Source organism: Ruania albidiflava DSM 18029 (assembly GCF_000421225.1).
Classification (GTDB): domain Bacteria; phylum Actinomycetota; class Actinomycetes; order Actinomycetales; family Beutenbergiaceae; genus Ruania; species Ruania albidiflava.
In genome coordinates this window covers 1-55,819 of sequence record NZ_ATWL01000020.1, presented here as the reverse complement: position 1 = coordinate 55,819, position 55,819 = coordinate 1, and the positions used below count along the sequence as shown (strand labels likewise).

At 71.1% G+C, this 55,819-nt stretch carries 58 protein-coding genes and 1 tRNA gene (1 of these 59 cut by a window edge); 21 read left to right on the top strand and 38 right to left on the bottom strand.

Going from position 1 to position 55,819, the window contains the following annotated elements; translation table 11 throughout:
• Positions 1-354, top strand: partial view of an aa3-type cytochrome oxidase subunit IV gene (locus K338_RS0116930; protein WP_022919349.1) — the 3' portion only. 117 nt of this gene lie to the left of the window's left edge; only the last 354 of its 471 coding nucleotides appear in the window; the start codon falls outside the window, past its left edge; the stop codon is at positions 352-354.
• Between the two features lie 54 nt (positions 355-408).
• Here K338_RS0116930 and bla read toward each other — a convergent pair whose 3' ends face one another.
• The 7 genes from bla to K338_RS0116895 form a co-directional block, all read right to left on the bottom strand.
• Positions 409-1,356: a class A beta-lactamase gene (gene bla / locus K338_RS23545; protein WP_051154953.1), complete on the bottom strand. Its 948-nt coding sequence runs from the start codon at positions 1,354-1,356 to the stop codon at positions 409-411.
• A 44-nt stretch (positions 1,357-1,400) separates the two neighbouring features.
• A complete protein-coding gene (locus K338_RS0116920) occupies positions 1,401-1,883 on the bottom strand; it encodes a hypothetical protein (RefSeq protein ID WP_157612587.1) in 483 nt (160 codons plus the stop codon).
• Positions 1,884-2,141: 258 nt separating this feature from the next.
• A tRNA-Leu gene (locus K338_RS0116915) sits at positions 2,142-2,215 on the bottom strand.
• Between the two features lie 28 nt (positions 2,216-2,243).
• Positions 2,244-3,641 (bottom strand): NAD(P)/FAD-dependent oxidoreductase, encoded by a 1,398-nt coding sequence (locus K338_RS0116910; protein WP_022919347.1) that lies wholly within the window; start codon positions 3,639-3,641, stop codon positions 2,244-2,246.
• A gap of 60 nt (positions 3,642-3,701) precedes the next feature.
• Positions 3,702-4,556, bottom strand: a complete 855-nt coding sequence (locus K338_RS0116905; RefSeq protein WP_022919346.1) for a uracil-DNA glycosylase — start codon at positions 4,554-4,556, stop codon at positions 3,702-3,704.
• 7 nt (positions 4,557-4,563) lie between these two features.
• Complete coding sequence (locus K338_RS0116900; protein WP_022919345.1) at positions 4,564-5,040, bottom strand: aminoacyl-tRNA deacylase; 477 nt, start codon at positions 5,038-5,040, stop codon at positions 4,564-4,566.
• A gap of 93 nt (positions 5,041-5,133) precedes the next feature.
• Positions 5,134-5,742 (bottom strand): dihydrofolate reductase family protein, encoded by a 609-nt coding sequence (locus K338_RS0116895; RefSeq protein ID WP_022919344.1) that lies wholly within the window; start codon positions 5,740-5,742, stop codon positions 5,134-5,136.
• 120 nt (positions 5,743-5,862) lie between these two features.
• Between K338_RS0116895 and K338_RS0116890 the strand changes: the two genes are divergently transcribed.
• From K338_RS0116890 to K338_RS0116880, 3 genes are all read left to right on the top strand, one after another.
• A complete protein-coding gene (locus tag K338_RS0116890) occupies positions 5,863-6,561 on the top strand; it encodes a winged helix-turn-helix transcriptional regulator (protein WP_022919343.1) in 699 nt (232 codons plus the stop codon).
• Between the two features lie 93 nt (positions 6,562-6,654).
• On the top strand, positions 6,655-8,109 hold the full coding sequence (locus tag K338_RS0116885) for a sugar porter family MFS transporter (RefSeq protein ID WP_022919342.1): 1,455 nt from the start codon (positions 6,655-6,657) through the stop codon (positions 8,107-8,109).
• Between the two features lie 79 nt (positions 8,110-8,188).
• The gene (locus K338_RS0116880; protein WP_022919341.1) at positions 8,189-8,554 is read left to right on the top strand and encodes a VOC family protein; all 366 of its coding nucleotides are present in this window, start codon (positions 8,189-8,191) and stop codon (positions 8,552-8,554) included.
• Between the two features lie 91 nt (positions 8,555-8,645).
• On the opposite strand, the gene K338_RS0116875 is transcribed toward K338_RS0116880, so the two are convergent.
• From K338_RS0116875 to K338_RS0116835, 8 genes are all read right to left on the bottom strand, one after another.
• Positions 8,646-9,593 carry a Ppx/GppA phosphatase family protein gene (locus K338_RS0116875; protein WP_022919340.1) on the bottom strand — a complete coding sequence of 316 codons (948 nt, stop codon included), beginning with the start codon at positions 9,591-9,593 and terminating at the stop codon, positions 8,646-8,648.
• Between the two features lie 67 nt (positions 9,594-9,660).
• Entirely contained in the window at positions 9,661-9,870 is a 210-nt protein-coding gene (locus K338_RS0116870; protein WP_022919339.1) for a DUF1206 domain-containing protein, read from the bottom strand.
• Complete coding sequence (locus tag K338_RS0116865; protein WP_027286967.1) at positions 9,825-10,370, bottom strand: DUF1206 domain-containing protein; 546 nt, start codon at positions 10,368-10,370, stop codon at positions 9,825-9,827. The genes K338_RS0116870 and K338_RS0116865 overlap by 46 nt, the downstream gene beginning before the upstream one ends.
• 147 nt (positions 10,371-10,517) lie before the next feature.
• Positions 10,518-11,012 carry a DUF501 domain-containing protein gene (locus K338_RS0116860; protein ID WP_022919337.1) on the bottom strand — a complete coding sequence of 165 codons (495 nt, stop codon included), beginning with the start codon at positions 11,010-11,012 and terminating at the stop codon, positions 10,518-10,520.
• Positions 11,009-11,677, bottom strand: a complete 669-nt coding sequence (locus tag K338_RS24760; RefSeq protein ID WP_022919336.1) for an FtsB family cell division protein — start codon at positions 11,675-11,677, stop codon at positions 11,009-11,011. Before K338_RS24760 ends, K338_RS0116860 begins: the two co-directional genes overlap by 4 nt.
• Before the next feature lie 290 nt (positions 11,678-11,967).
• Positions 11,968-13,248, bottom strand: a complete 1,281-nt coding sequence (gene eno / locus K338_RS0116845; protein WP_022919334.1) for a phosphopyruvate hydratase — start codon at positions 13,246-13,248, stop codon at positions 11,968-11,970.
• Between the two features lie 137 nt (positions 13,249-13,385).
• Positions 13,386-14,129: a nucleoside triphosphate pyrophosphohydrolase gene (locus K338_RS23535; protein WP_022919333.1), complete on the bottom strand. Its 744-nt coding sequence runs from the start codon at positions 14,127-14,129 to the stop codon at positions 13,386-13,388.
• Between the two features lie 3 nt (positions 14,130-14,132).
• Positions 14,133-14,696, bottom strand: a complete 564-nt coding sequence (locus K338_RS0116835; protein WP_022919332.1) for a hypothetical protein — start codon at positions 14,694-14,696, stop codon at positions 14,133-14,135.
• Positions 14,697-14,863: 167 nt separating this feature from the next.
• Between K338_RS0116835 and K338_RS0116825 the strand changes: the two genes are divergently transcribed.
• Positions 14,864-16,237: a hypothetical protein gene (locus tag K338_RS0116825; protein ID WP_022919331.1), complete on the top strand. Its 1,374-nt coding sequence runs from the start codon at positions 14,864-14,866 to the stop codon at positions 16,235-16,237.
• Positions 16,238-16,262: 25 nt separating this feature from the next.
• Here K338_RS0116825 and K338_RS0116820 read toward each other — a convergent pair whose 3' ends face one another.
• Positions 16,263-17,492: a DegT/DnrJ/EryC1/StrS family aminotransferase gene (locus tag K338_RS0116820; protein ID WP_022919330.1), complete on the bottom strand. Its 1,230-nt coding sequence runs from the start codon at positions 17,490-17,492 to the stop codon at positions 16,263-16,265.
• A 164-nt stretch (positions 17,493-17,656) separates the two neighbouring features.
• Here K338_RS0116820 and K338_RS23530 point away from each other — a divergent pair, with 164 nt between their 5' ends.
• Positions 17,657-18,790 carry a hypothetical protein gene (locus K338_RS23530; protein ID WP_022919329.1) on the top strand — a complete coding sequence of 378 codons (1,134 nt, stop codon included), beginning with the start codon at positions 17,657-17,659 and terminating at the stop codon, positions 18,788-18,790.
• On the opposite strand, the gene K338_RS0116810 is transcribed toward K338_RS23530, so the two are convergent.
• The 9 genes from K338_RS0116810 to K338_RS0116770 all read right to left on the bottom strand — a co-directional run bounded on the left by K338_RS0116810 (position 18,765) and on the right by K338_RS0116770 (position 25,077).
• A complete protein-coding gene (locus tag K338_RS0116810; RefSeq protein WP_022919328.1) occupies positions 18,765-19,247 on the bottom strand; it encodes a hypothetical protein in 483 nt (160 codons plus the stop codon). The two genes, K338_RS23530 and K338_RS0116810, sit on opposite strands and share 26 nt — an antisense overlap.
• Positions 19,248-19,267: 20 nt before the next feature.
• Positions 19,268-19,741 (bottom strand): TadE/TadG family type IV pilus assembly protein, encoded by a 474-nt coding sequence (locus K338_RS23525; RefSeq protein ID WP_022919327.1) that lies wholly within the window; start codon positions 19,739-19,741, stop codon positions 19,268-19,270.
• Positions 19,738-20,133, bottom strand: coding sequence for a TadE/TadG family type IV pilus assembly protein (locus K338_RS0116800; protein WP_022919326.1), 396 nt, complete (start codon positions 20,131-20,133; stop codon positions 19,738-19,740). The genes K338_RS23525 and K338_RS0116800 overlap by 4 nt, the downstream gene beginning before the upstream one ends.
• The gene (locus K338_RS0116795) at positions 20,117-20,320 is read right to left on the bottom strand and encodes a hypothetical protein (RefSeq protein ID WP_022919325.1); all 204 of its coding nucleotides are present in this window, start codon (positions 20,318-20,320) and stop codon (positions 20,117-20,119) included. Before K338_RS0116795 ends, K338_RS0116800 begins: the two co-directional genes overlap by 17 nt.
• A gap of 86 nt (positions 20,321-20,406) precedes the next feature.
• Positions 20,407-21,342, bottom strand: coding sequence for a type II secretion system F family protein (locus tag K338_RS0116790; protein WP_022919324.1), 936 nt, complete (start codon positions 21,340-21,342; stop codon positions 20,407-20,409).
• Positions 21,342-22,199 carry a type II secretion system F family protein gene (locus K338_RS0116785; RefSeq protein WP_022919323.1) on the bottom strand — a complete coding sequence of 286 codons (858 nt, stop codon included), beginning with the start codon at positions 22,197-22,199 and terminating at the stop codon, positions 21,342-21,344. Before K338_RS0116785 ends, K338_RS0116790 begins: the two co-directional genes overlap by 1 nt.
• 3 nt (positions 22,200-22,202) lie before the next feature.
• A complete protein-coding gene (locus K338_RS0116780) occupies positions 22,203-23,429 on the bottom strand; it encodes a TadA family conjugal transfer-associated ATPase (protein ID WP_022919322.1) in 1,227 nt (408 codons plus the stop codon).
• 224 nt (positions 23,430-23,653) lie between these two features.
• Positions 23,654-24,622, bottom strand: a complete 969-nt coding sequence (locus K338_RS0116775; protein WP_027286965.1) for a formylglycine-generating enzyme family protein — start codon at positions 24,620-24,622, stop codon at positions 23,654-23,656.
• A gap of 32 nt (positions 24,623-24,654) precedes the next feature.
• Positions 24,655-25,077: a GNAT family N-acetyltransferase gene (locus K338_RS0116770; RefSeq protein ID WP_051154949.1), complete on the bottom strand. Its 423-nt coding sequence runs from the start codon at positions 25,075-25,077 to the stop codon at positions 24,655-24,657.
• Positions 25,078-25,142: 65 nt separating this feature from the next.
• On the opposite strand from K338_RS0116770, the gene K338_RS23520 reads away from it, so the two are divergent.
• Together K338_RS23520 and K338_RS0116760 are read left to right on the top strand one after the other, a co-directional pair.
• Positions 25,143-25,481: a hypothetical protein gene (locus tag K338_RS23520; RefSeq protein ID WP_022919319.1), complete on the top strand. Its 339-nt coding sequence runs from the start codon at positions 25,143-25,145 to the stop codon at positions 25,479-25,481.
• Between the two features lie 29 nt (positions 25,482-25,510).
• Entirely contained in the window at positions 25,511-26,344 is an 834-nt protein-coding gene (locus K338_RS0116760) for an SOS response-associated peptidase (protein ID WP_022919318.1), read from the top strand.
• Positions 26,345-26,354: 10 nt separating this feature from the next.
• On the opposite strand, the gene K338_RS0116755 is transcribed toward K338_RS0116760, so the two are convergent.
• Positions 26,355-26,777 carry a hypothetical protein gene (locus K338_RS0116755; RefSeq protein ID WP_022919317.1) on the bottom strand — a complete coding sequence of 141 codons (423 nt, stop codon included), beginning with the start codon at positions 26,775-26,777 and terminating at the stop codon, positions 26,355-26,357.
• A gap of 179 nt (positions 26,778-26,956) precedes the next feature.
• On the opposite strand from K338_RS0116755, the gene K338_RS23515 reads away from it, so the two are divergent.
• The 5 genes from K338_RS23515 (at position 26,957) to K338_RS0116730 (ending at position 36,181) form a co-directional block, all read left to right on the top strand.
• The gene (locus K338_RS23515; protein ID WP_245542993.1) at positions 26,957-28,327 is read left to right on the top strand and encodes a sensor histidine kinase; all 1,371 of its coding nucleotides are present in this window, start codon (positions 26,957-26,959) and stop codon (positions 28,325-28,327) included.
• The gene (locus K338_RS0116745) at positions 28,324-29,028 is read left to right on the top strand and encodes a response regulator (RefSeq protein WP_022919315.1); all 705 of its coding nucleotides are present in this window, start codon (positions 28,324-28,326) and stop codon (positions 29,026-29,028) included. Before K338_RS23515 ends, K338_RS0116745 begins: the two co-directional genes overlap by 4 nt.
• 183 nt (positions 29,029-29,211) lie before the next feature.
• The gene (locus K338_RS0116740; protein ID WP_027286963.1) at positions 29,212-29,982 is read left to right on the top strand and encodes an ABC transporter ATP-binding protein; all 771 of its coding nucleotides are present in this window, start codon (positions 29,212-29,214) and stop codon (positions 29,980-29,982) included.
• Positions 29,982-32,537, top strand: coding sequence for an ABC transporter permease (locus tag K338_RS0116735; RefSeq protein ID WP_022919313.1), 2,556 nt, complete (start codon positions 29,982-29,984; stop codon positions 32,535-32,537). The genes K338_RS0116740 and K338_RS0116735 overlap by 1 nt, the downstream gene beginning before the upstream one ends.
• A gap of 143 nt (positions 32,538-32,680) precedes the next feature.
• The gene (locus K338_RS0116730; protein ID WP_022919312.1) at positions 32,681-36,181 is read left to right on the top strand and encodes a type VII secretion EssC family protein; all 3,501 of its coding nucleotides are present in this window, start codon (positions 32,681-32,683) and stop codon (positions 36,179-36,181) included.
• Here the strand turns inward: K338_RS0116730 and K338_RS0116725 are convergent.
• Complete coding sequence (locus tag K338_RS0116725) at positions 36,178-36,591, bottom strand: hypothetical protein (protein ID WP_027286962.1); 414 nt, start codon at positions 36,589-36,591, stop codon at positions 36,178-36,180. The genes K338_RS0116730 and K338_RS0116725 overlap by 4 nt on opposite strands.
• Before the next feature lie 257 nt (positions 36,592-36,848).
• Between K338_RS0116725 and K338_RS0116720 the strand changes: the two genes are divergently transcribed.
• Positions 36,849-37,097, top strand: a complete 249-nt coding sequence (locus K338_RS0116720) for a WhiB family transcriptional regulator (RefSeq protein ID WP_022919310.1) — start codon at positions 36,849-36,851, stop codon at positions 37,095-37,097.
• Positions 37,098-37,156: 59 nt separating this feature from the next.
• Here the strand turns inward: K338_RS0116720 and K338_RS0116715 are convergent, their stop codons facing one another.
• Positions 37,157-38,611, bottom strand: coding sequence for a sensor histidine kinase (locus K338_RS0116715; protein WP_040654262.1), 1,455 nt, complete (start codon positions 38,609-38,611; stop codon positions 37,157-37,159).
• A 301-nt stretch (positions 38,612-38,912) separates the two neighbouring features.
• Between K338_RS0116715 and K338_RS0116710 the strand changes: the two genes are divergently transcribed.
• The 3 genes from K338_RS0116710 to K338_RS0116700 all read left to right on the top strand — a co-directional run bounded on the left by K338_RS0116710 (position 38,913) and on the right by K338_RS0116700 (position 41,931).
• Positions 38,913-39,698 (top strand): helix-turn-helix domain-containing protein, encoded by a 786-nt coding sequence (locus tag K338_RS0116710; protein WP_084481406.1) that lies wholly within the window; start codon positions 38,913-38,915, stop codon positions 39,696-39,698.
• A 32-nt stretch (positions 39,699-39,730) separates the two neighbouring features.
• Positions 39,731-41,326, top strand: a complete 1,596-nt coding sequence (locus tag K338_RS0116705; RefSeq protein WP_027286961.1) for an alkaline phosphatase D family protein — start codon at positions 39,731-39,733, stop codon at positions 41,324-41,326.
• 116 nt (positions 41,327-41,442) lie between these two features.
• Positions 41,443-41,931, top strand: coding sequence for an RpiB/LacA/LacB family sugar-phosphate isomerase (locus K338_RS0116700; protein WP_022919306.1), 489 nt, complete (start codon positions 41,443-41,445; stop codon positions 41,929-41,931).
• Positions 41,932-42,031: 100 nt separating this feature from the next.
• On the opposite strand, the gene K338_RS0116695 is transcribed toward K338_RS0116700, so the two are convergent.
• From K338_RS0116695 to K338_RS0116685, 3 genes are read right to left on the bottom strand one after another with little or no spacing between them, the layout of a single operon-like run.
• Entirely contained in the window at positions 42,032-43,195 is a 1,164-nt protein-coding gene (locus K338_RS0116695; RefSeq protein ID WP_027286960.1) for an ABC transporter permease, read from the bottom strand.
• Entirely contained in the window at positions 43,192-44,352 is a 1,161-nt protein-coding gene (locus K338_RS0116690) for an ABC transporter permease (RefSeq protein ID WP_022919303.1), read from the bottom strand. Before K338_RS0116690 ends, K338_RS0116695 begins: the two co-directional genes overlap by 4 nt.
• Before the next feature lie 3 nt (positions 44,353-44,355).
• Positions 44,356-45,309 (bottom strand): ABC transporter ATP-binding protein, encoded by a 954-nt coding sequence (locus tag K338_RS0116685; protein ID WP_022919302.1) that lies wholly within the window; start codon positions 45,307-45,309, stop codon positions 44,356-44,358.
• Between the two features lie 77 nt (positions 45,310-45,386).
• Between K338_RS0116685 and K338_RS23510 the strand changes: the two genes are divergently transcribed.
• Positions 45,387-46,136, top strand: coding sequence for an NUDIX hydrolase (locus K338_RS23510; protein WP_022919301.1), 750 nt, complete (start codon positions 45,387-45,389; stop codon positions 46,134-46,136).
• A 133-nt stretch (positions 46,137-46,269) separates the two neighbouring features.
• On the opposite strand, the gene K338_RS23505 is transcribed toward K338_RS23510, so the two are convergent.
• The 5 genes from K338_RS23505 to K338_RS0116655 all read right to left on the bottom strand — a co-directional run bounded on the left by K338_RS23505 (position 46,270) and on the right by K338_RS0116655 (position 52,833).
• On the bottom strand, positions 46,270-46,836 hold the full coding sequence (locus tag K338_RS23505; protein WP_022919300.1) for a TetR/AcrR family transcriptional regulator: 567 nt from the start codon (positions 46,834-46,836) through the stop codon (positions 46,270-46,272).
• A complete protein-coding gene (locus K338_RS0116670; RefSeq protein ID WP_022919299.1) occupies positions 46,833-47,444 on the bottom strand; it encodes a hypothetical protein in 612 nt (203 codons plus the stop codon). The genes K338_RS23505 and K338_RS0116670 overlap by 4 nt, the downstream gene beginning before the upstream one ends.
• A gap of 340 nt (positions 47,445-47,784) precedes the next feature.
• Positions 47,785-48,762, bottom strand: coding sequence for an NAD-dependent epimerase/dehydratase family protein (locus K338_RS0116665; RefSeq protein WP_022919298.1), 978 nt, complete (start codon positions 48,760-48,762; stop codon positions 47,785-47,787).
• A gap of 85 nt (positions 48,763-48,847) precedes the next feature.
• Complete coding sequence (locus tag K338_RS23500) at positions 48,848-52,303, bottom strand: bifunctional proline dehydrogenase/L-glutamate gamma-semialdehyde dehydrogenase (RefSeq protein WP_022919297.1); 3,456 nt, start codon at positions 52,301-52,303, stop codon at positions 48,848-48,850.
• Entirely contained in the window at positions 52,300-52,833 is a 534-nt protein-coding gene (locus K338_RS0116655; RefSeq protein WP_022919296.1) for a Rossmann-fold NAD(P)-binding domain-containing protein, read from the bottom strand. Before K338_RS0116655 ends, K338_RS23500 begins: the two co-directional genes overlap by 4 nt.
• On the opposite strand from K338_RS0116655, the gene K338_RS23495 reads away from it, so the two are divergent.
• Positions 52,796-53,911, top strand: a complete 1,116-nt coding sequence (locus K338_RS23495; RefSeq protein ID WP_022919295.1) for a hypothetical protein — start codon at positions 52,796-52,798, stop codon at positions 53,909-53,911. The genes K338_RS0116655 and K338_RS23495 overlap by 38 nt on opposite strands.
• Before the next feature lie 75 nt (positions 53,912-53,986).
• On the opposite strand, the gene K338_RS23490 is transcribed toward K338_RS23495, so the two are convergent.
• The gene (locus tag K338_RS23490; protein ID WP_022919294.1) at positions 53,987-54,541 is read right to left on the bottom strand and encodes a TetR/AcrR family transcriptional regulator; all 555 of its coding nucleotides are present in this window, start codon (positions 54,539-54,541) and stop codon (positions 53,987-53,989) included.
• 102 nt (positions 54,542-54,643) lie between these two features.
• Between K338_RS23490 and K338_RS0116640 the strand changes: the two genes are divergently transcribed.
• Together K338_RS0116640 and K338_RS23485 are read left to right on the top strand one after the other, a co-directional pair.
• A complete protein-coding gene (locus tag K338_RS0116640; protein ID WP_022919293.1) occupies positions 54,644-55,099 on the top strand; it encodes an anthrone oxygenase family protein in 456 nt (151 codons plus the stop codon).
• A 60-nt stretch (positions 55,100-55,159) separates the two neighbouring features.
• A complete protein-coding gene (locus tag K338_RS23485) occupies positions 55,160-55,609 on the top strand; it encodes an OsmC family protein (protein WP_022919292.1) in 450 nt (149 codons plus the stop codon).
• On the opposite strand, the gene K338_RS25310 is transcribed toward K338_RS23485, so the two are convergent.
• Positions 55,540-55,819: integrase core domain-containing protein (locus K338_RS25310; protein ID WP_022919291.1), on the bottom strand; the 280-nt coding region annotated here is incomplete at its 5' end. The genes K338_RS23485 and K338_RS25310 overlap by 70 nt on opposite strands.

The following is a 55,819-nucleotide window of genomic DNA, read 5'->3' as shown; positions in this document are numbered from 1 at the left end:
CTGCCGGTGTTCCTGCTCTACGGCTTCTGGTCCTACTGGGAGCCGATCGGCTCGACGGCGCTGGCGGTCTGCGTCGGGCTGTGGGGGCTGACCGGGGGCTACCTGGCCCTGGTCGGGCGCCGCATCGACGCCCGACCGGAGGACGACCCGGTGGCGGAGGTGGCCGACGGGGCCGGCGAGTACGGCACGTTCTCCCCGTGGAGCTGGTGGCCGCTGGTGATCGCCATCGGTGTGGGGTTCGCGTTCGTCGGTGCCGCGATCGGCTGGTGGCTCACCGGGATCGGGTTCATGGTCGGTCTCGGTGGCCTGGTCGGGCACGTCATGGAGTACAACACCGGGCCGCACGCGCACTGAGGCGTGGTCTGCGCCTTCCTGGAGAGCCTGCCGCCCTGGACCAGGCCAGCAGGTTCAGTGCCCCACGGCAGTCAGCGCTGCACGTGCTGCCGCGACGAGCACCGTGTTGTCGTTGTCGGCTGAGCGGCTGTCGCTACGGGTGAGGACCGAGATCACAGTGACTGAACCGTCGGGTCGCCAGACGATACCGGCGTCGTTGACCACGCCGAACTCACCGGCACCGGTCTTGTCGGCCAGCTCGTACTCGCCATCCAGGGCAGCGCGGAGCCGCTCGTCGGCAGTGGTGTTCCGCAGCATCCAGTCGCGGAGCCTGGTCTGCCCGAGCTGGCCGAGCCTGCCCTCGACCAGGAAGGCCTGGTAGAGCCTGGCGATGTCGGCCGGTGTGGTCGTGTCCCGTAGGTCGCCGGGTTCGGCCTCGTTCAGCTCCGGCTCCCACCGGTCCAGACGCGTGGCCGTGGCCTGGAACCGACGAGCGAACCGGGTAACGGCGGCAGGCCCGCCCAGCTCTTCCAGCAGCAAGTTGCCTGCGGTGTTGTCGCTGAACCGCAGCGCCGCGTCAGCCAGCTCCGACACGGTCATCTCCCGCTCCTGGTGGGCTGAGGTGATCGGCGAGTTCTCCACGATGTCCTCAGGTCCGAACGGAATCTTCTCCTCCCAGTAGTCACCGTAGGGGGAGTGCTCGGTCAGGAGCCCTGCGACGGCGAGCACCTTGAACAGCGAGCACATCGGGAAGGGTTCGGTGTGCCGGTAGGCGACCTCGCGACCTGTGCTGAGGTTCGTGGCGTACAGGCCGATCGTGCGCCCGGTCCTCTCCTCCAGGTTCTGCAGCTCTGTTTCTCCGGCCGGGTTCTGCAGCTCTGCGTCTCCGGCGGCGGGCGAGGGCTGTCGGCTGCAGGCAGTCGCGGCCAGAACAGCGGCCAGTCCCCCGGTGGCCAGCAGGCTCCGGCGAGTCGGGCCCCGGCGCCTCGACGAGGCCCGCTGCCGGACACATTCCTCATCCACTGGTGGGGTGTCTGGTGCACACGGTCCCGATGGCGCGGTCGTCGTCATGCGGCAGTGGAGCGGCCGGCCCGGCCGCGGATGAGCACCGCAGCTGCGCCGATACCGGCGGCGGCAGGCAGGGCCGCCAGCAGCCCCCACATCGGCGGGAACACCGGCTCGGCGTACTCGGTGACGAACAGCATCGTCAGCGCCAGCACGACGTTCACCACGACCGCGGCGACAACCGCCCCGGACCCCCAGCGTCGACCGGCCCTCGCCCCCAGGCCGACCAGCAGCCAGAGGACGACGAGCACTCCTCCAGCCGTGTAGACCAGGCCGTAGATCGCTCCCGGCTCGGCGGCCACGCCGTGGGCGCTGTACATCGAGACCGAGTACGCCTCCAGCGCACCGGTCGTCAGCTGGTCCACCGCCGCCCCGACCACCAGGGCGAAGGACAGCACCATCGGCAGCAGCAGGACTCCTCGCGACGAGGTCGCCCCGGGCCGAGCCGTACTTGCAGCATCGTCTTCTCGCTTATTTCGGAACATGTTCCATAACGTAGAGAGGTTGGTCGAGACTTGTCAACGCCACCGGCCCAGCAGGCCAGGCATCGGCGCGGAACGGCGCGGCGCACGGGCGCACCCATCAGTGAGCGGGCGGCACCTAGGGGCGTCGGGCGCGGCGCCCTCCTGGGCCTCTGTTCGGCTCGCAGCGCCGTCGTCCGCAGCTGCTACCGGATCGGACAACAGGCAGCCGCCCTGTGCGCACAGCCCAGCGGCTGGGCATGACTGTCTCGCCGTTGCCGGTGCCCCCACTGGGACTCGAACCCAGACTGCACCGATTTTAAGTCGGCTGCCTCTGCCGGTTGGGCTATGGGGGCCGCTGCGATCCTACGGCCCCGCCGACGGCTACTTCTGCACCGGCTCCTTGTTCGGCCTGCTCACCCGGCCGGCTGCGGCAGCGATGAACGCCTCCCGCGGGCTCTGCAGCGAGCCCAGTGCCACCAGCTCGCGGTCGAACACCAGCGCGGTGGTCCAGTCCAGCAGGATGCGGGCCTTCCGGTTCAGGCTGGGCATCGCCCACATGTGGTAGGTGCGGTGCATGAACCAGGCGAGCGGACCGCGGAACTTGATCCCCTGGATCTGCGCCACCCCTTTGTACAGACCCAGCGAGGCGACCGTACCCATGTTCTTGTGCGAGTAGTCGGTGACCGGCTCACCGGTGAGGAACCGGACGATGTTGTCGCCCAGGTGACGGGCCTGACGCACGGCGTGCTGCGCCGTCGGACCGCAGAGCTTGTCCACCTCGCCGGTGGAGATGTCCGGGACGGCCGCGCAGTCCCCCGCGGCCCAGGCCCCCTCGACGATCTCACCGTCGGCGTCGACCACCTGCAGCGTGGGCAGGGTGCGCACCCGACCCTGGGAGTCGATCGGCAGGTCGGAGTCGGCGATCACCGGGTTGGCCTTCACCCCGGCGGTCCACACCAGGGTGTCGGAGTCGAACTCGTCGCCGTCGGAGCAGACCATGTGCCCGTCCTCGGCGGAGTTCAGGAAGGTGTTCAGCTTGATCTCGATACCGCGGCGGCGCAGCTGCTCCAGGGCGTAGCCGCCGAGCTCGTCACCCACCTCCGGCAGGATGCGCCGGGTGCCCTCGATGAGCACGAACCGCATGTCCTCAGGCCGGATGGAGTCGAAGTCCTTGCACGCGGCGCGGGCCATGTCCTCGATCTCGCCGATCGCCTCGATACCGGCGAACCCGCCACCGACGAAGGTGAAGGTGAGCATCCGGCGGCGCGCGTCCGGGTCCCAGGTGGACGCGGCCACGTCCATCTTGTTCAGCACCTGGTTGCGCAGCGCGATGGCCTCTTCGATCTGCTTGAAGCCGATGCCGTTCTCCGCCAGGCCAGGGATGGGCAGCACCCGGGCGACGGCACCGAGGGCCACCACCACGTGGTCGTAGGAGACGTCGTAGGACTCCCCCTCCACCGGGGTGATGGTGGCCTTCCGCTCGCCGTGGTCCAGGTGGGTCACCCGGCCGGAGAGCACCGTGGTGCCGCGCAGCAGCCGGCGGTGCGGGGCGACCACGTGCCGCGGTTCGATCGACCCGGCGGCCGCCTCCGGCAGGAACGGCTGGTAGGTCATGTAGGAGCGCGGGTCCACCACGACGATCGCGGCTTCGCGCCGACCCATCCGCTTGCGGATCTGCAGCGCTGTGAACAGCCCGACGTAACCGCCACCGAGGACCAAGATCCGGGGGACCTTGCGAGTGCGTTCGGCGCGGGCACTGCTGGCAGGTGCGTGCGTCATACCTCCACTCTAGGGCGAGGGACCGGCCCTGGCAGCGTGGTCTTGCACACGCCAGCAGCGCTAGGCCGGTCGCACGTCACGGGCCCGGATGAGTACGTCGTCGAGCATCTGCTCGGTGAGCCGGCCAGTGAAGGTGTTCTGCTGGGACACGTGGTAGCAGCCGAGCAGGTGCACGGCTGGCGGCTGGGTGCCGCGCGGGGCCGGTGGCAGCACCAGCGCCTCAGCGCCGTGGCCGAACTTCGGCAGCGGCCGGGGCACGCTCCAACCGAGCCGGCGCAGTGCCGCCAGGGTAGCCTGCCAGCTGATGCCACCGAGAGCCACGATCGCGGTCACCGTGGGGGTGAGCAGCTCGATCTCCCGGTCCAGCCAGGGGGCGCAGGTGTGCCGCTCGGTGGTGCTGGGCTTGTTGTCCGGTGGGGCGCAGCGCACCGCTGCGACCATCCGGGCACCGGTCAGCGTCAGCCCGTCGGCGGCGTCCACGCTGAGCGGCTGGTTGGCGTAGCCCACCCGGTGCAGGGCGGCGAAGATCCAGTCCCCGGACCGGTCGCCGGTGAACACCCGCCCGGTGCGGTTCGCTCCGTGCGCGGCCGGCGCCAGCCCGACCAGCAGCAGACGGGCCCGTGGGTCACCGAACCCGGGTGCGGGCCGGCCCCAGTAGGGTTCGTCGGCGAACGCCCGCCGACGGCGGTGGGCCACCTCCTCGCGCCAGGCCACCAGCCGTGGGCACGCCCGGCACACGCTGGAGCGGGCGTCGAGCACCTCCAGGCTGCGGGCGGAGGCGGCCAGGCGGGTCACCTGGTCGGCGTCGGTGGCGCGGGTGGTCCGGGGCGCGGCGGGGTCACCGGGCCAGCCGGTGCCCGGTGGCACCGGGGAGGGGTACAGGTCTCCCGTGCGGGGGTGCGGGAGCAGGGTCACGACGGCGTCACGCGGGGTCGGTCACGTCCGCCACCTGGGCGTGCAGGTGCTCGGTGAGCGCGTCACCGTCCACAGTGGCGGCCACGCCGTGGGCGCCGCCGCCGATGGAGACCGCGTGGGCGCGGATGCGTTCGTCGGCGATGACCGGCCAGGGGTGGCTGGCGCCGAACGGGGTGATCGTGCCGCGCTCGTAGCCGGTGACCTCCTTGGCGGTGGTCGCATCCGGCATGGACAGCCGGTTCACGCCCAGCAGAGCGCGCAGCTTCGGCCAGGAGATGGTGCGGTCTCCGGGCACGAGCACGAACAGGAAGTCGCCCTCGCCGCGACGCACCACCATCGTCTTGATGATGTCGGCCGGCGCCACCCCGCGGGCTGCCGCTGCTTCCGCCAGGGAGCGGACCATGCCGTGCCGGGTGACCTGGTGCTCGAGCCCGGAGGCGGCGAGGGCCTCGGTGGCTGGCGTGGACGGTGCGGCATCGGTCACCTCTTCACTCTACCGAGCCGTACAGCTTCTCGACCCGCATCGCTGAGTCTTTCCGGACCGCAGGTGATCGCGCACCGCCGGTCAGCGGTGGGCTCAGCGACTCCTCGTCCGCTGGTACGTACTCACCACGACGCCGCTGGACAGCGGCTGGGTCATGGTTCGGGTGAAGGAGGCCGACGGAAACCCGGGACCGAACAACCTCGTCCCACCACCCAGCACCAACGGGTAGAGGGCTAGCCGGTACTCGTCGATGAGGTCGTGCTTGGCGAGAGTGCCGATCAGCTGTGTGCTGCCCCAGACGCGGATCTCGCCGTCGACCTGGCTCTTCAGTCTGCCGACCGCTGCCGCCGTGTCTGCACCGAGGAGGTAAGAATTCTTCCAGCTGAGCTCCTCCAGGGTGGACGAGGCCACATATTTGGGCACGCGGTTGTAGTGGCGGGTGAGCTCACCTTCCAACCCATCGGCATTCTCGTCCCACACGCCCCAAGCATTGGCCCAGATCTCGTAGGTAGTCCGGCCGAGCAACAGCGCAGCGGTGCGCCTCTCCCAGTGGCGGACCAGATCGTTGATCTCTCCCCCACCATGCTCTGCGTCGTAGTCGAGCGTCCAGTGTGGTTGTTCGATGGCGGGCTCGCCCGGCCGGACGCTCGACTGCACCACACCGTCGAGGGTGACGAATGCCTGCACCACGATTCTGCTCATCTGAGTCCCTTTTCTTGATGCGTTGAGTCCGGCGACCGCGTCGCCCGGCTTAGCACTGAGGCTGACTTCATTTAGACAAGCATACTTTTATAATAGAAGCAGCTCCGGTAACATCCAGGTATGCGAGACCGTTCCTATGGCCAGTTCTGCGGACTGGCTCGGGCCGCTGAGGTGCTGGGGCAGCGGTGGACGCTGCTCGTGCTGCGCGATCTGCTGCTCGGACCCCACCGGTACTCCGACCTTCAGGAGGGACTGCCCGGCATCCCCTCGAACGGGCTGGCACGGCGCTTGAAGGAGCTGGAGGCAGACGGGTTGGTCGTGCGCGAGTTGAGCACGGGCCCGGACCGATCTGTCCGCTACCGCGCGAGCGCACGTGCCGAGGAGCTCCGCCCCGCTCTGGACGCGCTATCCCTGTGGGGTGCCGAGCAGATGCGCGAGCCGCGGCCCGGCGAAATCCTCACCTCTGCCGCTCTGGCAAGTGCGCTGCGATCGGGATTCCGCTGGGCGGACCCGGCCAAGAACAGCGCTGGCACCGTTGTCTATGAGGTCCGCGTCGGCGACGCCGTGGCCCATGCGGTCGTCATCGATGGCTCGGTACAGGTGGCCGTCGGGACGCACGAGGACGCCGACCTCCGCCTGTCGGGCGGTGTCGCTGTGCGCGATGTGCTGGCTGGCGAGCTCGACCTGAACGAAGCAGTCGAGTCCGGAGAGATCACGGCTCGCGGCGATCGCGACCTGTTCAGCAGATTCATGGCGACCTTCCGGGTGCCCTATCGTCACGCCGCTGCATCAGCCGGGCCGGACTCGGTCTCCCGGTGACTGTCGCACCCCCTCGGCGCGCGAACCACTGACGGAGGCCGTACTCTCACTGCCACGGCGCCGAGCCTTGGTGCCGAGGGAGGAGCCACAGTCGTGGAGGACAAGCCGGCGGTCAGCCGCCTGAATGCTCGCGTGGTCGGCATCTGCATCGCCGCAGCGCTGGGCGGGTTCCTGTTCGGGTTCGACACCGCAGTGATCAACGGGGCGGTGGATGCGCTGGCCGGGCAGTTCGAGCTCGGGGCCGGGCTCAAGGGGTTCGCCGTCTCCTCGGCACTGATCGGTTGCGCAGTGGGAGCCTGGTTCGCCGGTCCGGTGGCGAACAAGCTCGGCCGGGTGCCCACGATGATCATCGCCGCGGTGATGTTCTTCGTCTCCGCGGTCGGCTCGGGGCTGGCGTTCGGCGTGGTGGACCTGATCATCTGGCGGGTGATCGGCGGCTTCGGTGTCGGCGCAGCCTCGGTGATCGCTCCGGCCTACATCGCCGAGGTCTCCCCTGCCCGGGTGCGCGGCCGGCTCGGGTCGCTGCAGCAGCTGGCGATCGTGACCGGCATCTTCGTCGCCCTGCTCTCCGACGCTCTGCTGGCAAACACCGCTGGCGGCGCGGCGGAGCAGCTGTGGGCCGGGCAGGAGGCCTGGCGGTGGATGTTCCTCGCCGAGGCGATCCCCGCTGCGGTGTACGGACTGATCGCCATCAAGCTGCCGGAGTCGCCCCGGTTCCTGGTAGCCCGCGGGAAGGTGGACAAAGCCTCGCAGGTGCTGCACGACTTCACCGGCGAGCTCGACGTCAACCTGAAGATCGAGCAGATCCGCAAGACCTTGCAGGCGGAGAAGCGAGAGTCGCTGGGCGACCTGCGTGGGCACCGGCTGGGCCTGAAGCCGATCGTCTGGCTAGGCATCCTGCTCTCGGTGTTCCAGCAGTTCGTCGGAATCAACGTGATCTTCTACTACTCCACCACGCTGTGGCGCTCGGTCGGCTTCGAGGAGTCGGACGCGTTGACGATCACGGTGATCACCTCGGTGACGAACATCGTGGTGACGATCGTGGCGATCCTGCTGGTGGACCGGGTCGGCCGGCGCCCGATCTTGCTCGCCGGGTCGGTGCTGATGACGCTGTCGCTGGGGCTGATGGCCGTGGCGTTCTCGTTCGCCACGATGGTCACCGGTCCGGACGGTGAGGCCACTGCCGAGCTCGGCGAACCGTGGTCGCTGATCGCGCTGATCAGCGCGAACGTGTTCGTGGTCGGGTTCGGCGCAAGCTGGGGCCCGCTGGTGTGGGTGCTGCTCGGCGAGATGTTCCCGAACCGCATCCGCGCCGCTGCCCTGTCGGTGGCCGCCGCCGCACAGTGGGTGGCGAACTTCTTCATCTCGACGACGTTCCCCACCTTCGCCCAGATCGGCCTCACCTTCGCCTACGGCTTCTACGCCACGTTCGCGCTGCTCTCGTTCTTCTTCGTGCTCTGGAAGATCCCGGAGACCAAGGGGCTCGAGCTGGAGGACATGGGCGAGAACCCGGTGGTCAAGCGCGGCAAGGTGGTCGCCACGGACTGAGCGCGCGGGCCGGGGTATTGACGGCGATCCGGTGAGGGCGCAGAGTGTCACCTCACCGACGAGCGCACGGAGGCGCACCATGGCACACGGCGACATCACGCACATCGACATCCCGGTCGGCGACCTGGACCGGGCCGGCCGGTTCTACAGCGACCTGTTCGGCTGGCAGATCAGCGAGGTTCCCGGGTACGAGGGATACCCGATGTGGCAGGCCCCGAACAAGATCTCCGGCGGCGGGCTCGCCCCGCGCGGAGAGGGCTTCACCCAGCCTCGTTCCTATGTGGAGGTGGACTCCATCGACGACGTGCTCGCGAAGGTCAACGCGCTCGGCGCCGAAGTGGTCGCGGAGAAGTCCCCGATCAGCGAGACGTCCTGGTGGGCGGCGTTCCGGGACCACGACGGCAACGTGATCGGCCTGTACGAGGGCACCACCGAGACCCCCTGACCTGGTTCCGCGAACGCTCTGCTTCGCGGCGACACGCCGGGCGGGAGCCGCGAAGCAGAGCGTTCGCGGGTGGCGGGGGTGAGGTGCTGGCTCAGGCCCGGATGGAGCGGGCGATACCGTCGAGGATGTCGTGCTCGCTGGTGATGACCTGGTCCAGGTGACCTCCGCCGTCGGCGACCTCCTGGGCGACCCTGGAGACCACCTCGGACCAGATCAGGGCGCCGGCCCCGATCACGTCCACCCGGCCCGGGTGCAGGAAACCGAGCGCAGCGCGGGCCTCCCGCGGCAGGGTGAGCATCTGCTCGCAGGCCGCGCGCACCTGCTCCGGGGTGAGCCGCGCACCGTCGATCCGCTCCCGCTGGTACTCCTGGAGCCCGAGAGCCGCAGCGGTGATGGTGGTGACCGACCCGGCTACGCCCACCAGGGTGCGCACGGACGCCAGCGGCAGGGCGGCTGCCGCCTCCTCGAGCGCTGCGCGGATGTCGGCACGAGCCGCGTCCAGCTCGGCGACGGTCGGCGGATCGGTGTGGATGTGCCGTTCGGTCATCCGCACCGAGCCGATGTCCAGGGAGATCGACTGCTGCACGCTCTGCCCGCCCAGCACCAGCTCGGTGGACCCGCCGCCGATGTCCACCACCAGGCGTGCCGGTGGGTCGTCGGGGCCGAGGATGCGCACCGCACCGGCGAAGGAGAGCGCTGCCTCCTCGGTTCCGGTGATCACCTCGGCGTCCACACCGAGCGCCGCGCGCACGCCGGTGAAGAACTCCTCGGAGTTGGCGGCGTCCCGGGAGGCGGAGGTGGCCACGAACCGCACCGCCTGCACCTGGTGCGTGCGGCACTCTGCGGCGTACTCGCCGGTGGTGGCCAGCGTGCGCTGCAGCGCGACCGGGTCGAACCGGCCGGTGCGGTCCACCCCCTGCCCGAGGCGGACGATCTCCATCCGGCGGACCAGGTCGGTGAGCGTGCCGTCGGCGGACCGGTCGGCGATCAGCAGGCGGATGGAGTTGGTCCCACAGTCGATGGCTGCCACACGAGTCACGCAGCACAGCCTGCCACGTCCCGGGATGCTCTCTGCGCACACCGCTCAGCGGGACAGGTGCCGCCGGTCAGCGGGACAGGTGCCGCGGCAGGTGCCAGGCCCAGGCGAATGCGTACAGGCCGAAGCAGGCGAACCCGACCGCCATCGCCACCAGCGCTGCGGGGCCGAACGGTTCTCCGAGCAGACGGCCCAGGGCTTCGTCCAGCCCACCGGAGTGCTCCGGCTGCCGGGTCACCGCGGCCCACACGAACAGCAGCCCGACCAGCAGGAAGCCCACCGCCCGCGCGCTGTAGCCGCCACCAGCAGCCGGCCGTAGGGCACCTCCATCAGCCGGGCCGTGATCGTGTCCGGCCGCGTGCCGCCCCCGGCCGAGCCTGCGCCGACCGCGATCTTCGCTGCGCTCACCGCCAGCGCGCTGTAGACGACTGCTCGGCCCAGGGAGACCGCCCGGCGGAACCACCGCCGCATCCCGTGCTCCTGGCGGTGCCCGACCAGGGCGTCCAGCAGCTGCCAGAGCACCAGGGCGGCGAACCCGCCGGCGAGCACCACCAGCAGCACCCGGCCGAAGGCGTCGCCCGCCAGCTCGTGCAGCGCACCGGACGTGCTCACGTCCGCGCCGCGGGTGCCGAGCGCCAGCTGCAGCATCAGCCACGCGAGCAGCAGGTGCACCACTCCGTAGCTGACCAGCCCGACCCGTACCGCATGGTCGAGCGTGGCGCTCTCCTCCGCCTCGCGGCCTGCGGCTCGTGCCGTGCTGCCCAGCTCTTCTGCGCCCACCCGAGCCTCTCCACGCACCGCGACCGTTGCGCCCATGCTAGTTCGGCGGTCGGGGCTCGGCTCGTCCAGCAGCTGTGCTTCCAGCGCTTCGAGCACGTGTGCGTGCAGGAACCAGCCGATGACAGGACGGCACGTGCCCGATGGCTCTCAGCAGGTGCAGCGGTCTGGGCGCCACACCGGTGCGATGAGCGCCAGCGCCTCGTCCCCGAGCGGGTTCACGCCCGGGCCGACCGCCAGGGAGTGGGCCACCAGCACGTGCAGGCATTTCACCCGGGTAGGCATGCCGCCGGCGGAGATGCCCTCGATCTCGGGCACCTCGCCGAGCTCGGCGCGCCGGCGCAGATAGTCCTCATGGGCGCGCTGGTAGGCGGCGGCGAGCTCCTCGTCCTCGGCCAGGCGCTCGGTCATCTGCCGCATCAGCCCCTCGGCCTCCAGGGTGCCGACCACGCGCACCGCCCCAGGGCTGGTGAGGTAGTAGGTGGTCGGGAACGGGGTGCCGTCCTCCAACCGAGGCGCGGTACGCACCACGAGCGGACGGCCGCACACGCACCGGGCCGCCACTCCGACCACCCCTCGCGGCGGGCGGCCGAGCTGCTCGGCGATCACCTCCAGGTCACCGGGGCGCAGCGCCTCAACGCTCACTCGTCCACCTCACCGGCCACCTGCACGGAGTCCCACACGGTCAGGTACCAGGGGCCGTCCTGCGGCACCGAGACCGGCCCGTCCTCGTCGTCCTCGCCTGGCACCTCTTCACCGGTGACGGTCTGCGGGTCGACCACCCGGTAGGGGGTCTCCCCCGGCATCACGTAGCCGAGCCGCTCGCGGGCGCGGGCCTGCACGAACGCCGGATCGTCCCACTTCTCGATCTCGCCCTCCAGCACAGTGGTGCGTTCTTCGCTGGCGGCGATCTGGGCGGCGAGGGTGCGAGTCTGCTCCTGCTGGGAGACGTAGGCGCGCAACGTGGGCGCGAGCACGATGAACGCCATCAGCGCCACGACGAACAGCACCAGGCCGCGCACGGTGATCTGCCGGGGCTCCTTCGGGGTCTCCGCGGCCACTGGCGCCTTCCGGGTTGCGGCCTTGCGGGTGGTGGCACCGGCCGGTTTGCCGCGGGGGCGCGGGGGCACCGACGGTGGGGCTTTCCGAGTGCTGGCAGCCCGCTGGCTGGCGCTGCGGGTGCTGGTCCGCCGGGTGCTGGCCCGGCGGCCGGTGGCTGTGCCGCGCGTGGTGCTGCCGGCAGGCGTGGACGCTCCGCTGCCCGCAGCCCGGGTGCGGCTGCGCGGCGTGGGTGGGCGTCGCGTGGTCACGAGTTCATGTTCTCTCAGCGCGGCGCGATTGGCGGGGAACGTGGGGGCGCGAGTCGCGGGGCAGCACTGCCATCGCGGCGCTGCGAGCTCGGCCGGCGGCCATCGGAGGTCGCTCTGGCGGTCGGAGGCTGGCGGCGCTTCCCTCGGATCGCTGCGGGTACCTCCGATACAAGCGCCGGCAGCAGCGCGTGGAGGAGAAGAACGACGGCGGAGCCCACCCTGGCAGGGTGAGCTCCGCCGTCGTGGGTGGTGGCCAGGTGCGCCGCGCACGGCGCACCTGGCCGGACTGATCAGCCCTTGTACCGCGGGAACGCGGCGCGGCCGGCGTACCGGGCCGCCTGGTCCAGCTCGTCCTCGATGCGCAGCAGCTGGTTGTACTTGTTGATCCGCTCGCCACGGGCGGGAGCACCGGTCTTGATCTGCCCGGCGTTCACTGCCACGGACAGGTCGGCGATGGTGGTGTCCTCGGTCTCACCGGAGCGGTGGGAGACCATCGCGGTGAACCCGGCACGCTGGGCCATGGTGACCGCGTCCAGGGTCTCGGTGAGGGTGCCGATCTGGTTCAGCTTGACCAGCAGGGAGTTGGCTGCGCGCAGCTCGATACCCTTGGCCAGCCGCTCCGGGTTGGTGACGAACAGGTCGTCGCCGACGATCTGCACCTTGTCGCCGATCTTGCTGACGAGCTCGGCCCAGGAGTCCCACTCGTCCTCGCTCAGCGGGTCCTCGATGGACACCAGCGGGTAGTCGGCCACCAGGGACTCGTAGTAGGCGATCGTCTCCGACGGGGAGGTGGCCTTGCCCTCGAAGGAGTAGGCGCCGTCGGAGAAGAACTCGGTGGCGGCCACGTCCAGGGCCAGGGCGACCTGCTCACCAGGGGTGTAGCCGGCCTTCTCGATGGACTCCACGATCAGGTCCAGCGCGGCGCGGTTGGAGTCGAGGTTCGGTGCGAAACCGCCCTCGTCACCGAGCCCGGTGGCCAGGCCGCGCTCCTTGAGCACGCTCTTCAGCGCGTGGTACACCTCGGTGCCCCAGCGCAGCGCCTCCTTGAAGGACTGGGCACCGATGGGCGCGATCATGAACTCCTGGATGTCCACGTTGGAGTCGGCGTGCGACCCGCCGTTGAGGATGTTCATCATCGGCACCGGCAGCAGGTGGGCGTTCGGGCCGCCGACGTAGCGGAACAGGGACAGGTCGCTGCTCTCGGCGGCGGCACGGGCCGCGGCCAGGGAGACGCCCAGGATGGCGTTGGCGCCGAGCTTGCCCTTGTTCGGGCTGCCGTCCAGGTCGATCAGGGTCTGGTCCAGGTGCCGCTGGTCGGCGGCGTCCAGGCCGAGGATCTCCGGGGCGATGGTCTCGGTGATAGCGGCGACGGCGTTCTCCACGCCCTTGCCGAGGTAGCGCGACTTGTCCCCGTCGCGACGCTCGACTGCCTCGAACGCACCGGTGGATGCGCCGGAGGGAACAGCTGCCCGGGCGAACGACCCGTCCTCCAGGGCGAGCTCGACCTCCACGGTCGGGTTGCCGCGAGAGTCGAGGATCTCGCGTGCTCCGACGGCCTCGATACTGGCCACATTGACTCCTTATTGACGAGTTCAGCTTGAGGTTTTCGCGCTCCACTGTAGTCGCCGGCGCCCGTTGCGGATCACGGCGCGGGCCCTGGGCTGCCCCGGGCTCTCGGCGGCCGCCCGCACACGTGGACCTGCCACCCTCAGGAGCGGTCGGCCTCCGCTGCGTGGATCGCTGCCTCCAGCTCGCGCACGCGGGCTCGCAGCGCGGCCTCGGCGTCGATGCCCTCGGCGCGGGCGCGGCGCACGGCGGCGAGCAGGTCGTCGGCCACGGTGGGGCCCTCCGGCACAGCACGGGTGGCCTCGGCGTCCGAGTCGCGGGCGGCACCGCTCCCGGTGTCGCCGGCGGCGCCGGTGGGCTGGTCCAGGGCGATGCCGGCACGGTCGGCGCGGGAGAGCACCTTCTGCGCCCGGGCCAGGGCCGGCAGGGAGGCGGGGATGCCCTCGAGCACGGAGGCCCGCGGCTTCTCGGTGGCCTTGATCTCCTCCCAGCGCCGGTTCACCTGCTCAGCGGTGCTGGCGTCGCCGTCGGAGAACACGTGCGGATGCCGGCGGACCAGCTTGGCGACCAGGCCGGCGGCGACGTCGTCGATGTCGAACGGGGCACCGATGCTGCCCTCAGTGCCGACCCGGGCGTGGAACAGCACCTGCAGCAGCAGGTCGCCGAGCTCCTCGACCAGAGCGTCCCGGTCACCGGTCTCGGCGACCTCGGCCAGCTCGTGCGCCTCCTCCACCGCGTACGGGGCGAGGGAGGCGTGCGTCTGCTCCGCATCCCACGGGCAGCCGCCCGGGGAGCGGAGCCGGTCCATCACGGCGACGGCGCGCAGCAGGGCGTGCCCGGTCGGCGCACCCGTGCTGGGCTGCTCGGGCTCTGCCTCCTCGGTCACGGCTCAGCCGGCCGCCTGGGTGTCGTCCGAGGTGTCGATCAACCAGTCCGGGGTGGTCTGGGCGATGAACAGTCCCGTGGTGGAGGAGGGATCCCACTCGCCGTAGCGGGGGTTGACGGTCACGTCCAGGGCGGCGAGCTCCTCGGTGATCTCCGCCTGGATGCCTTCGGCGTCCGCCTGGCTGCCGGTGTACATCTCGGTGACCATCAGCATCCGGGTCACCTCCAGGGCGCCCTCCGGGAAGGTCTCCGGGGCGTCCACGTTGGCCTGCTCGGCGATCGAGTCCAGGTAGGCCTCGGCATCCTCTGCGGAGGCGGAGAACCCGTGGTTGGCAGCGACCTCGAGGGTCACCTGCGCCTGGATCATCGAGCTGAGCATGGTGGCTGGTGCCAGCTGGGTCTGCAGGAACGGCTGCAACGCCTGGCTGGACTCGGACAAGGTCTGCTCGGAGATCCGCTGACCGTCCACCACGGCGGCAGCACCGGGATGTGCGGAGCATGCGGTCAGGGCGAGCCCGGCTGCCACCAGGGACGCCGCGATACCCAGCGGTCGAGACTTACGTGCCACCGATGAACCCTTCGCCGATGCGATCGTTGCCGGGTACATCGTAGGTGAGGAAGCCGATGATCATGCGCACCATGAGTCGGACACAGCTGCCGCCAGCGGCTCGAGCACCCCGATTCGCCCCTGCGCCGAACGCTAGGCTCAGGTCTGCGACAGGGCCAGGAGGGAAGATGAGCAGGCACCGCAGGGCTCCCGCTCTGGACGACGTCATCGTCGGGGTGGTCGGCGCAGACACCTTCCTGCACCGGGTCGCCGAGGTTGCGCGCACGGAGGTGCGCGCGCCCTATCGGCTCGTCACCGCGTCGGACGCCGGTACCGGTGGCTCCTACGGACAGGCGCTGCGCATCGCCAAGGACGTTGATGTGCTGCTGTTCTCCGGACCGCTCCCCTACGACCTCGCGATGGCGGGTGAACCGCTGCCGGTACCGGCCACGTTCGTTCCTCTTGGCGGGGTCGCGCTGCCGACCGTGCTGCTGCGTGGTGCGCTGACCAGCACGATCGAGACCGCGCGGATCAGCATCGACTCGGTGAGCCCGCGTGAGGTGCAGGAGATCTACGCAGAGCTCGACCTGGCGATGGACTCGGTGCACGTCATCGAGTACCGGGAGTCGATCTCGCCGGAGGAGTTCGTCGACTTCCACGTGGAGCACTACCGGTCCGGGCGGACCAGCGGCGCGATCACCACAGTGCCGGAGGTGGCCGAACGGCTGACCGGTGCAGGAATCGCGAACCTGACCATGGCTCCAGCACCGCTGACGCTGCGCAACTCTCTGCACACGGCACGGTTGCTCGCCAGCGGGGCGAAGATGGAGGACTCCAGGATCGCCATCGTGATCGTCCGGCTCCCTGCCTCTGACCTGCCGAACCGCACCAGCTCGAGCAACTACTGGTTCCAAGAGCTCACGCTCTCGCTCCACCGGGCTCTGCTGCACGAAGCACGTCGCATGGACGCTGCCGTGCTCCAGCGTGACGAGCAGAGCTTTCTGGTGATCACGACGATGGGTTCGCTCCGCACCGGGACCGAGGACCTGCGCCGCGCCCCGTTCCTGGCCAGGATCTCCGCTGACCTGGGCATCGGGACCGAGGTCGGTATCGGGCTGGGGAGCACCGCGCTGCAGGCTGAGGCGAACGCACAGGACGCGGTGAATCTCTCCGCCGAGCGGCCCGGGGACCGGGCGTACCTCATCGGCGGGCACGGCGGTCCGCTCTCGCTTCCGGCGTCACCCGGGCACAGCCCACCCGCGCCCGGTGCACCGATCCCGGCCCGGCACCTCGAGACGCTGCGGCACATCGTCGAGGCCCTGGGCGCGGACGGGGACCACAACTATGTGGTCGACGCCGAGCAGGTCGCCAGCGTGCAAGGGGTCACCGTGCGCACCGCCCGCCGGACGCTGCGGACTCTTGTCGATGCGGGCCTCGCCTGGCCGATGCCACCGGTCCGGCAGCAGCGCGCAGGCCGCCCTGCGGTGCGGTACCAGCTCTTGGACGAACGGATCCGGGACGCAGACCCGGCCGATCATGACACTGCCTCCCGGCGTGCCTGAACAGCCCGGTGCCAGCACACCGGTGCTATCGAAGCAGCACCTCGTCCAGCTCCGCGGCTGAACGGGCGACCTTGGCGATCGCGGCGGCCACGGCCCGGGTCTGCTCCTCAGTCCCGGAGAGGTAGCGGTGCGGCAGCCAGATGGTGTCGGTGGCAACCAGGTCCGCCCGCGGGCACGGCGCCTCCGGGTAGGGCTGTCCGAGGCGGTCGGCAGCTGCTCGGGCTTCGGTGAGCACCGCCTCGTTCCGGTGCAGCGGCACGTATCCGGGCGAAGCGGCGACACCCTCGGCGGCCAGAGCCTTCACCGCGGCGTCCCGGAGCCCGCGTCGCCCCAGCTCGGGCAGCCGCAGGAGGAACAGGTGGTGCCCGTGGCTGGTCAGGTGCGGGTCGGGCGGTGCGAGCTGGACGCCCTCGACCTGGTCGAGGTCAGCGCGCAGCAGCTGGCTGCGATGCTCCCGGAGCACCTGGTCGGCAGGGTGGCGACGCAGCTGGGTGCGCAGCACCGCGGCCTGGAACTCAGTCAGTCGGAGGTTGTAGCCCACGTGCTGGTGCTCGTACCAGCCTCCGCCGCGGGTCCGGCCGACGTTCACCTGTGAGTACAGCGCCTCGGCGAGCGCGGGATCTGAGGTGGTGACCAGACCGCCCTCACCGGCGGTGATGTTCTTGCTGCTCTGGAAGCTGAACGTGCCCACATCGCCCATCGAGCCCACTGCTCGGCCCCGGAAGCGGGTGCCGATCGCCTGGGCACAGTCCTCGACCACCGTGATGCTGCGGGAGCGGCCCAGCTCGCTGAAGGCATCCATGTCGGCGGCGCGCCCGGCCAGGTGCACCGGGATGATCGCCCGGGTGCGTTCGGTGATGGCAGCCGCAGCGGCCGCCGGATCCAGCAGGTGCGTCTGCGGGTCCACATCGGCGAACACCGGCACCGCACCGAGGAAGAGGGCGGCGGAGGCGGTCGCGATGAACGTGTACGGCGGCACGATCACCTCATCGCCCGGGCCCACACCGCAGGCACGCAGTGCTGCGACGATCGCCAACGTGCCGTTCACCACAGCGGTGCCGTGCCTGGAGTCCTGGTACCGGGCGAACTCCCGCTCGAAGTCCGCCACCACCGACCCGGCGGTGCTCCCCCATCTCCCGGACCGGTAGACCTCCACGAGCGCAGCCTCCCCGGCTTCATCCGGTTGCGGCCAGGCAGGGAACTCGCCCAGATCCCGCAGTGCAGGCGTGCCGCCGTGCACGGCAAGGTCCGCCATGGACGATCTCCTTCCATTACGGACAGGCTCTATCCGGCCCACGCTAGCGACGTAATGAGGCGTCGTCGATAGGGTGTGCGGAACGAGGGCATCCGAGACGGCGAGGAGCAGACCGTGCGCGCAGGGGCAGCGGTTCGGGACATCACCCCTGACCAGGAGGTCCGATGTCCGGCTACGCCGCCCGGACGGCGCCCTCAGCAGGGGTGCACGACCCACTGACCGTCCGTGCGCTCGTGGTGGAGCGCACCGCGCTGGTGACCGTGGACGTCGTCGGGCTGCACGAGGACACCTGCGCTCAGGTGCGGGCCGTGTGCCGACCGTGGGCTGACCACGTGCTGGTGCACGCGACCCATACCCACAGCGGGCCGGTGAGCATGCCTGGGCGGCTTGGCGCCGGGCTGGTGGAGAGCTGGTTGCCGGCGGTGGTGGAGGCGTGTCGGGACGCCGTCGCCGAGGCCAGCAGCAGGCAGCAGGAGGTCACGGTGCTGACCGGCTACGGCCCGGATCCCGGTGTCGCGAGCAACCGGCGCCGCCCGGGCGGGCCGGAGGACCCGGCACTGCCGGTGCTCCAGCTGGTGCGCGCCGATGGCAGCGCGTTGGCGACGCTGGTCTCCTACGCCTGTCACCCGGTGGTCCTCGGCCCGGACAACCACCAGCTCAGCGCGGACTACCCGGGCGGTGTGCGCCGGCTGCTGGAGCAGCACGGCGGCGGGACCGTGCTGTTCGCCACCGGCTGTGCCGGTGACCAGAACACCGGCCACGCAGTCGACGGCGGGAGACCGTACGACCCGACCGACCGCACCTTCGCCCGCTGCGCACAGGTGGCCGGCCTGATCGCTGCCGCTGCGCAGAAGGCCGAGCTGCGCAGCGGTACCGGCGATGTCGCCGCCGCGAGCACCGCCGTCGAGCTGGATCTCGATCTGCCCACTGCCACCGAGCTGCGGCACGGCCGGGCCCGCTGGCAGGGTCGGGTGACTGCGGTGCGTTGGGGTCCTGCGGTGCTCCTCACACTGCCGGGGGAGCCGTTCTGCCAGGCCGGTCTCGAGCTGCGAGCGCACATCCAGGGGGCGGCCGCCGTGTTCGTGCTGGGCTACACCGACGGCTGTCCGGGCTATCTGCCCACCGCTGCGGAGTACCCGTTCGGTGGCTATGAGGTGTGCGATGCGCACCGGTACTACGGGATGCCCGGTCCGTTCGCCCCTGGGTCGCTGGAGCGCCTGGTGGAGGAGGTACGGAGGCTGTCAGCGGCAGTGGAGGCGGCCGACGATGCGCTCACCGGGCCACCCCGCGAGCAGTGACCTCGACCGGGAACCCGTCGGCCCAGGGCATCAGCACCCAGGGCAGCACCGGCGGGCGGACCCGGGCGGAGAGGGTCACCTCCGCCACGCTGCCGTCCGGCGTGCCGGTGGGTGGCACCACCGCGAAGGCCTCGAACTCGTCGGTGACGGCAGCCGGGGCCGCGGCCAGGTACTCCTGCACGGCAGCGTGCACCGAGGCGTCGGTCAGCGGCAGGTGGTCCACGCCCGGGTCGGTGTAGTAGCGCTCGGCGTCGACTGCATCGGCGGCGTCTGCTGCGAGCGCGTCGGCGAGGGCGAGCAGCTCTTTGCGTTCCAGGTAGATGGCCGAGACGGAGGCGACCACCAGCACCAGGGTGAGGGTGAGCACGCCGAAGACCAGGGAGAGCAGCAGGATCTGGCCCTCGTCCTCCGACCCGCTGGTTGCTCGCGCCCACCGCGCGCGCCACCATCTGCTCATGCGGGTTGGCCACCGGCGGTTCACGGTGCCTCCCGGAAGTCGTCGACGGCGGTCATCGCCTGGGCCTGTACGTGCACCGTGGTCCCGAGCGCCTCGTCCAGGAATGGCGGGACCAGCGGCAGCGGCACGTCCGTGGCGACCTCGAGGTGCAGGTAGGCGCCTGGTGACAGGCACGGGTCCTCCTCGCAGGTCACCTGCAGCACACGGCCACCGTCGACATCCAGCCCTTGGTCAGCGAACGCGAGCTCGACGGCGAGCGCCGCTTCCGCCAGCCCTTGGTCGAAGGTGTCCGCCTGCGCGATCAGCCGGCCCGCGTCACGTGCGGCACCGTCGGCGGCGAAGGTTGCCGCCTCCACTCGGCCGAGGGTGATGATCAGGTACACGACCGGTACCAGCAGGACGAGCCCGACGCCGAGGAACTCCACCACGGCACTACCGCTCTCTCCTGGACCGCACCGGGAGAGCCGGACACGGAGCCGACGCAGCAGCTTCATCGTTGCTCGTCCACGGCTCGTCCGGTCACGTCGATCATCCCGGAGGGACCGAGCAGCCCGAGCACCGGGACCGGGGCAGAGACCCGAACCTCCACGACGTCCACCCCGCGAAAGTCCGCGCGGCCGATCTCCACCTGGTCGGCGTACCGGGACGGCAGGGTGGAGTCGATCAGCCAACGGGTCCGGGCGGCGCCACCGGTCAGCGAGCTGCCCTCCAGCGCGGCGTACCGGGCCCCCTCCGCGGCGCTGTCGATGAGCACAGTGCGCACATGCAGGACCAGCGCCAGCTGGACCACACCGAGCACCAGCACGGTGACCAGCACTGCCACCAGCAAGAAGTCGACCAGTGCCGAACCGCTCTCGGCGCGGGGTGACTCAGGCCCCGAGGACACGGTCCATCGCGGTCTGGAACACCTGGCTGAGCGCTTCACCGGCCAGTGCCCAGATCAGCACGACCAATCCTGCTGTCATCAGCGTGACCATCACCCAGCCGGGCACATCACCACGCTCGGGTTCAGCGCGCACCTGTTCGATCCTGTGCTGCCACCAGCTACGAGCATGGTCTCGTATCGGCTTCATCTTTGTGCTCCTTTGCTCCCGGACCGGCTGCTGCCAGGTCTCTCCTCTCCTCCTGGACGGCGTCTCCCCCACGCCGTCGGTGCGGCTCACCCGATGCGCAACACCACCAACCCAGGGAAGATCGCGAACAGGATCGAGATCGGCAGGATCACGAAGACGACCGGGACCATCATCGCGATCTCTCGGCGCCCGCCCTCCTCCATCAGCGCGCGGTGGCCGACCTCGCGGGCGTCCTGAGCCTGGGCGCGAAGCACGTCACCCAACGGGGTGCCCCGATCGACAGCGGTAGCCACGCCGTCGGTGAAGCGTGCGATGGCCGGCACATCAGTGCGCGCTGCCATCCGGTCCAGCGCCTGGGTCAGCGGAAGCCCGGAGCGGACCTCGGTCAGCGTGAGCTCAAGCTCTGCGGACAACTCACCACGCGTGCTGCGAGCGACTCGCTCCAGGGCAGCCACCGGGGCCTCACCGGCCCCCACGGCCAGAGCGAGCAGCTCGGCGACCGTCGGGAACTCGGCCATGATCCGCTTCTCCCGTGCTGTCACCTGGCGACTGAGGAGCTGGTCGCGGGCGAGCGCCCCACCTAGGCCGGACAGCAGCACGAGCACAACCAGAGCTCCCAACGGCGTATCCCGAAGCGTCCCCAGCAGCAGCGCCGCGGCCAACCCTCCGGCGAGGCCGAGCGCTGCCCAGATCACCTGCTCCACCCGGAAGTGCTCGACGGGCAGCGGCGAGCCGGCACGGATGAGACGACGCTGCACCCCGGCGGCAGGGCTCCCGAGCCGCTCGAACGCTGCCACCAAGTCACCGAGCACCGGCTGCAGCATCCGTTCCAGGGTCGGGAAGGGAGTGTGCACCGGCCTGCTGCGCAGCAAGCGCGAGGTGCTCGGCCGCTCTCTCAGGTAGGGCGAGACGCGATCGATCAGGCGCACGCGGCGCGCACTGACCCGCGACAGGATGAGCACCAGCCCGAACCCGAAGGCCAAGCCGAGCGTGGCGCCGGTCAGTGCAGGTGCAGTCACCATCAGCGCAGCACCCGCTCGTCCTCGGGCAGCCGTCCGACCCGCACCATCGCCAGGTAGGCGCCGATCGACGCCACCCCACCGACCAGCAGCACCACGGCACCGGCCGGGCTGTTGAACGCGTCGACAGTCTGCGGCCGGGTACTCAGCATCGCCAGGATCAGCCACGGGGCGGCCGCGGCCAACCGGGCTCCGTTCACCGTCCAGGACTGCCGCGCCTCCAGCTCGCCGCGGGCGCGCAGATCCTGGCGGAGAAACTGCGAGAGCGTCCGCAGCAACGTACCCAGGTCTGTCCCGCCCACCTCGCGGGTGAGCCGGAGGGCCTCGAAGATCCGGTCCGCCACCGGGTCAGCGAGACGAGCCTTGAGCCGGTCCAAGGCATCGATGAACCGGCCGGTGGCCCGGTAGTCCTCGGCGAACTCGGCGAACGCGGGCCGGAGCGGTTCTGGTCCGCGTTCGGCCAGGCTGCTCACCGCTTCTGGCAGCGACATGCCAGCGCGGATCGCGGAGGCGAGGTCATCGACCGCGTCGGGCCACAGCTCCCGAAGCGCCACCCGGCGCCGGCGTGCGCGCACCTGGATGTAGGCCTGGGGCGCGAGCGTGGCGAGCACTCCGAAGGCCGCTGCAATCGTGGGCGAGGAAGACAGGCCGAGCACCACCAACCCCACGACCAGGCCGACAGCCACGGACGTGGTGAGCACCGCCGTCGGGGTGAGGCTGGGCATGCCCGCCTGGGTGAGCAGATCGTGCAGACCGCTCGTGCGCTGGTTGCGGCGCGCCCGTCGCGGGATGGGCGGCCAGCAGGACCACCAGAGGCAGACCAGTCCGGCCCCGAGCAGCAGTCCCGCAACGGCACCCACGGCTCAGCTCCCGGCCAGCAGGTCCGGCAGGTTGAACCCGGCACGCTCGAACCGTTCCGGGTGTGGGGGGAAACCGTCGGTGCGCACCAGCTCACCCCCGGTGCGAACGAACAGCGGTGAGATCTCGACGACCCCCTGCTCGACCCGACCGGACAATGCCACGATCTCAGCCACCTCGCGGTGCGCGTCCGCACGCAAGTCCAGGTGCACCACCAGGTCGAAGGCGGCGGCAACTGTCGGGACGACGAAGTGGGCGGAGACGTTCTCGCCGGCCAGCAGCGGCAGCGTGGTCATCTTCGTGACCGCGTCGCGGGCGGAGTTGGCGTGCACGGTGCAGGCACCCGGGATGCCCGCGTTGAGCGCGATGAGCATGTCCAACGCCTCGGCCTCGCGGACCTCACCGATGATCAGCCGGTCTGGCCGCATCCGCAACGCTTCCTTGACGAGGCGGCGTAGCGGGATCTCGCCGGTGCCCTCCAGGTTCGGCTGGCGGCACTGCATCGCCACCCAGTCGCGGCAGTCCAGCTGGAGCTCGAAGACCTCTTCACAGGTGACCACGTGCTCGTGGGCGGGGATGGAGCCGGCGAGCGAGTTGATCATCGTCGTCTTGCCCGCCTGGGTCGCACCAGAGACGAGGATGTTCAGCCCGCTGGCGACCGCTGCGTGCAGGAAGCCGGCGGCCTGCTCGGTGAGCGACCCGAGCGCGACCAGGCCGTCCAGGTTGCGCGAGCGGACCAGGAACTTGCGGATGTTCACCGCCCAGTGCCGGCGGGTGACGTCCGGGATCACCGCGTGCAGGCGTTCTCCGGTGGGCAAGGTGGCGTCCACGAACGGGGTACTCAAGTCGAGACGCCGCCCCGAGGTGCGCAGCATGCGTTCCACCAGCTCGTGCACCTCTTGCTCGGTGAGCATCGTGGTGGTCAACTCGGGGCGGCCGTGGCGCGCGACGAATATTTGGCCGGGCGCGTTGATCCAGATCTCTTCCACCTCAGGGTCATCGAGGTGCTGCTGCAAGGCGCCCAGGCCCACGATGGCATCGCGCACAGCCTTGATCGCCTGGTCCAGGTCCTCCAGGCGCGGCACCAGGCCCTGCAGGGAGCGGTCGTCGTAGTCGGCGACGGCGTCCCTGATCAAGGTGTGCACGTCACCGGTATCCCGGCCCGGGTCCAGGCCGCGGCGGCGGATGAGCTCACGCACCTCTCCCTCGAGGAGTGCCACGCCGTCAGCCATCCCGAACGCCCCACTGGTCGCTGTCTGCACCGTCCGCCCCGGTGCGGTGAGTGCGATCCAAGGTAGCGGAATCGCGCGGGGCGCGTGGTGCGATTGTGGATAAGTCTCCGTGGCGCGGTGGCTGCAGCGGCGCCCCTGGGGCGACCACGACGGTCCGGCAACTGACAGGTACGGCATCCGCTGGCGGACCGGCTACCAGGGCTGAACGCTCAGACCCGGCCGACCTAGCCGCGCACCGCCACGGTGCGGAACCCCGCATTGCCCATCGAGGAGTCCGGGGTGTTGGAGGAGCGGGCGGCGTTGCGGTACCGGTTGCAGTAGGAGTCATGGCACAGGTAGGAGCCGCCGCGCATCACCCGGGCCATGCCGATCTTCGCACCCGTCGGCTCATGTTCTGGCGAGCGGCCGTAGTAGCGCGGGTCGAACCAGTCCGCGCACCACTCCCACACGTTGCCCACGGTCTGCCACAGTCCGTAGCCGTTCGGGGCGAAGGTGCGCACCGGGGCGGTGGTCAGGTAGCCGTCCTCAGTCGTGTTGGAGCGGGGGAAGCTGCCCTGCCAGATGTTCGCCCGCCACTTCCCACCCTTGCCGGGGAAGTCACCTCCCCACGGGTAGCGGGCGCCTTCGAGGCCGCCGCGGCTGGCCGCCTCCCACTGCGCCTCGGTGGGCAGTGCCCGGCCGGCCCAGGTGCAGTAGGCGAGCGCGTCGTTGTGGGACACGTGCACCACCGGGTGGTCGCCCAAACCCTCGATCGAGGAGTCCGGGCCGCCGGGGTGGGCCCAGTCGGCGCCCTTGACCCCGAGCCACCACGGGGTGCCCGCGGCCGGACCCATCACCGCGTCCTTCGGGGCGGCCAGCGCCAGGTGGAACACCGCGGAGAAGCCGAACAGTTCCGCCTCGGTGCGGTATCCGGTGGCGGCCACGAAGCGGGCGAAGTCGGCGTTGGTCACCGACGTGGCGTCGATGCTGAACTCCTCGAGGGTGACCGGGTGCACCGGCGTCTCCCCGTCGGCGTGGTAGCCGACCCCGTCCGTATCGCCCATCAGGAACGTCTGCGCGGGCACCACCGCCTGCTCGATGGTGTGCCGTGGCCCAGGACCGCCACCGCCGGCGAGGTCCACCGGCACCGGACCTATCGCGGCCGGCTGCTTCTCGGCGCCGTCGTCGCGCATCGGCGCACAGCACGAGGACATCCCGGCTCCTTCCACCCGACCTGGGTCCATCTTCACACGCTCATCCGCACGAACGCCCGCAGCCCCGGGTCGTGGTCATGGGCCTCGGTGAAACCGAGCGCGGTGTAGAACGCCCGCTGGCCCGGTTCGGCGTCGGTGAGCAGCACCCGCTGGCGCACGTCCGGATCGGCATCGAGCACCGCGCGCACCAGCCGCGAACCGAGCCCATCCCGCCGGACCTCCGGCCGCACCAGCACGTCCTGCAGGTACACGATCGTCGCGCCGTCGGAGATGGTGCGCGCCAGCCCCACCAGGTCCGCACCGGACCGGGCCACGGCCACCCGGTGCGAGCCGCGCACGGAGGCGAGCAGCTTCTCCGGGTCGCGGGTGTAGGCACTCCAGCCCACAGACTCGTACAGTCCCACCAGGTCGGCCTCGGTGAGGGTCTGCGGGTCGATCAGCTCCACAGTCGGCACGCACGCGAGCCTACGCGCATGCACGTTCGCCCTGCAGATTCCTCGTCGGCCGTCTAGGGTCAGGTATGGCCAGCGTCGGCGCCCCGCTCCCCCGCCTCCCCCGGCAGCACGCTGCCGCTCGGCCCCGGGTGCGCACCGTGCTGGGTGTGCTGTGCGTGGCCACGGGGCTGGTGCTGATGGTGGCGCAGGTACCGTTCTTCGTCTCCATCGCGCTCACCGCACCCCTGGGTGCGCGGGTGCTGCTGGGGGGTGTGTGGCTGGCGGGTTTCACCCTCGGGGTGCACTGGCGCTCGACCCGGCCACTGGCCCCGCTGCTGCTGGCCGGGATGATGGCCGCGAGCTGGTACCTGCTCGGCGTGGTCGCCGCCCCGCACCTGGGCTGGACGCTGGTACCGGTGGGCTGAGTGTCACCGGCGGGTGGCACAGTAGGAGCATGTGCGGACGGTACGCCTCGTTCCGGGAGGCGCAGGACCTGGCCGATGCGTTCGACGTCGAGGAGATCAGCGAGGCCGCGCGGCAGGCGCCGGCCAGCTACAACGTGGCGCCCACCGACGGGGTGCGGATGATCATCGCGCGCACCCCGAAGGCCACCAGTGACGGCGCAGCCTCGCCTGCTCAGAGTTCCTCCCCCGCCCAGGGCGGTACCACCGGCGACGGCGCAGCCTCACCTGCCCAGGACGGCGCACCTGCCGAGCAGGTCGTCCCCGCGCGCCGGGAGATGCACCTGGCCCGGTGGGGCCTGGTGCCCGGCTGGGCGAAGGACCTGAGCATCGGGTCGCGGATGTTCAACGCCCGCTCGGACTCCCTGGCCACGAAGCGTTCGTTCGCTCCATCGCTGGCGAACCGGCGCTGCCTGGTGGTGGCCGACGGGTACTACGAGTGGCTCAAGGAGGAGGTGCCCGGGCAGTCCAAGCCGCGGCGGACCCCGTTCTACATCCACCGCACCGACGGTGCCCCGCTCGCGTTCGCCGGCCTGTACGCCTGGTGGCCGGACCCGAGCAAGGAGAAGGGAGATCCGGACCGGTGGGTGCTCTCGGCCACGATCGTCACCGCCGACGCCCGCGGCGGTCTGGAGCAGATCCACGACCGGGAACCGGTGGTGCTCGCCGAGGACGAAGCCGACGCCTGGCTCACCCCCGACCTGACCGGTGCGGACGAGGCGCTGGCGGTGCTGGAGCAGCCGTCTCCGGCTCTGTCCTGGTACGAGGTCTCCGCCCGGGTGGGTTCGGTGCGCAACAACGATCCCAGCCTGATCGAGCCGGTCTGAGCAGCGGGACTCAGGCGGCGTCGTCGAGCGCGAACGCCAGCACCTCGCCGGCCGCGGCCAGGAACACCGCCCGCACCCGCACGCCCGCCTCGGCCATCGACCAGCGCAGCATGGTGTGCCACGCATGGTCGGCCTGCGCGCGAAGCGGTGGGCCGGGCCGTTCCAGCATCATCACCACGCTCCCCGCCGGAGCCTCTTCCTCCAGCACTGACGCGAGTGCCTCCGCGATGCGGGCGGTGCCCTGGGCGTCCGGCAGGTCAGGGACGTCCTCGATCGGGATGATCACCGGCCGTGGCACATCGTCGGCGTCCAGCAGCAGCACCCACAGCGTGCGCCGCCGCGGGTGCACGCCATGGTTGACGAATCGCGCCCAACGCAACAGGTCGGCATCGGTGCGCAGCGGTTCTCCAGAGTTGACAGGTTCGATCTCCATCGCTCCAGGCTGGGCCCAGAACACCCGCCACCCGCGCTATCCACAGCACCGGATCGCAACGGCGGTGATCACGGTGAGTTGTCCACAACCTGGCGATACCCCCGCCGGCTGATGCTCCGTCGTCGTGCTCCCCCTGCGGTCGGACGCCGCGCAGAGCCAGCCGCTCGTAGGCTGGCGACGTGACCTACCCGCCCCCACCGCAACGGGTGAGGACGTCTGCGACCTCCCCGTTCGTCGTCGACGCCATCATCGCGGCGCTGCTGGTGTTCACCCTCGGTCCGCTCTCGCTGGCGATCGGGGTGTCCATGGGCAACACCGTGGGCGCTGTGGTGTCCGCCCTGACCAGCGTGGGCATGCCGGCGGCCCTGGCCTGGCGGCGCACCCGCCCGGTGGCCTCGTCGGTCGCGGTGTATGCGATGGCGCTCGCGCACGTGCTCGCCGGGGTGATCCTCACCGGCTCGGACCTGGTGATCTTCGTGGCCCTGTACTCGGTCACCGTGTACGGGCCGGTGTGGGCCAGGCGCACCGCTCTGGGATCGGCGCTGCTGGGCTGCCTGATCGTGGGGGGCTGGTACCTGGCGATGGACCCGGTGCCGATCGACCTGCGTGGGGTGGTCAGTGCGCTCACGGTCGCCGGGCTGCTCGGTGCGCTGGTGCTCGCCTCCTGGGCGATCGGGCTGATGCGCCGGGCCCGGGTGGTGCAGATCGAGACGCTCGCCGAGCGCGCCGCCCGGCTGGAGGTGGAGCGGGACCAGCAGGCACAGATCGCCACCGCCGCCGAACGCGCCCGGATCGCCCGGGAGATGCACGACATCGTGGCGCACTCGCTGTCGGTGATCATCGCCCAGGCCGACGGCGGGAGGTACGCCGCGGCGACCTCTCCGGAGGCGGCCACGCACGCACTGACCACCATCTCCGAGACCGGGCGGGACGCACTGGCGGACATGCGCCGCATCCTCGGCGTGCTGCGCGACGACGAGCGCGGGGATGCAGCGCTCGCACCGCAGCCGGCCCAGGCGGACCTGGACACCCTGGTGGCGCACGTGCGCGACGCCGGTCTGGAGGTCTCGCTGGTGCGGATGGGCACCCCGCGGGCACTGCCACCGGGTGCGGGGCTGACGATCTACCGGATCGCGCAGGAGTCGCTGACGAACATCCTCAAGCACGCCGGACCGGGTGCGAGCGCCACTGTGCTGGTGCAGTGGACTCCGGGCAGCCTGGTGCTGCAGGTCGACGACGACGGACGGGGTGCGGCCGCCAGCTCCGACGGCGCCGGGCACGGGCTGCTCGGGATGCGGGAGCGGGCGACGATGCTCGGTGGCACGCTCGCCGCAGGGCCGCGCACCGGCGGCGGCTACCGGGTGCGGGCAGAGATACCGGTGCCGGCGGGGGCCCCCGACGTGCAGCGACAGCCGCAGCACCCGCCGACGGCGCCGCCGCCTGCTGCCCACACGTCACCTCCCGCTGGGCCCGAGCAGAACCCTGGGTGGCAGACTGAGCCTGCCGCACCACCCACCGACGCCGAGCACGAGGACCAGCAGCGACCATGACCGCCGACCCGTCCGCCGCCACCGCTCCCATCCGTGTCGCCCTGGTGGACGACCAGCAGCTGGTCCGGGCCGGGTTCGCGCTGGTGATCAACTCTCAGCCGGACATGGAGGTGGTGCTGGAGGCCGGCGACGGCGCGCAGGCGCTGCGGCTGCTCACCTCCCACCCGGTGGACGTGGTGCTGATGGACGTGCGGATGCCCACGATGGACGGCCTGGCCGCAACCGCCCACCTCACCGACCCCGGCACCCGCCAGGTGGGCGAGCCGCCGAAGGTGGTCATCCTCACCACGTTCGACCTGGACGAGTACGTGCTGCAGGCGATCAAGGCCGGTGCCAGCGGTTTCCTGCTCAAGGACGCCCCACCCGAGGAGATGCTCAGTGCGATCCGCACCGTGCACAGCGGGGACGCCGTGATCGCTCCCTCCAGCACCCGCCGGCTCATCGAGCACCTGGCCACCGTGCTGCCCGCGGAGCAGAAGGCACCGGCCGCGGTGCTGGACACGCTCACCGACCGGGAGCGCGAGGTGCTGGTGCTGATGGCTCGCGGTCGCACCAACGCCGAGATCGCCACCGACCTGTTCGTCGCCGAGGCCACAGTGAAGACGCACGTGGGCCGGGTGCTGGCCAAGCTGGGCGCCCGGGACCGGGTGCAGGCCGTGGTGACCGCCTACGAGACCGGGCTGGTCAGCCCGGGTACCTAGGCACCACTGCGGAGGCCGCGGCACCTCCACCGCCGGTGCGATACCCGGGATCTCTTCGCACCGCGTCGCCGGTGGACCGGCTCAGGTGGAGGCGGAGGAGTCGCGGGTCCACCTACGGTATGACCGCAGAACCCACCTACGGCGCGACGCGCACGAGCCCACCTGCTCCGTAGCGTGAGCACCATGACGACAACAGCGCACACCTCCCCGGCCGCCGTCAGCGCCCGCGACCTCACCAAGGTCTACGGCAGTGGCGACGTGGCCGTGACCGCCCTCGACTCGGTGGACGTGGACTTCGCTCGCGGCGCTTTCACCGCGATCATGGGTCCCAGCGGCTCCGGCAAGTCCACGCTCATGCACCTGCTCGCCGGCCTGGACTCGGCCACCTCCGGCCGGGTGGTCCTCGGTGGTACCGAGCTGACCAGCCTCAGTGACAAGCAGCTGACCGTGCTGCGCCGGGAGCGGATCGGGTTCGTGTTCCAGTCCTTCAACCTGCTGCCGATGTTCACCGCGGCGCAGAACATCGCGCTGCCCTCCCAGCTGGCCGGCACCACAGTGGACTCCGACTGGCTAGACCTGCTCACCAGCACGTTCGGGCTGACCGACCGGCTGACCCACAAGCCGCACGAGCTCTCCGGCGGCCAGCAGCAGCGGGTGGCGATCGCCCGGGCGCTGAGCACCCGACCGGACGTGGTGTTCGCCGACGAGCCGACCGGGAACCTGGACTCCCGTTCCGGGGTGGAGGTACTCGCGTTCCTGCGACGCAGCGTGCGCGAGCTGGGTCAGACGATCGTGATGGTCACCCACGACCCCGCCGCAGCCTCCTACGCCGACGAGGTGGTGCTGCTGGCCGACGGCCGGATCGCCGGCACGATCAACGAACCCACCCCAGACTCGGTGCTGGCCGGTCTGGACGCGCTCCGCAGCGCCGAGACCACCGGGATGGCCCGCTGATGCTGCGCCTGACCCTGACCCAGATGCGCGCGTCCGCCGGGCGTCTGGTCGCCGCCGGCCTCGCGATCGTGCTCGGCACCGCGTTCGTGGCCGCCTCGCTGATGGCCGGTGCCGTGATGGAACGGACCACCCACGATGCGGTCACCGCCCGTTACGCCGATGCCGACCTGGTGCTCTCCGGGACGATCAGCGCCGACCAGCTCGAGCAGGTGCGCGCCGCGGACGGCGTCGCAGCCGCGGCCTCGACCCAGACCGCTTCGGTCGAGCTCGAGCACGGGACCCGCAGCCAGTACGTCGGTCTGGGTGCCTCCGCCAGCGACGAGCGGCTGCGCAGCGAGACCCTCACCGACGGTGACCTGCCCACCGGCACCGGTCAGATCGCCGTCGCCGAGGATGTGGCCGAGCGGCTCGGCCTGTCCGTCGGGGACGAGCTGACTGTGGTGCAGGAGCAATGGACCGACGACCCGGACGCAGGGCCCACCACCCAGGAGACCACTGCGCAGGTGGTCGGGCTGATCGCCTCACCCACGCTGTACCTGTTCGCCCCGACCGAAGCCGTGGTCACTCCGGGCGACCTGGCCGACATCCGGGCGTTCACCGCTCCGGAGGAGGCCGGCACCAGCTATGAGGCGATGGTCGCCGTGCAGCAGGGCGCCGACCCGCAGACCGTCGCCAGTGAGCTCAGCAGCATCACCGACGGCACCGCGCAGGTGCAGACCGTGAACGAGGTTGCCGAGGAGCAGACCGCTGCCATCACCGGAGACAGTGCAACGATGGTGGCCCTGCTGCTGGCGTTCGCGGCGGTCGCGCTGATCGTGGCGGCCCTGGTGATCGCGAACACCTTCCAGGTGCTGGTCGCCCAACGGACGCGGACCTTGGCGCTGCTGCGCTGCGTGGGCGCGGACCGCCGTCAGGTGCACACCTCGGTGCTCACCGAGGCAGCCATCCTCGGCCTGGTCAGCTCGTTGGTCGGCGTCGGGCTGGGCACGGGTCTGATGGCGCTCGGGCTGCGTGTGCTCGCCCAGTCCACCAGCGACCTGCCACTGTCCACCGACCTGGTGATCACCCCGACCGCCGTGGTCGTGCCGCTGCTCACCGGTCTGCTGGTGACCGTGGCGGCCGCACTGCTGCCGGCTCGACTGGCCACCCGGGTGGCTCCGTTGGCCGCGCTGCGGCCCGCGGACGCCCCAGCCGGTGCCCGTGCCTCGAAGGTGCGCATCGTCGTGGCTACCGTCGCAGTCCTCGGCGGTGCCGGGCTGCTCGCCCTCGGCGTGCTGCTCGCCCGCGGCGGCGACAGCGCGGCCAACCTGCTCCTCGGCCTCGGCGTGGGCATGCTCGGCGGGCTGGTGTCCCTGTTCGGGCTGCTGCTCGGCTGCGTGCTGGTGGTGCCGGCACTGATCCGCCTCGCCGGCCGCCTCCTCGGCCGCAGCGTGCCGGCCCGGGTGGCCGTCGCCAACGCAGTACGTAACCCGCGCCGCACCGCCGCCACGGCGAGCGCCCTGGTGATCGGGGTGACCCTGGTGACGATGATGAGCACCGGTGCGTTGGCGGCCAACCGGGCACTCACCTCCGAGCTGGCCTCCAGCTTCCCGGTGGACCTGGAGGTGAGCACCGCCACGGCGCTGCCGGACGAGCAGATCCAGGCCGTCACCGGGACAGACGGGGTGCAGGACACGGTGCTGCTCTCACGCACCACCGCATCCACCGAGCTAGCGGACCTCGGCGAGACCCAGCTCGACGTGGCCGCCGCCCAGGAGGGCGACCTGGCGGCCGTGGTGCGCTCCACCGAGGCGATCGCCGGTCTGGCCGAGGACAGCATCGTCGTCGGTCACCAGCTGGCGGAGAGCTACGACCTCCACAGCGGCGACCAGGTCACGCTGACCGGCCCCAGCGACCAGGAGGTGCCGCTCACCGTGGCGGTGTCCAGCCTGGACGGCCGCACCACGCTGGTCGCTCCGCAGGTGCTCACCGAGCTCGACCCGGACGCGCCGGTGGCCATGCTCTGGGCGCGGGTGGCCGACGACGACGCGTACGGCACGGTCACCACGGTGCAGACGAACCTCACCGAGAACGCCCAGGTCCAGGCGGACGCAGAGACACCGCAGGTCAGCGGGGCCGCAGTGGAGCGGTCCGCGTTCCAGCAGGTGGTGAACACGATGCTGGCGGTGGTGGTCGGGCTGCTCGCAGTCTCGGTGGTGATCGCGCTGATCGGGGTGGCGAACACGCTGTCCCTGTCGGTCATCGAGCGGCGGCGAGAGTCGGCGATGCTGCGGGCCCTGGGGCTCACCCGAGGTCAGCTGCGCGCGATGCTCGGCATCGAGGGTCTGATGATCGCCGGTGCGGGAGCACTGATCGGGGTCGTCGCTGGTCTGGTGTACGGCTGGGCGGGCTCGGCGATCATCCTCGCTGGGATGGCCGACGTGGACCTGGTGGTGCCGTGGCGTGACCTGGGCCTGGTGGCGCTGGTGGCGCTCGCGGCCGGGCTGCTCGCCTCCGCGCTCCCGGCACGGACAGCGGCCCGGACCTCACCCGCTGCGGCGCTGGCCGTGGACTGACCGGGTCGCGAACGCTCTGCTTCGCGGCGACACGCCGGGCGGGAACCGCGAAGCAGAGCGTTCGCACTGCGCGGGAAGCGGGCCCGCAGCCGCTGTCCACAGCCCCTCGGATGCGGTTGTCCGGGTCCAGGCACGATCGAGAGATGGATGTTGCCGCTCGTCACCACCTCGCCGTGGTGTACGGACCCGGGGTAGGTTGGGTGCTGCCCCTGGTCTCCGGTGCTGCAGTCGTGGGCCGTGGCACCGCGGCCGACCTGGTGCTGGCCGACCCGCAGCTGTCCCGGGCGCACCTGCAGGTACGCGACCGTGGCGGTCTGGTCCGCATCCGCGACCTGGGTTCAGTGAACGGCACCCGTGTCATCCCGGCACGGGGCGCACCGGTGACCGGTTCGTCCGCGCGGTTGGCACGCCGGCCCCGGCGCTTGGGGCGGCGCTGGCAGCCGTTGCCGGTGGGCAGCCGGGTGCTGGCCGGTTCGGTGGTGCTCGAGCTGCGGGTGCACCCGGGGATGGTGCTGCCGGTCGAGCTGGAGGAGCACTCAGACCTGAGCGGCGGGCTGCTCGGCCGGTTGCTGTTCCCGCTGCTGATGTCTGTCTCGGCACTGCCGTTGCTGCTCGGTGGCGGTGGTGGCGCCTGGCGGCTGGTGTTGCTGGTCGCGCTGCCGGTGGTGCTGCTGGCGGCGATCCTCTGGCCGGCGCTGCGGGACCGGGCGCGGCGGCTGCGCCGCACCGGGCAGCACGACGAGCAGAAGCCGCCGGTGCCGCAGCCGGTAGCCGACCCCGCCGCGTTGCTGGCCGCAGCCGGGGCGCCGGTGCCGCTGCCGGAGGAGGGGCCCCGCTGGGAGATCGGCAACGCCAACACACGCGCACCGGTGCCGCACCGACCGGGTCGGGGTCTGCGCGGGCGAGCGGGCCGGCGGGCTGAGCAGATGCGGTTCGTGCCGGTCCCGGAGCCCGGTTCCGGGCTGGCGCTGGTGGGCGACGCGGGCGCAGTGGCCGGACTGGGGCGATGGTTGGCGTTGCGGCACCACGCAGTCACTGGTGAACGAGTCGACGCGCCGTGGTCCGAGCTGACTGGGCTGGCCGGGCAGGACGCGGAGTGTGCCAACCCCGGCCTGCGGGTGCACACCGGGACTGCCGACCTGCTCACCAGGCCCGATCGCACTGCGCGACACCTGGTGCTGGCCCCGACGATGGCCGCCGTACCGCGATGGTGCGCGGCGGTGCTGGAGGTGCGTGCTGCGCACAACCGCCAGGTGAGCCCGGAGTGGGCCGCCGCAGTGCTGGCCGAGCTGGGTTCTGCCGATGACGGCGGAGCCTCCGTGCCCACGTCGGTGCACCTGGCTGAGCTGCTCGAGCAGGCAGAGCCGGGTGAGCCCGCCACCCCTCCCCGTGCCTGGTCCGACCCGGTGGTGCACGCCCCGTTGGGCATGGGCAGCCACGGTCCGGTGTGGCTCGACCTGGCCGAGCACGGGCCACACGCCTTGGTGGCCGGCACCACCGGCTCGGGCAAGTCCGAGCTGCTGCTGGCCTGGATCCTTGGTCTGGCGCACCAGGCCTCACCGGCGGACACCCAGTTCGTGCTGTTCGACTACAAGGGTGGTGCCACGTTCGCACCGCTGCGCACGCTGGCGCACGTCGTCGGGGTGCTCACCGACCTGGACGAGGCCGCCACCGCGCGGGCGCTGGCTAGTCTGCAGGCGGAGCTGCGGGCACGGGAGCGAGCGCTGGCGGCCGTGGGCGCGCACGACCTGGTCGAGCAGCGCCGCCGCACCTCGGGTGCGGACCGGCTCGGCAGGCTGCTGGTGGTCGTCGACGAGTTCCGGGTGATGGCTGATGCCCACCCGGAGCAGCTCGATGCGCTGGTGCGGTTGGCCGCGCAGGGCCGCTCTCTGGGTATCCACCTGGTGCTCGCGACCCAGCGGCCGGGCGGGGCCATCACCCCGGACATGCGCGCGAACTTGACCGTGCGAGTCTGCCTGCGGGTGCTGGAGGAGACCGACTCGCTGGACATGCTCGGCGATACCCGTGCCGCGAAGCTGCCGCGGGTGCCCGGGCGGGCGGTGCTGCGCACCGAGGAGAGCGATGAGCTGCAGACCGCCTGGTGCGGTGCCGCAGCAGACGGGTGGGTCACCGACCGGGTCGCCACGTTGAACGCCGCAGCCGAGCAGCTGGCGGAGGTCGAACCGTGGCGCCGGTCGTTGCGCCGTCCCTGGGCACCCCCGTTGCCGGACGCCTGCGAGGTCGCTGACCTGGACACGTACGGGCTGCCGGTGCGGGCCGTGTCGGCCGTCGAGCACGTGCCTCGCGGTGGCACCACCGCACCGCACCCAGGAGCAGGTGTAGCAGCGCAGCAGGTCAGCATCGCTGAGCCAGCCGGCTACCGCCTCCCCTGGGCGCTGCTGGACCTGCCGGAGGAGCAACGCCTCGGGCCGCGGTCGTTCGCTGGCGGCACGCTGCTGGTCAGCGGCGGCCCGGGGAGCGGCCGCTCCACTGCTCTGCACATGCTCACCGAGGCCGCCCTGCGTGCTGGCACGGCCGTGCAGGTGATCGCCGAGGAGGCCCAGGACTGGCCAGGAGGCGAGGCTCCGGGGGCCGGTACCTGGTGCCCGCTCTCCGACCCTCGTCGGCTGCGGCGGCTGCTGGAACGGCTGCTCGCTGGGGACAGCCCGGGGCTGCTGGTGCTCGATGATGTCGATGCGGTCGCCGAGTCGCTGGACGAGACCGGCAACCTGGGTGAGGGTGTCGACCTGGTGCTGACAGTGCTGCGCCGGGCCCGACGGCTCGGGCTGGACGTGGTGCTCAGCGCCACGGAGAGCTCGCGCCGATGGGCGATGGCCACGGACCAACAGCTGGTGCTGTGCCCTCGCGACCCCGCGGACGCAGTGCTCGCTGGGGCGCCACGGAAGCTGGTCGCAGCGGGCTGGCCGCCTGGACGTGGTGTGCTGCTCGAGCGCGGCGACGCGTGGGTGGCGCAGGTGCTGCTGCCCCAGCCGGAGCCAGAGGAGTGGCAGGACCCCGAGGACACCCCGTTACGGCTGGCAGCACTGCCTGCCATCGTGCACCTCGAGGATGCCCCCGTCTCGGTGCCGGGAACGGCCGACCATACCCAGCAGCTCCTGCTCGGCCGTGGTGGCGACGACGCCCGCTGGCTCCGCCGTTCGTTGGCACCAGGCGGCACGTGGCTCGTCTGCGGGCCGCCCCGTTCGGGCCGGTCCACCGCAGTGGAGACGATCAGCGCGCAGCTCCGGCGCTCCGGCTGGCGGGTGCTCGATGCGCGGGCGCCGGTGCCGGAGCCGGTGCCCGCGGCGGCCGGCACCGCCCTGGTGGTCGACGACGTCGACCGGCTGCCCGGCACGACAGCCGAGGAGTGGACGACCTACCTGGACGCCCATCCGGAGGTGGCGGTTCTCGGTACGGGGCGCGCCGAGTCGGTGGCGACCACCTTCCACCCGCTGGCCGTGCGGCTCCGAGAACCCGACCTGAGCCTGGTGCTCGCGGACCCACGCCCTGCGCACCTGCCGAACGTGGACCTGCGACCGGTGCAAGATCCAGTCACCAGGCCTGGCCGCGGGGTGCTGGTGGACCCGGGCGGCAGCACACCGCTCCAGGTGGCCACAGCGGCGCGTCGGGAGCCTACGAGCTAGAGAACGCCGTCCGGGCGCCCGTGCTGGGCGGTGGCCGCAAGCGAAGCCGGCAGGAGCAGGCAGATCGTCACCACCACCGGGAGCACCAAGGCCGGTACCAGTGCCCACCACTGGAGCACACCCCAAGAAGTGACCGCGACCGCGAACTGCAACAGCTGCCAGGTGATCACCGGACCGCGCCCCCACCGCTTGCCCTGCCACAACCCGCGGACGGCGAGGACGAGGAGGCCGCCGATCAGCACCAGCACCAGCAGCACTCCAGCGTTGGTGCCGAGCAGGTCACCATGGTCGAGGATCGAGGCGACCACCACGGCGATACCGAGCACCACCAGCACGACCGCTTCGAGGAGCACCAGCGCGAGTCCGACGCGCAATGGTGTCCCGCGGGGTGCGGCGGAGTCCTCAGTCACCTGATCACCCTAGCCACCGCTACCACAGTTGCGACCGGCGGAGACGTGGTGTCTGCTCCGAAGCGCAGGAAACCGCCACTGCTGTGACTGATATCTCAGGCCAACTTGGTTGAATCTTCGCACGAAGGTCTTGTGTACGCCGCCTGAACCGTGTGACAGTTGTTAACAGAGAAATGACGCAGACGCGCGATTCTCAGTTCCCCGTGTATCGATTCGGACCTTATCTGCGTCTGCATGCCCCTAGAAGGAGAATACGCATGGATTGGCGTCACGACGCGGCCTGTCTCACCGAGGACCCCGAGCTGTTCTTCCCGATCGGGAACACCGGCCCGGCGCTGGTCCAGATCGAGGAGGCCAAGGCCGTGTGCCGCCGGTGCCCGGTGGTGGACACCTGCCTGAAGTGGGCGATCGAGACCGGTCAGGACGCCGGTGTCTGGGGTGGTATGTCCGAGGACGAGCGCCGCGCCCTCAAGCGCCGCACCGCCCGGGCTCGCCGCGCTGGCTGACTCTCCGCGACCGTGACTGACGGCCGATCCCCGCTCGGGGGTCGGCCGTTCGTCTGTGTTCAGGTGTCCCGGATCTCGGCCAGCCGCGCCTTGAGCACCACTTCGGTACCCCCACCCTCCAGCGGCGCCCAGTCGATGCTGCCGTCCAGCTCAGTAGCCACGAGGGTGCGCACGATCTGGGTACCGAGGCCGTTCATCGCGGCCTGCGGTTCCATCCCGCTGCCGTCGTCCATCACCCGCACCCGGAGCATCGTGCCGGACCGTTCCGCTTCGATGGTCACCGTGCCACCGACCTTCGCCAGCCCGTGCTCGACAGCATTGGTGACCAGCTCGGTGAGCACCACCGCCAGGGCGGTGGCGTCGGTGGCGGGAACCCGGCCGAAGGTGCCGGTCCGGACGGTCTTCACGTGCGCCTCGCCGGAAGCCACGTCGGCAGCCAGGCGCAGGGTCCGGCCGAACACCTCGTCAAAGTCGACCACCTCGTCGATGGTCTGCGAGAGCGCCTCGTGCACGGTGGCGATCGTGGCCACCCGGCGCATCGCCTCCTCCAGGGCGGAGCGGGCGTCGGTGGAGTCAGTGCGACGCGCCTGCAGCCGCAGCAGCGCGGCCACGGTCTGCAAGTTGTTCTTCACCCGGTGGTGGATCTCCCGGATGGTCGCGTCCTTGGTGAGCAGCTCCCGCTCCCGCCGGCGCAGCTCGGAGACGTCCCGGACCAGCAGCACTGCACCGACCCGTTGGCTGTACTCGGTCACTGGCACCGCGCGCAGCGAGAGACTCACTCCGCGGGCTTCCACCTCGGTGCGCCAGGCAGCCCGGCCCATCACCACCAGCGGCAGAGACTCGTCCACTGGTGAGCTGGCCTCGATCAGCGGGGTCACCACCTCCGCCAGCGGCCGGCCCACGATCTCGTCGGTGACGCCCAGCCGGTGGAACGCGGACAGCGCGTTCGGGCTGGCATAGAGCACGTCCCCCTCGCTGTTCAGCCGTACCAGCCCGTCACCCACCCGCGGTGCGCCGCGGCGCGGTCCGGTGGCCGCGTTCGGCAGCGGGAACTCGCCACGGGAGATCATCCCGCACAGCTCGTCGGCGGACTCGACGTAGTTCACCTCGAGCCGGCTGGGCGTGCGGCTGGCTCCCAGGTACGTCTCCCGGGCGATCAACGCCAACGTCTTGCCCGCGCGGACCACGGGGATGATCTCCTCACGGATGGCGTAGGTACCGTTCCACCGGGCCTCCTTGGCCCGGCTGATGCCCTCGCGTTCCCGCGCCTGGTGCAGCGTGTCCCGCAGGCTCTCCGGCACAGTGGAGCCGACCACGTCGTCGTGGTGCACCGTGGCACCGGTGGAGGGCCGGGCGTGCGCGACGGCCACGAAGTCGCCCTCCGTGGTGGGCAGCCAGAGCACCAGGTCGGCGAACGCCAGGTCGGAGATCACCTGCCAGTCCCCCACCAGCAGGTGCAGCCACTCGGCATCCTGCGCGCTCAGTCCGCTGTGCTGCTCGATCAATTCACCCATCGTGGACACGCGCTAAGCCTACGCATCGTCCAGGGTGGGGCTCGCATCGAGCCATGCCGGCACGACCGCAGGAAGCGAACCTCCGGGATCGTCGGCCCGCTGCATCCCGCCATCGGGTCCGGTGAGCACCCACTGCGCTGCGGTGATCAGCCGCTGGGTGCGGCGGAGCCCAGAGCCTCCGCGTCCGGGCCGTGATCACTGAGGCGCTCTCGGCGCTGCTGAGAACGTCCCCGGACTGCACTGTCGGGTCCCGCTGGGAGTGGTGGTTGGATACGCGTCAGCCGCAAACTACGCTGTCGCCATGCGATCTGGCCGTCAAGAGGGTCAGCGAGTCGAGGCGCTCGCTCGTGGCCTCACTGTGTTGCGGAGCCTGGTCGATGCCGGTCGGCCACTCAGTGCGACAGCCATCGCACGGGAGATGGGCCTGCACCAATCATCGGTCTCCCGACTGCTGGCAACACTGGCCGACACCGGCTTCGTCCGCAAGACCGCGGCGGGGTTCACCCCGGACTTCGGTGTGCTGTCCCTGGCTTCCTCGATCGAGCAGTTCCCGCTCATCGACCGGCCCCGGGCGGCGATGCAGCGCATCGGCGAGCAGGCAGGGGGTTTGAACGTGTCCCTCGGGATGCTCTGGCGCAGACAGATGATCTACTTCCTGCGCAGGCTGGCCTCAGGCGAGATGATCGACTTCTGGTGGTCCAACTACCCGATCCAGGTCTCGGCTCCGGGCATGCGGCTACTTCTCGACCAGCCGGAGGAGCACGCGCTGGCCACCCTGCGGACGTCCCGGACGCGGCACGGATGGTACGGCAACCACGATGTGCTGCCCGCGACCGAGGATGCGGTGCTCGCCGCAGCACGGGAGCGGACAGAGCACGATGTCCTGGTGCTCCGCGACTGGCACAAGCCAGGCGAGATGGGCGCCGCCATACCGATCCGCGCGGATGAGCCGTACCCGGTGGCGCTCGCCCTGTCCGGACCTGGCGAGATCGCCGACGACGCCACAGTGCGCATCTGGCTGCACGACTTCCGTCGTGAGGTCGAGGAGACGCTCCAGAAGCCCCCTCGTCATGCACATGACGCATAGACGCCTGTGGACATGCGTGTTAGCGTGCCACGATGGTTGTGACACGGCAGTCTGACTCTCTACTTCGTGGCACCACTGTGGGCCGACGGGCCCTGTTGGGCGGGCTCGGCGCCGCAACTCTGGCCTTCACGTTCAACACGCCTCACCCGGCCTCCGCCCGGATCCGGGAACCACGGTTCCACTCCACTCCGTTCACGCTGGGCGTCGCCTCCGGAGACCCGGTGCGCAACGCCGTGGTGCTCTGGACAAGGCTGGCCCCGGAGAAGTTCGCCCCGTACGGCGGACTGGACCCGAGCGCATCGATCCCCGTGCGCTGGCAAGTGTCCAAGGACGAGAACTTCACCTCTATCGCCCGGGAGGGCATCGAGCTCGCCCACCCCGAGTACTACTTCTCGGTGCATGTGGACGCATCGGGCCTTCGACCCGGCTACACCTACTTCTACCGGTTCATCGCCGGTGACTACGTCAGCGACACCGGCCGCACCCGCACCGCCCCCGCCGCCGGAACACGCCTCGGTGAGCTCAGCTTCGCGTTCGCCTCGTGCAACTCGTTCGGGGCTGGCTACTTCACATCCGCACGGCACCTGGGCGACGAAGACGTGGACCTCGTCTTCTTCCTCGGTGACTACATCTACGAGTACGCCATCAGCGCGGAGACGAGCCTACGGGTGGGGATGGAACCCGTACCCTCCGAGCTCAACGTCGAGACGGGCTCACTGGATCGCTACCGCTTGCAGTACTCGTTGTACAAGTCCGACCCGGACATGATCTATGCGCACCGACAGGCACCGTGGATCGCCACCTGGGACGACCACGAGGTGCAGAACGACTATCCCGTCGAAGAGGCAGATGCCGACGATGTGCTGCGCAGAGCGAACGCCTACCGGGCCTACTGGGAGCACATGCCGCTGCGCAAGCCGCAACGACCGGTGGGACCGGAAGCCCGCATGTACCGGAGCTTCGACTTCGGCCGGCTGGCGCGATTCACCGTCCTGGACGTCCGCCAGTACCGCAGCGCGGAGGTTGCTGACGAGCCGATCCCGGACTCGCCCGAACGGCGGGCCGAACACCGGACGATGCTCGGAGCCGAGCAGGAGTCATGGTTCCTGAACAGCCTGACCTCCTCGCCAGCCCGCTGGAACATCGTCCCGCAGCAGGTCCTGATGGGGATGCTGGACAGCCAACCCGGTGAGGCCTCCCGGTTCGCTCCCGGCGGTTGGGACGGCTACCAGGCCTCCCAACAGCGTGTCCTGAGCACGGTGGCCGAGCACGACGTCCGCAACTTCGTCGTGCTCACCGGGGACATCCACCGCAACTACGTACTCGACCTCAAGGCCGACTACGACGATCCGGACTCGGCAACAGTGGGCGCCGAGTTCGCCGGCACCTCGTTGACCAGTGGCTCCGACGGAGCCGATGACGACGGCGGCCTCGACGATCGTTACGCCGCGAACCCCCACCTGCACTGGGCCTCGCTGCAGCGCGGCTACGTCCGATGCCACCTGGACGAAGACCTGCTGCAGGTCGACTATCGGGAGGTGCCGTACGTGACCACCACCGGCGCGCCGGTCTCCACCCGCTCCTCGTTCGTGGTCGAAGCCGGAGTGCCCGGAGTGGCCGAGGCCTGAGGCAGCACAACGTCCGCCCACCTGGGTCCGGATCTGGTCATCGCGGCGGACGGTCACTGCTCGCGGATCGTGGAGCTGGAGGCCTGCACCCTAGCCTCGCGCGTACTATCGATGGCATGCGAATCGGTATCGGCAGCGATGAGTCCGGCAGCGACCTGAAGTCCGTGGTGATCGACCACCTGCGCGAGCAGGGCCATGACGTGGTCGACTTCGGCTACACCTGTTCCACCGGTGAGGACCCGGAGTACTCTGCCACGTACGCCCGCAAGGTCGCCCACGCGATCCGGGACGAGGACGTGGAGCGCGGAGTGCTGATCTGCGGCACCGGGATCGGCATCTCCATCTCGGCGAACAAGGTCCGCGGTATCCGCGCCGCGGTCTGCTCGGAGCCCTTCACCGCCCGCCACACCCGGGAGAACAACGGCTCGCAGATCATCTCGTTCGGCTCGTTCGTCGTCGGCCCGGCCATGGCCAAGAGCATCGTGGACGCCTTCCTCGGCGCCACCTTCCGCGGTGAGACCGACCCGGAGTTCGTCAGCCGGTTCAACAAGATCGCCGCCATCGAGGACGAAGAGCGCGCAGCAGCAGGCACTGAGCGCGCCTGAGCGGCGCGCCACTGCACCTGGCGGTGCACTCTCGGCGCCGCGCTCACCACGACCGCACCGCGCGTGGCTCCCCGCCACGCGCGGCCACGTGGCATACCGGCTACAGCGCCCGCGCGATGCTCCGCCGCAGCAGCAGGCTGCCCAGCGCCAGCACCGCTGCTGCGAACCCCGCCAGCACGGCGAGCGACCCGGCGATGTCCACCAGGGTGCCACCGTGCCGCTGGATCTCGGCGAACGCGCGGTAGCCCCACCCGTGCGGGGTGAGTGAGGCGACGAACTGGAGCGAGGACGGGAACAGCTCTTGCGGCACCATGCAACCGCCGAGCGCCGCGAGCACCAGAGCGAGACCGACGCCGAGCCCGGAGGCCGCTCCCTCGTTGTCGAGCACAGCACCGATGGCCATCGCCGCCCCGGCCGCCACTGTGGAGAACACCGCAACTACCAGCAGGCACAGTGCCACGTTCCCCCACTGCACCCCGAACAACAGCGACGTGCCGGCCATCACGTACGTGCCCTGGAAGAACGCGATCACCCACCGGCCGAGCGCCTGACCGGCCACCACCGAACCAGCCGACACCGGCGCTGCGAGCGTGCGGGCGATCACCCGGTGACGGCGGGCGTCGATGAGCGTGGCCGACCCGGCCAGCGCGGTGAGGAACACGAACAGCAGCACCTGGGAGGAGGCGCCCACGTCGAACCCAGTCACCCCGGCGAACGCCTGGCTGACATCGTCCACGTCGACGACGTCCACGCGTGCTGGCGGCACCTGCCCCTCCCCGTCCCACCAGGCGTCCTGCGCCAGGTCCGGGTCCACTCCGGACTGCACCAGCGCCGCCACACCCGCCTGCTCCCGGTCGAGCTCGGCAACTGCGGACTGCACCTGCTGCGCCACAGCCGAGGAGCCGCTGGTCGAGGCGAGCACCAGGTCGAGCTGCACCGGGTCCCCAGCGTCGAACGCGGCCGCAGCGGCGTCGTCGATGAACACTGCGGCATCGGCACGTCCGCGCGCGAGCGTCTCGCGCGCCTGCCCGGCCTCGCCCACGTCGACCGTCACGTCCCGGGCGTCCAGCTCCGCAGCGATGCGCTGACCCAGGGTGCTGGATTCGTCGGTGAGCACCACCCGCCCACTGCCGGCTCCACCACCGAACTGGGCGCCGATCACCACCACGAGCATCAGCGGGAACACGAACGTGAAGAAGATGTTCGACCGGTCGCGCAGGAACCGGCGCAGCTCCACCAGGGCCACCGCCCATGCCGCCCTCATGCCGCCACCCCCCGGTTCGGGATCAGCCGGGACAGCAGCAGGCACACCGCCGCGAACCCGAGCATGATCGCCACCGGCAGCCCGATCGCGTCCAGACCCCCACCGCCGGAGGTGATCCCCAGCCCGCGGGTGAACGCCGCGATCGGGTTCAGGTCGACGATCGTGCCGACCAGACCGGTCGCGGTGATCGGGAAGAACGCTCCGCCGGACATGCCCAGCACCAGCGCGATGATCGACTGCACCACGTTCGCCTGCTCGGCGGTCCGCGCCAGGCGCACCACCACGAACGTGAGCGAGGTCGCCGCCAGCACCGCCGCGACCACCAGCACCGCTACAGCAGGCACAGCCCCGAAGTCCACGTCGAACAGCACGGACCCGACGGTCAGCAGCACCCCGGTGGCAACCACGCCGAGCACGAACGCGGTGAGCGCCTTGGCGGCCACGATCGTCGACGAACGCACCGGCATCGACCGCAGCCGCACCAGGGTCCCTTCCTCCCGCTCGGCGATCAGGCCGAGCACCCCGAACCCCACTGTGAACATCAGGAACAGCCCAGCCTGCCCGGCGATCAGCATGCCGCCGGTGCTCAGCTGCTCCGATGATGCCTCGCCCTGGGTCAGCTGCACCTGCGCCTGCGCATCGAGCACCTGCTGGGCGAGCTGGCTCGCCCGGTCTGGTTCCAGACCCGCCGCACCGGCCGCGACAGCGGCGACCGAGGCGCCTCGGAGCTGCTCCACCACGCCCTGCGCCACGGTGACCAGCACCTGCCCGGACAAGCCTGCGCCGTCGCCCATGACGAACTGCACCGGCGCAGGTTCACCCGAGGTGAGCGCTGCGGTGAATCCCGAGGGGACCACCATGCCCAGGTCGGCCGACCCCGCTCCCACGTCGGCATGCGGATCGTCGCTGTCGGTCACTGTGACGTCCACGATGCCGGTGCTGGCGAGCGCATCGACAACCACCCCGGCGAGCTGGTCGTCGGCGTCGGAGGACACCGCCAGGTCCACCGGCTCCAGGTCACCCTCGCTCACCCCGCCGAGGAGCAGGTTGAGCACGGTCATCAGCGCCAGCGGCACTGCGAGCGAGAAGATCAGCACGGACTTGTCCCGCAGCCGGCGGCGCAGGTCCACCGCGGTCATCGTCAGCAACGCGCGCATGAGCTAGTCCCGCAGCTCCTTGCCGGTCAGGTGCAGGAAGACCTGCTCCAGGTCGGGCCGGGTGATCTCCACGTCGGAGAGCTCCAGGTGGGCCGAGGCGGCGGTCACGATCGCGGCCAGGTGCACTGGCGCGTCCGCCACTGCGCAGACCAGCCCGCCGCCGACCGGGTCCACCCGCTGCACCCCGGGTACCTGCTGCAGCGCGTCGGTCGCGGCGGTGAGGTCTCCGGTGCCGTCCATCCGCACCTGGTCGAGCTCGCCGACCAGGTGGATCAGCTCGTCACGGGTGCCCTCGGCCTGGACCCGGCCGGAGTCGATGATGCCGATCCGGTCACAGAGCCGCTCGGCCTCCTCCATGTAGTGCGTGGTGTAGAGCACCGCCATGCCTTCGCCGGAGAGCGCTTCGACCGACTCCAGGATCGCGTTCCGGGACTGCGGGTCCACGCCGACCGTCGGCTCGTCCAGGATGAGCAGCGCGGGCCGGTGCAGCAGTCCGGCGGCGATGTTCAGCCGGCGCTTCATCCCGCCGGAGTACTCCTTGACCGGGTCCTTGGCCCGGTCGGCGAGCCCGACCACCTCGAGCACCTCGTCCACCCGGGCGCGCAGCTCCTTGCCACGCAGGTTCTGCAGCGCCCCGAAGTAGTTGAGGTTCTCCCGGCCCTTCAGGTCCGGGTAGAGCGCGAGGTCCTGCGGCACCAGCCCGAGCCGGGACCGGATCTTCGTGTGCCGCGGTCCCATCGGCTCCCCGCACAGCTGGACAGTGCCGGAGTCCGGCTCGAGCAGCCCGGCGATCATCGAGATCGTGGTGGTCTTGCCGGCGCCGTTCGGGCCGAGCAGTCCGTAGGTCTCCCCGGGCGCGATCCGCAGCGACACCCCGGCCACGGCCTGCAGGTCGCCGAAGGAACGGGTCACGTCCTGCACCTGCACGACGTCCGTACTGGTCCCGTCCTGCCCCATCACCTGCCCGATCTGTGGAAGTCAACGTTGCCCGCGGAGAATCCTACCCAGGGCTGCGGGCCGCGTAGGCTCGGGGCGTGCCGCACCCTGCCCGTGACGACCTCCTCGCCCTCGCCGAGCGGGCGCTGAGCGGGACCTTCGAGGAGCTGGCCGGCCCGCACTCCTACGACGCGGCCACCGCCATCGACTACCGGCAGGCCGCGGTGCTGGCCCTGTTCACGCCCGTGCAGCAGGAGGGCCAGCACGACGGCGCAGCCCGTCCGGGTGATCAGTCCTCCCCCGCCGTAGGGCGCCATCAGGCGGACCTCTTCCTGGTGCAGCGCTCTCCGCTGCTGCGGCACCACCCGGGACAGATCGCCTTGCCGGGCGGCTCCCTCGAGGCCGGCGACGACGGCCCAGTGGCCGCCGCGCTGCGGGAGACGCAGGAGGAGACCGGGATTCCGGCCGGCCAGGTCGAGGTGCTCGGGGCGCTGCCGCCGGTGCTGGTGCCGATCAGCGAGTTCGTGGTCACGCCGGTGCTGGCCTGGGCGCCATCGGTGGAGCCGGAGGCGCCACTGGACACCTCCGAGGTGCTGCACACGTTGCGGGTGGGCGTGGACGATCTGCTCGACCCCCGAGCGCGGGCGACGGTCTGGATCGGCGGTCACGGCTCCAGCGGCTTCCGGCTGCCCAGCGGCTGGGTGTGGGGGTTCACCGGCAACCTGCTGGACCACCTGTTCACCCAGCTCGGCTGGGCCCGGGAGTGGGACCCGGCGGTGCGGCACACGATGAGCTGGGACGAGGCCCGCGGGGCGCAGCTGCTCGGGCACGTCCCCTCCCCGGAGTGAGGTGCCGCTGCGACCGCGGCGGTGAGCGGCGCTGCCACCGCGGCGGTGAGCGGCGCTGCCACCGCGGCTCTGAGCGGCGGCGGTACCCGGGGAGTGACCGACGGCCGGAACAGCGCCGTGACCAGCCACAGGCTCAGTGCTCGGCCGCGAGCAGCTCATCCAGCCGGCGGTGGGCGATTCGGCCCGCCTGCTCCGGGCTGATCCTGCCGCCCTCGGCGACGATGCTCACCGCGAGGCCGTCCAGCAGCGCGAGCAGCTCGGTCGCGGAGTCCTCGGCGGTGGCGACCGGGGCGCCCGCGGCCGGCAGCAGCAGCCGCAGCACCGAGCGCGTGCGGCCCCACAGGTCGGCATAGGCGCGCTGCGCATCGTCGTCCACCGTGGCCCGCGCGGCCAGCGCCAGCCAGATCCGGGCCACCGTGCTGTCGGCCGTACCCGGCAGCAGATAGTCGACCAGGGTGTGCAGCCGTTCGGCCGGGTCGTCGATGTGCTCCAGCTGGCCGTACTGCTGCTGCGTGCCGGCCGCGATCGAGGACATCGCGGCAGTGAGCATCTCGGCCTTGGTCGGGAAGTGGTGCTGCACGGCCCCCAGCGAGACCCCGGCCCGAGCGGCGACCGCGCGCACGCTCAGTCCCTCGAAACCGGCGTCGGCGACGATCGCGATCACCGCCTCGATGATCCCGTCTCTCGCGCTCGTGCTCATCGGCTCCCACTCCCGCGATGGCCCTGGTACAGGCGCCATGCTGCCACCCCAGCCCGGCGCGCCAGGTCCGTCGGCTCCGGCCGGCGGTCACTCGCGCCGGCTCGGCCCGGCCGGTGCGCGACCGCCGCGACCGCCAGCAGCAGGATCCCGACGCCGAGCAGCGCCGCTTCCACTGCCTCGATGACGAAGCCCAGCACCATCTCCAGTCCGTCATGGCCGGGTACGGGCACGTCGAGCCCGCGGGCGGCCACACCGAGCACGGCGAGCAGCAGACCGCCAGCGATCCACCCGAGTGGAGCCCGCTGCTCGGCCCGGTCCACCAGGGCCGCGGCCACCAGCAGCGCTGCGCCCAGCACCAGCAGCCCGAAGCGTGCCCATGCCCACCGGTCGAGCTGTTCGAGCATCTCCGACATGCCGCCGCCCGAGCTCATCGCTGCCACCAGGCTCGCCCGTTCGCTGATCAGACCGACGGCCGTAGCGAGGGCGGCCACGAGGCTGCCCGCCAGCCCGAGGAGGAACGCCGAGCGGGACCGGGTGCGGTAGAGCACCAGCAGCACGACCGCCGCGAGGGGTGCGAGCAGACCGAGCAGCTCGATGATGCGCAACATGGGATCCCCAATACGTTCGACTTGTTCGACAGTTACGATCGTATTGGTTCAGCGGCGTGCTGACAACCCCTGCCCCCGATAGCGCGCTTGCCGCCGGGCGGCGCACTGCGTGCCGGGCCCGGCACTCGCCGCCCGGAAAAGCCCTCGCCCGGCAGGGCAGGGTAAAGCCCTCGCCCGGCGGTGCACTTGCCCGCCCGGCGGTGCGCTTGCCCGCCCGGCGGCACACTTGCTGCCCCACGGCGCGCTCGCTGTCCTAGCGGAATGCTCGCCCCGGTGAGGTGTCGCCGCCCCGGTGAGGTCCGCCGTCGGACCGCGCACCCGGATGATCGGTGGCGCCGGCTCAGACCCGGCGGACCACCTCGTCGAAGACCGACTCCAAGTGCGGGTCGCTGCCCTGGCGGGCCGGGTCGGCGAGGTACCAGTCCAGGCTCTCCTGCAGTCCTTCCTCCAGCGTGGCGGTAGGCGCGAACGCGGGCACGAGGCTGCGGATCTTGCTGTTGTCCAGCACGAAGGAGTAGGCCTTGTCCCCGAGGAGAGAGTCGCCCAGGCGCTGGTCGACGGCGGCGATGACCTCCGCCGGCGCGTGCACCAGGTGCGCAGGTACCCCGAGCAGACCGGCCAGCGCCTGGTAGATCTCGTTCCAGGTCGGCGCGAGGTCCGAGGTGATGTGGAATGCCTCGCCGATCGCTTCGGCCCGGCCGAACAGCCCGACAAAACCGATGGCGAAGTCCGCGGCGCGGGTGATGGTCCACAGCGTGGTGCCGTCGCCGACCACCACCACCGGCGCCCCGCGGCGTAGCCGCTCCACGTCGGTCCAGCTGCCCGGTGTGGGCACCCGGGTGCGGTCGAAGGTGGCCGACGGGCGCACCACGGTCACCGGGAAGCCGCGCTCCGCGTGCGCCCGGAGCAGCAGGGCCTCGCTGTCGGCCTTGTCCCGGGAGTACTGCCAGTAGGGGTTGTCCAGCGGGGTCTCCTCGGTGACCGGCAGATGCTGGGGCGGGGTCTGGTAGGCAGACGCCGAGGAGATGTACACGTACTGGCCGGTGCGGCCGGTGTACAGCTCCACCGCAGTCGCGGCGTGCTCCGGGTTGAAGGAGATGAAGTCGGCGACCACGTCGAACTGCGCATCACCGAGCGCTGCACGGACCGCGGCGGGGTCGCGCACGTCGGCATGCACCGAGCGCACCTCCTCCAGCAGCGTCCGCAGGCTCGAGGTGCCGCGGTTGAGCACGGTCACGTCCCAGCCCTGCTCGAGTGCCAACGGCACGCACGCCGCGCTGATCTGGCCGGTGCCTCCGACGAACAGCACACTGGACATGGGTCGGCTCCTCTCCATCCGCCGGCGGCGGTCAGGTCGAACCTACCCCCGGCGAGTCGGGAAGGGCAGCCGGTGCACTCGGTAGTCAGTGCCGGTCGGTGGTCAGGTGGCCGAACCGGTGCATGGTGCGGGAGATCGCCTGCTCGCGCAGCACGCAGAGCAGCTCGCGGCGACCGGAGGCGAGCACCTCCCCGGTCAGCGGGGTGACCTCGGCGCGCTCGTCCGCGGCCGCCTCCCACAGCCCGGGCACCTCGCCGACCACGCGCAGCCGGCCGGTGACGTCCCCGGTAGCGAGGCGGGCGCAGAACTCCTCGTCGGTCTCCGTGCCCCAGCCCAGGTCGATGACCTTCGCCTGCAGCAGCTCCTCGGCAGCCGTGGCCACCGCCGGGTGCAGACTGACCTCCACCGGCACACCGGCGCAGGCCGCGGCGAGCACCATCCGGCCCACCTCCACGGGCAGCGCGTCCGCGCCGGCCCGCACGGCCAGCAGCGGCACCGGCTGGTACCGGAAGATGTTCGCCTCGGCACGCAGCCCGGTGAGGTCCTGCTCACCGCGGAAGTGCTCGTCGCGCGCCCAGGCGTCGCTGGCCACGGCGGCGCGCAGCCACTCCGCCTGGGCCGGGTCGGCGGCAAGGCGCACGTAGGTGTCCAGCAGCTCGGCCACCCGAGCGCCCACCATGCCCTGGCCGCTGGGGCGTTCCCGGGTGGTCCAGGTGCCCAGCTGGGACACGTAGTTCGGTCCACCGGCCTTGGCGCCGGGACCGACCGAGGACCGCTTCCAGCCGCCGAAGGACTGGCGTTGCACGATCGCCCCGGTGATGTGCCGGTTGACGTAGGCGTTACCGACCTCCACATGCGCCAGCCAGTGCCGGATCTCATCCTCGTCCAGGCTGTGCAGACCACCGGTCAGTCCGTATGCGGTGGCGTTCTGCCACTCGATCGCCTGCTCCAGGGTCTCGGCAGTCATGATGCCGAGCACCGGTCCGAAGTACTCGGTCAGGTGGAACGGAGAGCCGGGCCAGACCCCTTCTTTCATCCCGGGGGACCAGAGCCGGCCGGTCTGGTCCAGCTGGCGTGGCTGCACCAGCCAGGTCTCCCCCGGTTCCAGGCGGGTCAGCGCCGTGTGCAGCTTGCCCTGCGGCGGCTCGATCACCGGTCCCATCGTCACCGCCAGGTCGGTGGGCCAGCCGACTCGCAGTGAGCTCACCGCGTCGATGAGCTGGCGGCGGAACCGCTCCGAGGTGGCCACTGAGCCCACCAGGATGAGCAGCGAGGCGGCCGAGCACTTCTGCCCGGCATGCCCGAAGGCGCTGCGCACCGCATCGGCCACCGCCAGGTCGTAGTCCGCGCTCGGGGTGACGATCAGCGCGTTCTTCCCGGAAGTCTCCGCGAGGACACCGGGACCGCCGGGGTGCTCAGCGCGCCAGGAGGAGAACATCCGGGAGGTCTCGTAGGCGCCGGTGAGGATGACCCGGTCGACGTCCGGGTGGGCGACCAGCCGCTGCCCGGCGCCCTGCTCCTCGGCGCGCACGATCTGCAGCGTCTCGGCCGGTACGTCGTGGGCGGCCATCGCCGCATGGACGGCGGCTACGGCCACCTCGGAGCAGCCGGGCACTGGCGGTGCCGGTTTGATCACCACAGCAGCCCCTGCGGCCAGGGCGGCGAGCATGCCACCGGTCGGGATCGCCACGGGGAAGTTCCATGGCGGGGTGACCAGCACTACTGACGCCGGGGTGAAGGTGAGACCCTCGGCCCGCTCGATCTGCTCCAGCTCTTCGGCGCGGTCGGCGTAGTACCGGGCGAAGTCGATCGCCTCGGAGACCTCTGGGTCGGCTTCGGCCACAGTCTTGCCGCCTTCGTGGCTCATCGCGGTGATCAGCTCACCGCGGCGGGCCTCGAGCTCGTCGGAGACGGTGCGCAGCACTGCCGCCCGCTCGGCTGCGGGCCGGGCGGCCCAGCCGGTGGCGGCCTGCTGTGCGGTGGCGATGACGTGGTCGACGTCCTCCGCACCGGCCAGCAGCGGCGAGGTCAGCTCCCGGGCGGGGGCAGACACCCATGCCCGGGCTGCCTCGCGCACCGCCGGCAGCGCTGGGTCGGAGTCGGTGGTGTTCTGGAACGTCGGCGGGGTGCCTGGCCGCTCGGTGGAACGCCGCGGCTCAGCACTGAGCGTGGCGGCGGCCGTCACGCTCGCCCGGAACCGCGCTTCCTGCTCGACCATCGGCGCGCTGCCCACGTCGTCTCCCTCGTGCGGAGCGAACATGGCGTGCACGAAGTTCTCCGGTGCGGCGTTCTCCTCCAGCCGGCGCACCAGGTAGGAGACGGCCACGTCGAAGTCCTTGGGTGCCACGACCGGGGTGTAGAGGATCAGTGGTCCGTGGGTGTCCACGTCGGCGGCCACTGCACGCGCCTGCGCCGGTGCCATCCCTTGCAGCATCTCCACGTCCATCGCCGGGCTCACGCCGCGGGCCGTAGCCAGCTGGTAGGCCAGTGCCAGGTCGAACAGGTTGTGCGAGGCCACGCCGGTGCGCACTGCAGCGGCCACCTCGGGCCGGAGCAGCAGGTCGAGCATCCGCACGTAGTTCGCGTCCACGTCCGCCTTGGTGGGGTACGGCGCCTGCGCCCAGCCGTGGATCTCCGCCTCCACCTTCTCCATCGCCAGGTTGGCGCCCTTGACCAGCCGGATCTTGATCGGTGCGCCACCGCGAGCCACCCGCTGCTGGGCGAACGCGGTGAGCCGCTGCAGCGCCGCCACCGAGTCCGGCAGGTAGGCCTGCAGCACGAGGCCCGTCTGAAGGTTCGCGAACTCCGCCTCGGAGCAGATCGCCTCGAACACGGCCACTGTCAGGTCGAGGTCCTTGTACTCCTCCATGTCCAGGTTCACGAAGGCGGCTGGTGTTCGTGCGGCAGCGGTGCGGTACAGCGGTCGGAGCCGGTCCAGCACCCGGGCTACGTTCGCCTGCACGTCCCAGTGGGACAGCTGGGAGACCAGCGAGGAGACCTTGATGGAGACGTAGTCCACGTCCGGGCGGTCCAGCAGGGCGCGGGTTCGCTCGGCGCGGGCGGCGGCCTCGCTCTCCCCGAGCACCGCTTCACCGAGGAGGTTGATGTTCAGCCGGCGCCCGTCCGCCTTGGCGTGCGCCAGGTGGGTGGCCAGCGCTGGGTCCTCGGCGTCCACCACCAGGTGCCCGACCAGCTGCCGCAGCCGGCGCCGCGCCAGCGGCACCACCACGGACGGTGCCAGCCGGGAGACCGAGGCACCTAGACCGAGCAGCGCGCGGTCGACCGGGGAGAGAAAGCCGCTGGCCGCCGAGGCGGAGAGCCGGGCCAGCTCACGTGCGGCCACGTGCAGGTCCTCCGGCCGAGCCACCCGGTCCACGAACCGCACCGCCAGGTCCAGCCCCTCCGGGTCGGCCACCAGCGCGGCCAACCGACGGGTGGTGCGGGACTCGGCACTGGTGGTGGACTGTGCGGTCGCGGCGGCCCACCGGTGCGCCAGCTGTACGGCGGGCTCGACGACAGAGGCGATCGTCGCAGATGTCATGCCCCCATCTTGCGCCGACGGACGGCCCGGCGTCTCGTCGGATCGCCGCGGGGCCGCCACCCGGTGCGCGCCGCCGTCGTCTGGAAGCTGGAGCTGCCACCGTGGGCGAGGACCACGTGCCGGCGCCCGTCCAGGATGTGCTTGAGCACGTTCCACTCCCGTGGGTTGCGGGCATAGCGGCCGTGGATCGCCCCCTGGGCGTCGGTGTACACGGCCGCACTGGAGATCACGACGGCGGAGCCCAGGTCGGCCGACCCGGTCACCACCCGCTGGGCATCGCTGGCGTCGTAGCCGATGCAGTCCACCAGCAGGTCCGCACCCTCGCCGAGCGCTCGGGCCAGGTCCTCGGGGTCGGCCAGGTCACCGCGCACCTCGGTGACCCCGGCGGCACTCAGCGCACCGGCGAGCGGGCGGGTGCCGCGGTGCAGATGGGGAGAAGGACCCGCTGCCGCGAGCAGAACCAGGGTGCACGGGGCCCATACAGTGGTCGCCGTGACCACCACCGAGCAGATCGCCGCCTGCGAGCGCACCTTCCGGCGCTACGGGTTGCCGCTGCTGGTGCACGGCCACAGCGCCCGCCGGGACATCTTCGGCCGGGCCGCCCCGTTCCTGGTGGTGGTCCTGCTCCTGGAGGCGATGGCCACAGTGCAGCTGTCCTGGCCGTGGTGGCTGAACCTGCTGGCCGTGCTGGGGGTGATGCTCGCGCTCGGCGCCTCCTATGCGGGCCTGAACGTGCTGCGCGGGCGGCGCTGGTCCACCCTGCCGCAGGACGTCGGCGGACCGGAGCTGGTGTTCTTCGTGCTGGCGCCGGCGGTGCTGCCGCTGCTGTTCGGTGGTCAGTGGCTCACCGGAGCGGTGAACGCGCTGGTGAACATCATGATCCTGCTGCTGGTCTGGGCGGTCGTCGGCTACGGGCTGGCCGCCACCCTCTGGTGGGGGATGAGCCGGGTGGGCACCGAGCTGGGCGCCTCGCTGGTGCGGCTGATCCGGTTCCTGCCGCTGCTGCTGATCTTCTCCATCGCGCTGTTCTACAACGCTGAGGTCTGGCAGGTGTTCGACCACACCCCCGGCGTCTCGGACGTGATCCTGGGTATCTTCTTCGCGGCGCTGATCCTGCTCATCTTGTCCATGCGGCTGCGCGCGGAGACCCAGGAGCTGCTCACCCGGGCGGAGGCGCAGCAGGATCCCGGTACGCAGCTGCCGCCACTGAGTCGCGCGCAGGAGCTGAACGTGACCGCGATGGTCGGGGCGAACCAGCTGCTGCAGGTGATCGTGGTCAGCGTGGGGGTGGGGGTGTTCTTCTTCGCTCTGGGGGTCCTCACCATCACTCCCGGGGTGTTGCAGGAGTGGGGCATCGACGGCGGCACCTGGCAGGTGGACCTGACGTTCTGGGGCGAGACGCTGCAGATCAGCCAGACGTTGCTGCGGGTCTCGGTGGCGCTGGCTACGTTCACCGGCCTGTACTACGCGATCTCGGTGCTCACCGATGCGGTGTACCGATCGGACTTCGTGGACGAGATGGTCACCAAGATGGCCGACGTCACCGCCCACCGGGTCATCTACCACCAGCTGCTGGACCGCCAGACCGAAACAGCCCCCCACCCCTAACCCCATCGGCGAACGCTCTGCTCTGCGGCTCCCGGCCGGCGTGTCGCCGCAAAGGCGAGCGTTCGCGAAGGGGGGTCAGCTGAAGAGCCGGGCGATCTCTGCGATCCGCTCCTCGCGCTGCGCTGCCGGCAGCCGGCCGTCCCGTTCCAGCACCGCCACCCCGTGCAGCATGCTCCAGAACAGCTCCGCGCGGGTGTCGGCCCCCGGCCCTCGCCCGAGCACGGCCACCAGTGCGTCGAACCCTCGGCGCAGCTCCGGCGGTGTCTGCGCGCTGGCAAACCGGTTCAGCGAGGGCATCTCGAACATCGCGGTGTACAGGCCCGCGTGCTCGCGCGCGAAGGCGAGGTAGGCACGGGCGGTCTGGGCGAGCGCATCGGGGTCATCGGCACCGGCGACCAGCTCCTCGAGCTGGGCAAACCCGCTGCGCGCCACCGCCGCGATGATCTCCGGGCGCCCCCTCGGGAAGTGCTGGTAGAGCACGGGCTGGCTGTAGCCGATCGCGGCAGCGAGCCGGCGCACCGTCACTGCCGACCAGCCCTCGGTCTCGGCGATGGTGCGGGCCGCGGCCACGATCGCGGCCTCGCGATCGGCGGGTGCCGCCGTCGACCTGGTCCGTGCTGGCGTCTTCACACCCTCAGCCTAGCAACGCTAGATTCGTCTGCAGCACTACCTAGCACCGCTAGGTGCGATGTAGCGACGCGACGTAGCACTGCTGGATCCGAGGAGGACGTCATGCTTGAGCTCATCACCGGTGCCACGATCGTCGTGGCCGGCCTGCTCGTCGGCGTCGAGCTGTGCGTGGCCGTGCTGGTCCACCCGGTCGCCGACCGCCTTCCCCCCGCTGGCGCGCTGACCTTCCGCAGCCTGGCTGCACGCCGGCTCGGTGCCGTCATGCCGCCGTGGTACATCGCCACGGTCACGCTCGCCGTGGTGCTGACCGTGCTGCTGCGCTCGACGGCGGCCGGCGGGCTCAGCGGCGTCGCCGCCGCACTGTTCCTCGCCACCGTGGTGCTCTCGGTGACCGTGCTGGTGCCGATCAACAACCGGGTCAAGGCGTGGTCCCAGGGCGACCATCCCGCCGACTGGCGCCGCCAGGTGCGACGCTGGGACCGCTGGCACCTGCTCCGGGTGCTGCTCTGCCTCGGCGGGCTGGTGCTGCTGGCGACGGCGGCGCTCACCACCGCCTGACACACCCCGCCACCGGCTGACAGCGTGGGAAGGATCTGTCCACCGTGGGAAGATCGGCGGATGGACCACACCGCCACGCCCGAACCCACACCGGCACGTCCCGCTGCCCCCGAGACCGGCCCCGACGTGGTGCGCGTCGAGCGCACCGGCACCCGCCACTACGTCGCCACCAACTCCCGCGGAGCGCAGGTGCAGATCGGCGGCGAGGAGACCGACGGCGCATTCACCCCCGGAGAGCTGCTCGCCATCGCGCTGGGCGCCTGCAACGTGATGACCGCAGACTTCCCGCTGTCGCGCAGGCTAGGCGAGGACTTCACCGCGAGCGCCAGCGTCGGCCGAACCAAGCTCGTCGCGGAGAACCGGTACACGGCTGCCGACGTGGACCTCGTCCTGGGCCCGGAGGCTGCCGACCGGCTGGCCGACCTAGATGTACTCGGCCATCAGGTTGGTGACACTCGGCTGAGGGGCGGGAGGCCGCCGAGTGCGCTGTGGCGGCGTTCAGTGTTGTAGGTGTGCAGCCAGGGTGCAAGGGCGTCGCGGCGGGCTTGGTTGCTGGTGAAGACGTGGCGGTAGGCCCACTCGGTCTGCAGGGTGCGGTTGAACCGCTCGACCTTGCCGTTCTGCCAGGGGCAATGGGGCTTGATGAACTTCTGCTTCGCACCCAGATCGGCCAGGGCCTTGTGGACGTCGCGGCCGTGGCGGTAGGCGAAGGCGTTGTCG

Bases quoted from the DNA above. Each gene is read 5' to 3' on its own strand.
- K338_RS0116920 (WP_157612587.1), bottom strand. From the start codon at position 1,883: ATGTTCCGAAATAAGCGAGAAGACGATGCTGCAAGTACGGCTCGGCCC.
- K338_RS0116910 (WP_022919347.1), bottom strand. From the start codon at position 3,641: ATGACGCACGCACCTGCCAGCAGTGCCCGCGCCGAACGCACTCGCAAG.
- K338_RS0116895 (WP_022919344.1), bottom strand. From the start codon at position 5,742: ATGAGCAGAATCGTGGTGCAGGCATTCGTCACCCTCGACGGTGTGGTG.
- K338_RS0116890 (WP_022919343.1), top strand. From the start codon at position 5,863: ATGCGAGACCGTTCCTATGGCCAGTTCTGCGGACTGGCTCGGGCCGCT.
- K338_RS0116880 (WP_022919341.1), top strand. From the start codon at position 8,189: ATGGCACACGGCGACATCACGCACATCGACATCCCGGTCGGCGACCTG.
- K338_RS0116825 (WP_022919331.1), top strand. From the start codon at position 14,864: ATGAGCAGGCACCGCAGGGCTCCCGCTCTGGACGACGTCATCGTCGGG.
- K338_RS0116820 (WP_022919330.1), bottom strand. From the start codon at position 17,492: ATGGCGGACCTTGCCGTGCACGGCGGCACGCCTGCACTGCGGGATCTG.
- K338_RS23530 (WP_022919329.1), top strand. From the start codon at position 17,657: ATGTCCGGCTACGCCGCCCGGACGGCGCCCTCAGCAGGGGTGCACGAC.
- K338_RS0116810 (WP_022919328.1), bottom strand. From the start codon at position 19,247: ATGAGCAGATGGTGGCGCGCGCGGTGGGCGCGAGCAACCAGCGGGTCG.
- K338_RS23525 (WP_022919327.1), bottom strand. From the start codon at position 19,741: ATGAAGCTGCTGCGTCGGCTCCGTGTCCGGCTCTCCCGGTGCGGTCCA.
- K338_RS0116795 (WP_022919325.1), bottom strand. From the start codon at position 20,320: ATGAAGCCGATACGAGACCATGCTCGTAGCTGGTGGCAGCACAGGATC.
- K338_RS0116790 (WP_022919324.1), bottom strand. From the start codon at position 21,342: ATGGTGACTGCACCTGCACTGACCGGCGCCACGCTCGGCTTGGCCTTC.
- K338_RS0116780 (WP_022919322.1), bottom strand. From the start codon at position 23,429: ATGGCTGACGGCGTGGCACTCCTCGAGGGAGAGGTGCGTGAGCTCATC.
- K338_RS0116775 (WP_027286965.1), bottom strand. From the start codon at position 24,622: ATGTCCTCGTGCTGTGCGCCGATGCGCGACGACGGCGCCGAGAAGCAG.
- K338_RS23520 (WP_022919319.1), top strand. From the start codon at position 25,143: ATGGCCAGCGTCGGCGCCCCGCTCCCCCGCCTCCCCCGGCAGCACGCT.
- K338_RS0116760 (WP_022919318.1), top strand. From the start codon at position 25,511: ATGTGCGGACGGTACGCCTCGTTCCGGGAGGCGCAGGACCTGGCCGAT.
- K338_RS0116755 (WP_022919317.1), bottom strand. From the start codon at position 26,777: ATGGAGATCGAACCTGTCAACTCTGGAGAACCGCTGCGCACCGATGCC.
- K338_RS0116745 (WP_022919315.1), top strand. From the start codon at position 28,324: ATGACCGCCGACCCGTCCGCCGCCACCGCTCCCATCCGTGTCGCCCTG.
- K338_RS0116740 (WP_027286963.1), top strand. From the start codon at position 29,212: ATGACGACAACAGCGCACACCTCCCCGGCCGCCGTCAGCGCCCGCGAC.
- K338_RS0116735 (WP_022919313.1), top strand. From the start codon at position 29,982: ATGCTGCGCCTGACCCTGACCCAGATGCGCGCGTCCGCCGGGCGTCTG.
- K338_RS0116730 (WP_022919312.1), top strand. From the start codon at position 32,681: ATGGATGTTGCCGCTCGTCACCACCTCGCCGTGGTGTACGGACCCGGG.
- K338_RS0116720 (WP_022919310.1), top strand. From the start codon at position 36,849: ATGGATTGGCGTCACGACGCGGCCTGTCTCACCGAGGACCCCGAGCTG.
- K338_RS0116715 (WP_040654262.1), bottom strand. From the start codon at position 38,611: ATGGGTGAATTGATCGAGCAGCACAGCGGACTGAGCGCGCAGGATGCC.
- K338_RS0116710 (WP_084481406.1), top strand. From the start codon at position 38,913: ATGCGATCTGGCCGTCAAGAGGGTCAGCGAGTCGAGGCGCTCGCTCGT.
- K338_RS0116705 (WP_027286961.1), top strand. From the start codon at position 39,731: ATGGTTGTGACACGGCAGTCTGACTCTCTACTTCGTGGCACCACTGTG.
- K338_RS0116700 (WP_022919306.1), top strand. From the start codon at position 41,443: ATGCGAATCGGTATCGGCAGCGATGAGTCCGGCAGCGACCTGAAGTCC.
- K338_RS0116695 (WP_027286960.1), bottom strand. From the start codon at position 43,195: ATGAGGGCGGCATGGGCGGTGGCCCTGGTGGAGCTGCGCCGGTTCCTG.
- K338_RS0116690 (WP_022919303.1), bottom strand. From the start codon at position 44,352: ATGCGCGCGTTGCTGACGATGACCGCGGTGGACCTGCGCCGCCGGCTG.
- K338_RS0116685 (WP_022919302.1), bottom strand. From the start codon at position 45,309: ATGGGGCAGGACGGGACCAGTACGGACGTCGTGCAGGTGCAGGACGTG.
- K338_RS23505 (WP_022919300.1), bottom strand. From the start codon at position 46,836: ATGAGCACGAGCGCGAGAGACGGGATCATCGAGGCGGTGATCGCGATC.
- K338_RS0116670 (WP_022919299.1), bottom strand. From the start codon at position 47,444: ATGTTGCGCATCATCGAGCTGCTCGGTCTGCTCGCACCCCTCGCGGCG.
- K338_RS0116665 (WP_022919298.1), bottom strand. From the start codon at position 48,762: ATGTCCAGTGTGCTGTTCGTCGGAGGCACCGGCCAGATCAGCGCGGCG.
- K338_RS23500 (WP_022919297.1), bottom strand. From the start codon at position 52,303: ATGACATCTGCGACGATCGCCTCTGTCGTCGAGCCCGCCGTACAGCTG.
- K338_RS0116640 (WP_022919293.1), top strand. From the start codon at position 54,644: ATGCTTGAGCTCATCACCGGTGCCACGATCGTCGTGGCCGGCCTGCTC.
- K338_RS23485 (WP_022919292.1), top strand. From the start codon at position 55,160: ATGGACCACACCGCCACGCCCGAACCCACACCGGCACGTCCCGCTGCC.